The sequence below is a fragment of the Halovulum sp. GXIMD14793 genome (assembly GCF_054457435.1).
Window position 1 is genome coordinate 1 of record NZ_JBTLNE010000024.1, and the last position, 56,696, is coordinate 56,696.

Genomic DNA, 56,696 nt, shown 5'->3' on the forward strand with positions numbered 1-56,696 from the left:
CCTGCCGGGCAGTGACTGCCTGTCTGTCAAAGTCCGTCTGCTCAAGATCGCCTCCCGTTTTTGATCTTGAATCAAACGAAAGATGATTTGGGAATCCCCTAAATGCAGACGCCGCCTAGGGTGTAGAAAGTCACGATTTTCGATCACAAAGTGGCCACAATTATTCGACTCGACACAAAGCTGTGTTAAGGAATGCTCGTTCCAACACCTAAGAAAGTGTCTGTCATGAAGAAACTCTTGCTCACTTCGGCGCTTGTTGCCGCAACGTTTAACCCTGTACTGGCGCAGTCCAACTCTGATGCTGCACAATTCATCACCGGTGGGATCGCGATGATCAACGCCGAAGAGGAAGTCCTGTTCATCGGAAATCAGGAAGTCGGCAGCGACAACAGCCTGATGTTGAGCGATATCAAGTTCACACCTGAACCTGATGTTGCGATCACCCTTGACTGGATCAAGATGACCCCATCCTCCGAAAATACTGAGGATGTGATCATCACCATGGCCGACACCATCACCATCGCCGGTGAAGACCATCAAGGGCCACATCGGATTGATATCAACACGTCCAATGCAAAGATTGTTACCAATCTTTTGCTTGGTCCTCAGTTCTTCATGGATCCGCAGTCACGACTGAAGGCTTCAATCACCGCCGACAATATCAACTTCAGCGGTGATGAGCTGAATGTGGATGAAATAGATGCGCTGTCGTTCTCGGCCGATGACTTCAAATTTGGTGCCGCTTTCACCATGGCGACACGGGATGTTGATGGCGATCTGAGCTTTGATGACCTTAAGCTGTCCTACGATATCAAGGACGACTACAGCGATGGCTCCATGAAGGCTGATCTGAGCTACGAGAGCTTTGAGATGACCATGATGGGTCGCAATCTGCCGATGGACGAAGATGGATTGAAGCCGTTCATCGACGAGAATGGCGAAGCGAAAGTAACCTTCAATGTAGGCGCGACAAGTTTTGACATGGCGTCTGCGATCCCTGATCTGCCGATGACCATCGCTGGTCGGACCGGACCCGGCGCTGGCGAGATTTCGTTCATCGATGGTAACTTGCTGTATGCCGCAGAGGGTTCTGAGGCAAAGTACACTTTCAGTGCTGATCCGTCCGCTGGGATTCCGGTTCCGCCATTTGAAGTCTCTGTTGCTGGCGGTCGTGTGAACGTGCTGCTGCCGCTGCGCAAAAGCGACGAAGCGCAGGATGCCGTTGTTCAGATGGACGTTCGTGATCTGAAGATCGACGAAACCATCTGGGGTATGATTGATCCGACCGGTAATCTGGATCATGGCCCGATCAACCTGAATATCGATCTGGCTGCAAACTATCGCCTGGACCGCGCGCTGGTTGAATCGCTGGACGAAGATGGCAATGATGATGTTCCCAGCCCGATTATGCTGGGTCAGATTAACAAGGCAGACATCAATCGCGTTTTCATGAACATGGCTGGTGCTATGGTGGATGCAAAAGGTGGTTTCACCTTTGACAATTCCGCCGGGTTCCCGATGCCAAATGGTTCCATTGATATTTCGATTGAAGGTATCACGCGGATCACAGACCATCTCGTACAGATGGGTATGCTTCAGGAGCAGGACGTTGCGATGGCAATGGGCATGATCTCTGCTTTCATGAAGCAGGGTGATAAGGCCGATAGCTACACGACCACGATCAAGGTCGACGAAAGCGGCATCACCGCAAATGGTACACCTCTGCCCTTCTAATTAGGGCAATCGGCTGGTGCGCTTGATACGCACCGGCCATGAAAATCAGAACGCTCCCGTCGGATTGGCGGGAGCGTTTTTTTATTGCGTGGGACTACTTTCCCCGCACACGTTTCAAATAAACGTAGTACGCCCCCTCGCCGCCATGGCGTTGGCTGGCCGGGGTAATCTGCAGTACGATGCTGGAAAGTGGCGGCAGTGATAGCCATCTTGGAACCGATTGGCGCAGCACGCCTTTGCGTCCGGGGACTGCGCCATGATGGATCTCCGGGTCGCGACCTTTGCCTGTGACAACCAAAACAAGACGATCACCGCGACCATGTGCAGCTAGAAGAAAATCCGTCAGGGCTGTATGGGCGCGGTCCAGGGTCAGGCCGTGAAGATCAATTTTCGCATCGGGTTTTAGCTTACCGCGCTTCATCCGGCGATGCTTTTTCGCATCCATCTGCGTCGGTTGATCCTTCAGATGCTGCATAGGGTCCTTGGCCAGGTCCAGACGCACAGAAGGTTCGGGCTTTGGTATAGGTTTCGCTGTTGACCCGGATAACAAGCGTGCTTTCGAAGAAACCGGCTTTGGCGCTTTGACCTCAGTTTGAATGGAACGCTTTTCGGCGCGTAGAGGTTTTGCCGTCTCCGCAACCTGGCGCCAGATTTTCAGGTCATCCGCGCTAAGCTGGCCGCGCTTCTTCGACACCGGGGGTCAGCCGCCGGTGGCGACCAGCCTCCAGTTTGGATCGTCGCTGCCCATGATGCGGCTGAAGGTCCAGACATCTTTCTGGCGTTTGACCTCAGACGCATTGCCTTCGATCACATTGCCATTAGCATCTTTGACCACAGAGGTCAGTTCGCCAACAAAACGCAAGGTGACATCGCCTTCTTTTGAGGTTTCATCAAACTCTGCATCCACAATCTTGACCTCGCGCAGTCCGACAAAGCTGGCCTCGACGCTGTAGCCTTTGTCGGCGCGTTCGAAAACAGCCTGTGAAAAGCTGTTGTAAACCTCAGGGCTTAGGAACTGTTCAAGCGTTTTGAGGTCACCATTTTCATAGGCCATCAGGATCATTTCATAGGCCTGCCGTGCGCCGCCGACAAATTCAGTAACGGAAAAACCGGGCTCTATCCGCTTCATGCTTGCAAGCGCTTTACCCTCATCACTGTCCGGATCAGCATGATCGGCAATGTCAGGATCGGGCCCATCGCCTTCGATCACCTCAAAATCCCGTCGGCCGGATCGGGCACGCTCTGCCGGGGTTTTGGTCGTCGGCTCGAACCCGTCGCGGGTTCCAAGAACATCCCGCAGGCGCAGCACCAGGAAAAGTGCCACACCGGCCAGAACCAGAATTTGGATCAATTGCGAGCTCATCTGACGTCCCTTACCAAGTTTTTTCTTCAGCTGCATGGAATGCAGCAGGATTGCTACTTATGTAGGGATGGTGAAGCCACATGTCCATTGTGTGGTGCAATGCAAGGGAAGATCATGCCTCTTCTTCTGGTGTTTATCGTCGTTCCGCTGATCGAAATTGGCCTCTTTATCAAAGTTGGCGGTTGGATCGGCCTATGGCCAACGCTGGCGATTGTCCTTTTGACAGCCATTGTCGGTACGACCCTGATGCGATGGCAGGGGCTGAGCACGCTGAGCCGTCTGCAGGATAACGTCAAGTTTGGACAGGACCCGACGGATGCGATGGCCCATGGCGCGTTGATCCTGGTTGCTGGCATGTTGCTATTGACGCCTGGCTTTTTCACGGACGCGGTTGGTCTAAGCCTTTTGATCCCGCAAGTACGGGCTGCAGCTATTTCGCGCGCAGCCCGAACCTTGAAAGGCAAGATGACCGTTATGGCAGCTGGACCGAATGGGCCGGTCTATGATGATGTCATCGATGCAGATTTCGAATATGTCGATAACGAGAATGCGCAACCCTCTGGCTGGACGAAAAAGCCTTGAGGGTCTAGACCACCATCAAGCTTTGAGTTGAAAGAGGATTCCATGTCAGACGATACAAACTCCGCCGCGCCAGCTGAACAGGCTGCGCCCCGGCTGCAGGTCCTGAGCCAGTACATCCGCGATCTGTCCTTTGAAAATATCGCGATGCGCGACAATGTGCAGGGCGAAGGCAATCCGGATATCTCGGTTCAGGTCTCGCTTGATGCAAAGAAAAAGGGCGAGAACGACTACGAGGTGATCAACAAGGTCAAGGTTGACGCCAAACAGGGCGAAGCGCGGATTTTCCTGCTGGAACTGGAATATGCCGGACTTTTCCGGGTTGAAAATGTCCCAGAGGATAAGCTGCACCCGTTCCTGATGATCGAGTGCCCGCGGATGATCTTCCCCTATCTGCGCCGGATCGTAGGTGACGTGACCCGCGATGGTGGTTTCCCACCGCTGAACCTGGATAACATTGATTTTCTGGCCCTGTACCGTCAAGAAATTGCCCGGCGTCAGGCGATGCAGGAAAAGGAAAACCAGCCGGTTTCCTGATTTACCAGAGGGTTTCTTCCCCAAGCTTTTCGACAAAGGCGGCGTGAGCCGCCTTTTCTTTTTCCGTCAAACGGGACGGCAAAGGGGTAGCACGCGGTTTTGGTGCCCATGCTTCGGGCACACCGCCTTGGTCACCAGAAGAAACAACGCTGAGTGTCAGGCCAGGTTGCCGACCGCCGATAAGCTCAAGATATACTTCGGCCAGGATCTCACTATCGAGCAATGCTCCATGTTTTTCACGCATGGAATTGTCGACACCAAACCGGCGGCACAGCGCATCGAGGGAGTTTTGCGCACCCGGAAAGCGTCGCCGTGCTATATCAAGCGTGTCGATCGCCTGTTCCCAGGGCAACTGCGGCATATCCAGCAGACCCAGTTCAGCATTCAGAAACCGCATATCAAAGGCTGCGTTGTGAATAACCAGCTTGGCATCGCCGACAAACGTCAGAAAATCCTGCGCGATGCGGGCAAAAACCGGTTTATCAGCCAGAAACTCGTCACCCAGACCATGAACGGCAAAAGCCTCGGCCGGCATGGGGCGTTCGGGGTTGATATATTGGTGATAGGTTCGACCGGTCGGCACATGGTTCAGCAGTTCCACACCACCAATTTCAACGATACGGTCACCCTGTGACGGGTCAAAACCGGTGGTTTCGGTATCGAGGACAATTTCACGCATGCATTCCGGCCTTGATCTGCTGGAACACAGATTGCACCTGGGACCGCGCGTCATCAAGGCCGTTTGAAGTGTCGATGATATAGTCTGCGCGCGCGCGTTTCTCTGCGTCAGGCATCTGGCGGGATAGAATATCGTCGAATGTGTCGGCGGTCATGCCTGGTCGGGCCAGCACGCGTGCGCGCTGAATATCGGCATCGGCGGTGACGATGATGGTTGCGTCAACCTTGGCGCCGGTTTCGAACAGCAAAGGGATGTCGAGGATGACACAATCGGCTTTGGTTGTTGCGATAAAGGCTTCTCGGTCCTTTTGTACAAGGGGATGAATGACGCGTTCGATCCGTGCCAGCAGTTCAGGTTCATCGGCGATGGCCTGGCGCAAATGGGTCCTGTCAACATCCTGTCCGGGCCGGGCCGCGACCGGCACCAGATTTGCGATACGGGCATGGCTCTCGGCCCCCGCAGAGTAGAGACGATGAACCGCGCCATCTGCATCCCAGACCGCACATCCAAGATCGGCAAACATTGCTGCCGTTGTCGATTTTCCCATACCGATGGAGCCGGTCAGGCCAAGGATCATAGGCCGGGTCATGGTGCAGTCATGATGTTGCGAAGGTCCTGACCAACCTCTGGTCTTTGACCAAACCAACTTTCGAACCCGGGAACCGCCTGAAACAGAAGCATGCCCAGACCATCGACCGTTCGCAAATCCCGATCCTCAGCTTTTTGCAGAAGTGATGTGCGTAGCGGGTTGTAGACAATATCTGTCACTAACGCATCCGCTGGGGCATTATTCAGATTGATCTGGAGGTCCGGCTTTCCAGTCATGCCCAGTGCGGTGGTGTTGACGATGATCGCGACATCCTCGATCACTTCGGAAATGCGGGTCCAGTCGATGATGGTAATCTTGGCGCCAAACTGTTCGCGAAGAATCTCCGATCGCTGCCGAGTGCGGTTGGCGATACGCACCTCTGGCGCGCCCGCGCTTAGCAAGGCTTGAACAATCGCGCGAGAGGCACCGCCCGCCCCAAGAACAAGCGCCGGTCCGGTTTTGGCTGACCAGTCCGGGGCACTGGCCCGGATATTTTCCATAAATCCATAGCCGTCGGTGTTGTCAGCCTGAAGCGTACCATCACTGCGGAACGTGATCGTATTGGCGGCACCAATCAGAGAAGCCCGGTCCGTGACGGTATCTGCCATCGGCAGGATAGCTTCTTTATAAGGAATGGTAAGATTTACCCCGACAAAGCCAAGTTTTGGCAAAGCGCGGATACCGGTTTCGAAATCCTGCGGTTTCAGGCCAATGGGGACATAGTGTCCGGGCAACCCATATTTTTGCAACCAGTGACCATGCAACCGAGGTGATTTACTGTGCGCGATGGGCCAGCCTATCACACCTGCAAGGGGCGGGGCGGTATCGGTCATTTTGGTGCAAGACCTCTGGTTCGGAGAAAGTCGAGTACTTCGAGGAAGGGAATTCCGAGGATGGAAAAATAGTCGCCTTCGACTTTACCGAACAGGGCAGCGCCGCCATCCTCGATCTTATATCCGCCAACTGTGTCGAGAAGGTCATCCCCATGCTGGTTAAGATATTTGTCGAGTGCGGTATCAGAGAAATTCCGCATCGTGATCCGGGCGCTGCCGATAAAACGCCAGACGGGACGCGCGTTTTCGAACGCGACGGTGGCGGAATATAGTTGGTGGGTCCAATTACGTAAGGACATTAACTGGGCGCGTAGCTCTGCCTGATCTTTTGGTTTATCGAGCAAGTCAGTATCGGCGCTAAGCACCTGATCGGCCCCGATGACGATTGCATTGGGGTTTCGCCGCGCTATTTTTCCGGCCTTGGTCTCGGCCAATGCATCCGCGATATCGCGATGGGGCACCTGATCAGAAAGCAGGGCTGCCTTGATCGCGGCCTCGTCAATATTGGCTGGCTGACAAATAGGCGACAGGCCGACAGCGCGGAACAAACGGTGGCGAACAACGGATTGGGTCGCGATGATCAAATCGGCAGGCTGGGTCATGATGGTTCAGAAATGCCATATACGGCGGCGGCCGTCATCCGGTTTGTCACTATTTTTTTAGGAGAACACTGTGGATAGATATTGGGATGAATTCTCGTTTTCCCCAGAAGACTGCAGGAGCTGCATTTTTTCCAGAATCCGCACAGCCGAAATGCGGCGGTTGTTCAAACTTGGCAACTTGGTGAGTATGTATGTGAAAACTGGGGATAATCCTGTTTTTTTGGAAGGCTATAGTACTCCGGTAAAAGTTATCGACACGCATATCCCATATAAGATGTTGTTTTAATTAAATAATTATTGGAAATTCACGACCAGGGAGAAAGTGATATCCCATCGGAACAACTACGTGGACATGTGGAAAACTGATAGAGTTATGGTGATCCACATAACCAACAGGACCCACAACAAACCACTATTCTTTCTTATTTCTTTTTATATGTATTAGGGTCTGAAACCTGTTTGGGAGAAATCGATGCTAAGCATGGCATATCCATGGATTAAAGCACTGCATGTGATGGCAGTGATCGCCTGGATGGCTGGGCTGTTCTATCTTCCCAGGCTGTTTGTCTATCATGCTGAGAAAGGAGAAACAGGTTCAGAGCTTTCCGAGGTACTGAAGGTGATGGAATTAAAGCTTTTGCGGGTGATCATGAACCCGGCAATGGTTGTCGTTTGGCTGTGTGGGATCATAATGATTGTGACAATACCTGAACTTTTGCATGAGCCATGGATGTGGGTGAAGCTGGCTGCTGTGACACTGATGACAGGGTTTCATCATTGGTTGGCGTTGCGGCGTAAGGATTTTGCCAGTGATCGAAATCAACTGGCTGGGCGGAGCTATCGTATTGCCAATGAATTGCCGACAGTGCTGATGGTGGTGATTGTGACTATGGTGGTCGTGCAGCCTTTCTGATAGGCAGTGATTGACATTTACTTGTGAATGCTCATATACGCGTCAAAGCACTGGCATTCGCCGACTTATGTGTTGTTCCCAGATGATTGACAGTTTTGTCACCGACTTCCACGTGGTGCACGTGTGATATCCCAAGGTATCCCTATGGAATTTGAAGAACTCTCCCTTGCTGACCTGAAAGCCAAAAGCCCGGCTGATCTGTTAACTATGGCCGAAACGCTTGAGATCGAGAATGCCTCGACCATGCGGAAGGGCGACATGATGTTCGCCATTCTCAAAGAGCTGGCTGAAGAAGGGGTAGAGATTTCTGGCGATGGGGTGCTGGAGGTTTTGCAGGACGGGTTTGGGTTTTTGCGCAGTCCAGAGGCAAACTACCTGCCAGGCCCGGATGATATCTATGTCAGTCCGACCCAGATCCGGAAATTTTCATTGCGGACTGGAGATACGGTCGAAGGGGTGATCCGGGCGCCGAAGGACAATGAACGGTATTTTGGTCTGGTGAAAGTGTCGAAGATCAACTTTACGGATCCAGAAAGTGCCCGGCATAAAGTGGCTTTTGATAACCTGACGCCGCTATATCCAGATGAGCGGCTGCAGATGGAGATCGATGATCCGACAATCAAGGATAAGTCTGCGCGTGTCATTGACCTTGTTGCACCCATCGGAAAAGGTCAGCGATCCTTGATCGTTGCACCGCCTCGGACTGGTAAGACCGTGATTTTGCAGAATATTGCTGCCTCAATTGAAAAAAATCATCCAGAGTGTTTTTTGATCGTTCTGCTGGTCGACGAAAGACCGGAAGAGGTGACGGATATGCAGCGGTCAGTGAAGGGTGAGGTGATATCCTCGACCTTTGATGAACCGGCTGGGCGTCACGTTGCGGTGGCTGAGATGGTTATCGAAAAGGCCAAACGCCTGGTGGAGCATAAACGGGATGTTGTGATCCTGTTGGATTCGATCACGCGGTTGGGCCGGGCATATAACACTGTGGTTCCCAGCTCGGGCAAGGTTCTGACCGGTGGTGTGGATGCAAATGCTTTGCAACGGCCAAAGCGCTTTTTTGGTGCTGCGCGGAATATCGAGGAAGGCGGGTCGCTGACGATTATCGCAACGGCGCTAATCGATACCGGAAGCCGCATGGATGAGGTGATCTTTGAAGAGTTCAAGGGTACTGGTAACTCTGAGATTGTACTGGATCGGAAGATTGCAGATAAGCGTGTGTTCCCGGCAATCGATATACTGAAGTCCGGAACGCGGAAGGAAGACTTGCTGGTTGATAAAGCTGATCTTACCAAGATTTTCGTATTGCGACGTATTCTGAACCCGATGGGGACGACCGATGCGATCGAGTTCCTGTTGGGTAAGCTGAAACAGACCAAATCTAATGCGGAGTTCTTTGACTCCATGAACAGCTAGGTTACATGCTTGGGCGGTAATCTAGTCTGGGCTGGATATGGCTGATACGATTTTTGCAGAGGCGACGGCGCCAGGGCGTGCGGGATTGTCCGTTGTGCGGATCTCCGGTCCGTTGTCTGGGCACGCGGCCCGTATGTTGGCAGGCCCGCTACCGGGTCCCAGGACGGCGGCATTGCGAGAAATCCGCAGTTTGTCAGGCGAATTGCTGGATGAAGCGCTTGTTGTGTTCTTTGAGGCAGGTCGCAGTTTTACTGGCGAGGAAGTCGTAGAACTGCAGTTGCATGGTAGCGTAGCAGTCGTGCGTGCTGTTCTGACAGAGTTGGGCGCTACTGATGGCTTGCGGATGGCGGAGCCGGGCGAGTTTACGCGGCGTGCTTTGGATAGTGGGCGTCTTGATCTTACCCAGGTAGAGGGCTTGGCGGACTTGATAGCCGCCGAGACCGACCTGCAACGGCAACAAGCCATGCGGGTTTTTGGAGGGTCGCTTACCAGTCTTGCGGAGACTTGGCGGCAAAAGCTGACACGGGCTATGGCGCTTTTGGAAGTGACGATAGACTTCGCTGAAGAGGACGTGCCGGCGGATGTTTCTGCAGAGGTGCGTGCGCTGTTGACTGATGTGAAAGGTCAGATTGAGAGAGAGTTGCAGACATCGCAATTTTCAGAGCGTGTGCGTCATGGTTTTGAGGTGGCCATTGTAGGGCCGCCGAATGCCGGTAAATCCAGTCTTTTGAACTATCTGGCTGGTAGGGATGCCGCAATTACGTCTCCTGTGCCAGGGACGACGCGGGATATGATTGAGGTCCGGATGGATCTTGGCGGTATCCCGGTGACTTTGGTTGATACTGCAGGTTTGCGAGAGACAGATGATAGTGTCGAGGCAGAAGGTGTGCTTCGGGCCAGGGAACGGGCATCTTCGGCAGATATCAGGATAGTCTTGGGGAGTCATTCTGAGTCGGATGATGTTAATACTATTACGGTTACCACCAAGGCTGATCTTGGCGAGAAGGGGCCAGGCTTGGCTGTTTCGTCTGTTACCGGCCAGGGCGCGGTAGAGTTAACGCAGGAGATAGCGCAAAGGCTGCGTGGTAAAGCTAACGTTTCTGGTTCTGCTATTCGACAGCGGCATGTGGCTGCGTTAAATACTGCTAGTGACCTTCTTGAAGCAGCTTTGAACGGTGAGTGCGCAGCGGAGTTTCTAGTAGAGGATATTAGGCTGGCTGTGCGGCAACTTGAGGGCCTGGTTGGGCGTGTTGATGTTGAAAATCTACTAGATGTTGTGTTTTTGGATTTCTGTATAGGAAAATAGAGTGTTTCACGTGAAACAAGATCGCTTTGATGTAGTTGTTGTTGGTGGCGGCCATGCGGGATGCGAGGCCATTTTTGCCGCTTTTCGAATGGGTGCAAAAGTTGCGCTGGTGACGCATAGATTCGATCGCATAGGTGAGATGTCCTGCAACCCAGCCATTGGTGGTCTGGGAAAAGGCCATCTTGTTCGTGAGATTGATGCGTTGGACGGTGTTATGGGTCGCGTTGCCGATAAAGCCGGTATTCAGTTCAGGTTGCTAAATCGCAGTAAAGGAGCGGCGGTACAGGGACCTCGGGCTCAGGAAGATCGGGACATTTTTCGTCGGTCGATGCAGGCTGAGTTTAAGAGTAATCCAGAGATTGAGATTGTCGAAGGTGCTGTCGATGATCTTTTAATTGATTCTGGAAGAGTTAACGGTGTTCGTCTTGCTGATGGAAGTGAGGTAGCTTCAAGTACCGTGGTTTTGACAGCCGGAACCTTCCTAAGAGGTGTTATCCATATCGGGGGAGAGAAGCGGCCCGGCGGACGTGTTAATGATGCGCCAGCAAATCTCTTAGGGCGGCGAATTGAAGCTCTTGGTTTGCCGACAGGTCGCCTAAAAACTGGCACACCGCCCCGACTGGATGGACGAACTATTGACTGGGATCTCGTGGAGATGCAGCCTGGTGATGATGACCCAGAACTGTTTTCCTTTTTGTCCGGGCGGGTTGATCTACGCCAGGTCAGTTGTGGGATTTCCCATACAAACCAGGAAACTCACGACATTGTAAGGCTGAATTTACAAGAATCCGCTATCTATGGCGGTCATACTGACAGTTTGGGACCAAGATATTGTCCATCGTTGGAGGATAAGGTTGTAAAATTTGCTGAGAAGACCTCACATCAGGTTTTTCTTGAACCAGAAGGCTTAAATACTCACATCATTTACCCAAACGGGCTTTCGACTTCGCTATCTGCCGACACGCAAGAGAGGTTTGTTAGAACACTTGCCGGTTTGGGTTCGGCTAAAATTGTTCAGCCGGGTTATGCGATTGAGTATGACTTTGTTGATTCAAGATGCTTAACACACAGTCTTGCAGTGCGAGACCTCAGCGGTTTGTACTTGGCTGGCCAGATAAATGGAACAACGGGGTATGAAGAGGCAGCAGCCCAAGGCCTTATGGCTGGGCTAAACGCGGCAGCAGAAAGCCAAGATGGTGAGCCTGTGATTTTGGATCGGGCTACCGCTTACATCGGCGTTATGATTGATGACCTCGTGACACGGGGCGTTAGTGAACCTTACAGGATGTTTTCCTCTCGCGCAGAACACCGATTATCGCTGCGTGCTGACAATGCCGACGCGCGCCTGACGCCTATTGGAAAAGGTTTGGGTGTGGTATCTGACTATAGGTGGAAGAGTTTTTTCCGTAAGATGGAAAAGCTAAAGGTTGTTGAGGGTTCTCTTACATCTCTTGCGTTGACGCCAACAGAAGCGAATGGTCTTGATATCAAGGTAAAACTGGATGGTCGGTCTCGTACGGTATTAGACCTTCTAGGAAGCGGTAGTCTTACGCGCGATCGCCTAAAGTCCATCTGGCCAAAGCTTAAAGGCCTGGATGACTCAATAGTTGAATTGGCGGTGAATAATGCGAAGTACGCACCGTATGTCGAACGCCAGAAGAACAGCGTTGATCTGCTTCGACGCGAGGAAAATATGTCGCTGTCCAGCGATCTTGATTACGGCAGCATACCAGGGCTGTCTCGTGAACTTGCAGATAAGTTAACGAAAGTACAGCCAAGGACGATAGCACAAGCTGGTAGGATAGATGGAATGACTCCGTCTGGTCTTTTGCTTGTTATTAGTCAGAATCGGAAGTTGGAGGGGTAGAGTTGAGCCCGGACGCTTTTTTATCTCTTGGTCTGGATGTTTCACGTGAAACAACTCAACGACTCAACGCCCTCGCTAAATTGGTTAGAAAATGGAATAAGTCCATAAATCTTATTTCAAAAAGTACTACTAACGATATTTGGACCCGCCATATCGTTGATTCTGCCCAACTGCTAGCTTGCGCACCCGCTGACTTCTCAAGTTGGGCGGATTTTGGTTCTGGCGGTGGTTTTCCAGGTTTGGTTGTGTCTTGCCTACATCCCGAGAATACAGGTGTTACGCTTGTTGAGCGAGATGCTAGAAAAGTCGCCTTCCTGCAGGAAGCCAAACGCCTTCTTAGCTTAAAATGCAATATTTTGTATGATGATATAAAAAATCTACCAGATCTACGTGCAGATGTCATATCTGCCCGGGCACTTGCGCCATTGCATAGACTACTCGAACTGACTCAACCGCATCTTAAAGATGATGGTATAGCGCTGTTCCCTAAAGGTGCAGGTCATATGGATGAAGTGTCTCTGGCCAAGACAGACTGGAAGATGCAGATAGAGTACATCCAAAGCGTCACCTCAACCGACTCGACCATTCTTCGTATCAGGAACATCGCACATGTCTGACAGCCAGCGGCCACGAATATTGGCTATCGCCAACCAGAAAGGTGGCGTCGGAAAAACGACAACGACGATAAATCTTGGAACAGCACTGGCTGCCGTTGGTAAAAAAGTCTTGCTTATCGATATTGATGCTCAGGGGAACGCATCAACAGGGTTGGGTATCTCGCGCTCCGAACGCACTCTTAGTTCATATGATTTGTTGCTTGGAACGGAAAAGCTGAAAGAGATTTCGACTGATACTATTGTTCCAAACATGCAGATTGTCCCGTCAACCACCGATCTAAGTTCCCTGGATATGGAGTTGCACGACGCCAAAGATAAGAACCGCCGCCTTAGCATTGCATTAGGCAGAAAGTCTGCAGCTAAGTATGACTATATTCTGATCGATTGTCCCCCGTCGTTGAATCTACTGACGCTGAACGCCCTGATCGCCGCTGACGGTGTTCTGATACCGCTGCAATGCGAGTTTTTCGCACTTGAAGGTTTGTCACAACTTCTTCAGACCATTGGTCAGATCCGCGATACTGCCAATCACCGCCTAAGGATCAGCGGCATTGTGCTAACCATGTACGACATACGAAACAACCTTTCAGGTCAGGTCGCTCAGGATGTGCGTGAAAATCTTGGGGAATTGGTTTTTGATACCATTGTGCCACGCAACGTACGTCTCAGTGAAGCACCCTCACATGCCCTGCCAGCGCTGATCTATGATCATCGTAGTGCAGGCAGTATTGCATATCAGAAACTGGCGGCTGAGTTTCTGCGCAGAATGCGCGACGGCGCGGACGGATAGAAGGATCAGACATGGCAAAGAACGAAAAAAAAGGTCTGGGCCGAGGGCTCTCTATGTTGTTGGCCGAAGGTGAAGGCACGGCGCGCCCACCTGGTGACCGACAAATCCCGATAGAACAGATTGTCCCCAATCCTGATCAGCCGCGCCGCGATTTCGTAAAAAGCGACCTTGATGATCTGGCTAGATCAATCTCTGAGAAAGGCGTTATCCAACCCTTGATCGTCCGCGCAAGTCCTGATGGGTCTGATACCTATCAGATTGTTGCGGGAGAGCGCCGCTGGCGTGCCGCACAACAGGCAAAACTGCACGAGCTGCCCGTTATCATCCGGGAATTCTCGGATGTCGAAGTTCTTGAAATAGCTATCATCGAAAACATCCAGCGTGCCGACCTAAATCCTGTTGAGGAGGCCGTCGGCTATCGCCAGCTGATGGACCGGTTCGGGCATACTCAAGAAAAAATATCCGAGGCGCTTGGCCGCAGTCGCAGTCATATCGCCAATCTTCTAAGGCTGCTCAATCTGCCCAAGGATGTTCTCGACCTTGTCCGCAATGGACAGCTGTCTGCAGGACATGCGCGTACACTCGTCACCGCAGAAGACCCATTGACGCTGGCTCACAAGATCATCACTGAGGGTCTGTCGGTTCGCCAGGCTGAGGCTCTTGCAAAGGGGAAACCTACCCAGCAAAGGGCAGGACAGACGCGTTCGGAAAAGGATGCAGACACCCGTGCAATCGAAAAGGATCTCGCTGCACATCTTGGTCTAAAAATTTCCATTGACCACAAGCCTGGGACAGAGGGCGGAACTGTCCGTATCAGCTACTCGTCCCTCGATCAGCTTGACGGCCTCTGTCAGCTCCTGTCCAGCTAAACCATCTATAGCGTCTCGCGAAATACCCCAGACATCAGGCATCATCTCACGCGTTGAAATCTCTGATTTCAGGCAGCGTTGGATGAGTTAAGTTTTTTGCATGACGCTTTAGCCTAGGGAAAGTTCACGGATTAGGTAGTTAAGTACTAAACGACCACTACTTGTGGCTCGGATGTCGCGATTGGTCACTTCCGCAAGACCTGCATCGACCAACTCCCGCAGGGCGTCGCTTTCTGCGCCATTTCCCCAACCCAGGCTCGCCAAGCGTTCCCTGCTGATCCCTTCGCCAAGGCGCAAACCCATGATCAGGTATTCATTCACCTGATCGCTGTATGACAGCGCGACCTGCTCACCTGTTTCGCCACCGTTAAGTGCTAGCTCCAACCACGCCTCTGGCTGACGCACCGCCGCGGTTGCAAAGCGCTCACCGCCTGTTTCGACCCGCCCATGTGCCCCAGGCCCAACACCGAGATACTCACCACCCCGCCAATAGACCAGGTTATGCTGACATTGATACCCGGGCTTGGCATGGTTAGAGACTTCATAAGCTGGCAAACCAGCCGCGCCGCAGACATCTTGCGTCAGTTCATAAAGATCAGCGCCAAGGTCATCTGACGGTAAACCTCGTAACCCGCCCTGCGAGTGCAAATCGCCAAACCGCGTTCCTGCTTCAATGGTCAGTTGATAAAGCGACAAATGATCGCCCGCCATCTTGCAGGCATCCGTTAACTCCTTACGCCAATCCTGCAGGCTTTGATCCTGCCGCCCGTAAATAAGATCAAAGCTGACACGATCGAACTGCGCGCGCGCTATATCAAAAGCGGCCCGCGCTTCAGCCGCACTGTGCAAACGACCCAACCGCTTCAGGTCATGGTCATTCAGCGCCTGAATACCCAAAGAAATCCGATTAACCCCGGCGTCAGCATTGGATGCAAAACGATCCGCCTCGACCGAGGTTGGATTGGCCTCAAGTGTTACCTCTGGTGTCACTGTCGCAGGCCAAAGCCGTGATACCTCATCGACAATTGCGGCAACGGTGTCCGGGTGCATCAGGCTGGGGGTTCCGCCGCCAAAAAAGATGCTGTCGACCCGCCGCCCGGACAGTCCGTCTGCCCTACGTTGCAGGTCACCAACTAAGGCCTGCCGCCAAACTGTATGATCGATGCTAGAACGGACATGTGAGTTGAAGTCACAATAGGGACACTTCGATTGGCAAAACGGCCAATGGACATAGATACCAAACCCGCCCCAGGGCTGTTCATTCACCTTTGAAACACCCATTCAGCAGTTTTGCAAACGCGTCAGCGCGATGGCTCATCGCCTGCTTTCTGGCACTGTCCATCTCGCCAAATGTTTCGGTTTCGCGATCAGGCAGAAATACTGGATCAAAGCCAAAGCCTTCCGCCCCCCGCATCGGCCAGACGATCCTGCCAGGCACTTCGCCGCGAAATACCTCATCATGCCCGTCCGGCCAGGCCAGACATAATGTACAAACAAACCGGGCGGTGCGTGGCTCTGGCGCGTTCTTGGCTTCCAGCTCAGTCCAAAGCCGCGTCATGGCCATAGGAAAATCACGGCCAGATCCGGTTTCAGCCCAGTCGGCAGTGTAAACCCCGGGTGCGCCATCCAGCGCGTCGACCTCTATCCCGCTATCATCGGCCAGAGACGGCAGGCCACTGCCCTTGGCAGCAACATGCGCTTTGATCCGCGCGTTTCCAACAAAGGTATCTTCGGTCTCTTCTGGCTCTTCCAGACCAAAATCAGTCACAGGTACAACGGAGATGCCGCCGTCTTCGAACAGTTCCGCCAATTCCCGCAGCTTTCCGGCGTTGTGTGAGGCCAGAACCAGACGATCTCCGGTAAACGGGCGCATCAGGTAGCGACAGCCTGTGTCTGCAGCGCCACAAGGCGTTCACGTCCTTTGTCGGCCAGATCCATCAATGTATCCAGTTCCGCACGGCTAAAGGGCGCACCTTCGGCTGAACCCTGCACTTCAATCAGACCACCGCTTCCGGTCATGACAAAGTTCGCGTCAGTGCCTGCGGTGCTGTCCTCGTCATAGTCAAGGTCCAGAACTGGCTGTCCCCCATATATACCGCAACTGACCGCGACCACATGGTCGTTTAGTGGATCGTGCAGAATCTCGCCGGCAGCTTTCAACCCATCCACAGCCTGCCGCAATGCGACCCAGGCGGCAGTAATCGATGCGCAACGTGTGCCACCATCAGCCTGCAGGACATCGCAATCAATAGTAATCTGTCGTTCGCCCAGCGAAGATCGGTCGACACAGGCCCGCAGTGATCGACCTATCAGGCGCTGGATTTCCTGGGTACGCCCGCTTTGCTTTCCAGCGGCCGCCTCGCGCCGGTTCCGCGAACCGGTAGAGCCTGGCAACATTCCATATTCTGCCGTTACCCAGCCCAGCCCGGAATTGCGCAAAAACGGCGGCACCCGCTCTTCCAGTGATGCCGTGCAGAACACATGCGTGTCTCCCCAGCGGATCAGGCAGGATCCGGCAGCGTGCTTCGAAACATTGGTTTCAATGGTGATATCACGCAGCTGATCCTGCGCGCGTCCTGACGGTCGCATTCCTGTCCTCCGGCAATTTGCGCCGGTGATAGACGGAATCTGCTGCCGGGTTCAATGGCCATCAAAGATTGACCGGCCTGTTTTCAGGCCATACATCGAAAGATGCAATTTTCGGCTGACCAAGATGCACTCCATAACCAACAGCCTTTCTGATCTGGATCACCGCAGCCAGGACGTGTTTCGGCGGCTGGTGGAGGCTTATCTGGAAACCGGTGATCCTGTTGGGTCCCGCACTTTGACACGCAGCCTGACGGAAAAGGTCTCAGCCGCAACCGTTCGCAACACGATGCAGGATCTGGAGCATCTGGGCCTGCTCGACAGTCCCCACGTGTCGGCTGGCCGCATCCCGACGCAGTTGGGCCTGCGCCTGTTTGTTGATGGTTTCATGGAGATCGGACAGATCTCCGACCATGACCGGGCTGAGTTGGAAAAAACCGTCGGCGGCAACGATCCGGATATCGAATCGCGGTTAGATCGGGCCGGATCGCTGCTGTCCGGCCTGACTCATGGCGCAAGTCTGGTCATGGCCCCTAAGACCGAAGCGCCGATCAAACATCTGGAATTTGTGTCCATCGCACCGGATCAGGCGCTCGTTGTGCTTGTCATGGCCGACGGCAGCGTTGAAAACCGTTTGTTCACACCGCCCGCCGGTATGACACCTTCTGCGATGCGAGAGGCAGCGAATTTCCTCTCGACCATCCTGCAGGGCTACACCTTGCGTGAAAGCGCTCGGGTGGTCAGCCAGCAGATCGACGCCCATCGTCAGGAACTCGACACGCTTGCCACCCGGCTGGTTGAGGAGGGTATCGCTGTCTGGTCTGGCGGAACAGATACCGACCACAGCCGCCTGATTGTACGCGGGCGCTCAAATCTTTTGGGAAATGATGCCGATGAGGCTGATCTGGACCGCATACGAACGCTGTTTGACGATCTGGAGCGAAAAAGGGACTTGGCCCAGCTTCTGGATCTTACGGAACAGGGTGAGGGCGTGCGGGTTTTTATCGGCTCGGAAAACAAACTCTTTTCGCTTTCCGGTTCCTCTTTGGTGGTTTCTCCCTATATGAACTCCGAACGGCAAATTATCGGTGCCGTGGGCGTGATCGGACCAACCCGGCTGAACTATGGCCGCGTGGTGCCGATTGTTGACTATACGGCGCAGCTTCTAAGCCGTATGGTCAGCGGCTGCTGAGCACCGGACAGCAAGGACAAAAAGACCATGGCAAAGAACAAGGCCACCGATATGGAAGATCAGATCGAGGAAGAGGCGTTCCTCGATGACCCCGAAGAGGTCGATATCGCAGATCTGATGGCAGAACCCACCGAAGAAGAGATTACGCTGGATGAAATTCAGGCTGAACGCGATGAGCTGAAAGATCGCCTACTGCGCGCACTAGCTGAAACAGAAAACCTGCGCAAACGCGCGGATCGGGACCGCCGCGACGCAGAGCTTTACGGCGGTGTCCGGCTGGCCCGCGATCTTTTGTCCGTACATGACAATCTGGGCCGCGCGCTTGAGGCGATTGACGATGACCTGCGCGAACAGGCCCCCGGTCTGGTCGAAGGTCTGGACCTGACCCAACGCGATCTGCTGGCGGTTTTCCAGAAACACAAAATCGAAAAGATTGAGCCAGAGATCGGCGACAAGTTCGATCCAAAGCTGCACCAGGCCATGTTCGAGGCCCCGGTGCCTGACCATCCGGCCGGTTCGATCATTCAGGTTATGGCCACCGGTTTCGTCATTGGTGAACGCTTGCTGCGGCCCGCACAGGTAGGTGTTTCGTCTGGCGGCGCCTGAAAAGATGGTGGGTTTCACCCACCCTACGCAAGCCGGACACCCGGTAGGGTGGGTGAAACCCACCCGCCCCTAGTTCTCAATAAGCACTTTAAGTTCGTAAATCAGATCCAGTGCATCCCGGGGCGACATGGTGTCAGGAAGCACGTCCTTCAGGCGGTCCTCCAGCACTGACGAAGATGTGGTTGCTGGCAACGGGGCAGGGGTGGCGGTGAACAGCGGCAAATCGTCAATCAATGCACGCGATTTGCCACCACCTTCCCGATCTCCTTCTTCCAGCGCATCGAGAACGATCCGCGCACGGCTGATCACCGCCTCCGGCAGGCCCGCCAGCTTGGCCACCTGCACTCCATAGGACCGGTCAGCTGCCCCCTCGCGGACCTCATGCAAAAAGACGACATCGCCTTCCCATTCGCGCACCGCAACGGTCGCGTTATGCAGCCTCGGCAATTGCGCTGTTAGCGAGGTCAGCTCGTGGTAATGCGTTGCAAACAGGGTTCGGCAGTCATTGACGTTATGCAGATGCTCTAACGTGGCCCAGGCAATCGCCAATCCGTCATAGGTTGAGGTGCCGCGCCCGATTTCATCCAGAATGACAAGGGCTTTCGGTCCGGCTTGATTAAGAATGGTTGCTGTCTCGACCATCTCGACCATAAAGGTCGACCGCCCGCGTGCCAGATCATCCGCTGCGCCGACGCGGCTCATGATCTGGTCGACAATGCCGATATGCGCCTGGGTTGCGGGTACAAATGATCCAATCTGTGCCAGCAGAGCGATCAGCGCATTCTGGCGTAGGAAAGTCGATTTACCAGCCATGTTGGGCCCGGTCAGCAGCCATACCGGATGGGTATCCGCGCTGCCCGCGCTCAGATTGCAGTCATTGGCAACGAATGACCCCTCGCCAGAACGACGAAGCGCAAGCTCCACCACCGGATGACGGCCGCCCTCGATCGCAAAGGCTCGGGTGCTGTCCATTCTGGGTCGCACCCAATCCTCGCCTGTGGCCAGATCGGCCAGCGCTGCCGTGAGGTCAATCTCTGCCAGCGCTTTGGCAGCCTGGGTCAGTTCTGCCGCCTTATCCAGAACCCTTTCGCGCAATTCTGCGAAGATCCGGGTTTCGATCTCTTGCGCATGGTTACCGGCATTCAGGATGCGGGTTTCAAGTTCCGACAGGTCCACGGTGGTAAAGCGCACCTGATTGGCCGTGGTCTGGCGATGGATAAATGTCTCTGACAGCGGGGCCGACATCATCTTTTCGGCATGCGTTGCCGGTGTTTCGACGAAATATCCCAGCACGTTGTTATGCTTGATCTTTAACGCAGTGACGCCCGCTTGCTCGGCATATTGCGCCTGCATACCCGCGATAACACCGCGCCCTTCTTCGCGCAGGGTACGGGTTTCATCCAGCTCCGTGTCATAACCTGCAGCAACAAAACCTCCATCGCGCGCCAGCAATGGGGGGTCGGCGACCAAAGCGTCATCCAGCAGGCTTTGCAGATCATCATGCCCGGTCAGGTCAGTTGCCGCCTGCGCCAGAAGGTCCGGCACATCCTGATCTGACAAAAGCCCGGCAATCTCAATCGCCTGAACCAATGCATCGCGCAGCGCGGTCAGATCGCGCGGGCCACCCCTGTCTAAGGATAACCGTGACAAAGCGCGCACCATATCTGGAACAGCACGCAGCGCATGGCGCAGATCAGCGGCCAGGGTGGTATTGGTTGCAAGACATGCCACAGCATCATGCCGCTCTGCAATGGTTGCGATATCCGTTGACGGGCTGGCCAGACGCAACTCCAGCAGGCGCGCGCCGGCCCCGGTCAGTGTCCGGTCGATCGCATGCAACAAAGAGCCTTCGCGCCCACCCGACAAGGTGCGCGTCAGCTCCAGATTGCGCCGCGTCGCCGCGTCGATCTGCATGACACCGCCTGTTGCCTCAATCACCGGGGGACGCAATAGGGGCAGGTTACCGCGCTGCGTCAGGTCCAGATACTCAACAACCGCGCCCAACGCCCCCAGCTCTGCCCGCTCGAAACTGCCGTATCCATCCAGCGACTTGACATTATAAAGCTCACATAACCGCTTTTGCCCGCCCGCACTGTCAAAGGCCGAGGCCGCAAGCGGTGTTAGTGTGATCCCGGCGTCTTCGGCCAGGGTGCGCAGGTTTTCACTATCTGCATCGCTGACAAGCAATTCACGCGGCGCGATCCTTGCCAGCATCGGCGACAACGCGCTGGGCGCACAGCTGGTCACCATAAAATCACCAGTCGAAACATCGACCCAGGCCAGCGCACCTGCATCCCGCACCTGCGCACAGGCCGCCAGAAAATTGTGTTGCCGCGCATTCAGCAACGAATCCTCGGTCAGGGTGCCCGGCGTGACCAGCCGCACGACATCCCGCTTGACCACGGCTTTATATCCGCGCTTTTTAGCCTCTTCCGGCTTTTCCATCTGTTCACAAACGGCCACCCGGAACCCTTTGCGGATCAGGGTCAGAAGATACCCTTCGGCGGCATGATGCGGCACACCGCACATGGCGATATCATTGCCGTCATGTTTGCCCCGTTTGGTGAGCGCAATATCAAGCGCGGCCGAGGCAGCCTCTGCATCCTCAAAAAACAACTCATAGAAATCGCCCATCCGATAAAACAGCAGCGCATCGGGATACCGTACCTTGATCGACAGGTATTGCGCCATCATCGGCGTGACGGTTTGCGTGTTCACGTTGGCTGTCCTCCTGACCTGAACCTTATGCTGTGTCGTGATCAGGCAAAAGGGTCAGGCATGGTTTTGAAGGACGCTCTTGATCCGTTCCATCGCCGGGGTCTTGCGCATCCGGGTCAGATAGTCGCCCATGGGCCCGTCGGGCAGCGGAAACTTGGCCGTGACGGCCCAACCCGCACATTGGCTGAGGATGATATCTGGGATGGTCATGCTCTCGCCAGTCAGGAACGGCTTGTCGCCCAATACTTCAGTCAGGTGTGCCATCGACCTGGTGAATTCCGCAATGGCTGTATCCTTGATCTCTGGCATGCGCAGCTTTTCCGGCAGGGCGAAGCGGTGTTTAGCCGCAAGCCATAGGGCAGCATCTACCTCGCACATAATGTAATTGGTGATCGCATCCTGCTGCGCCCGTTCAATCGTACCTGCGGCATGGGTCAGTTTGCCATGTTTGTCGGCCAGATAAGTCACAATAGCGGTCGAGTCGCTGATAACAGTATCACCATCCTTCAGGCAGGGGATCTTACCGGTCGGATTGTATTGCTTTGCCTCGCCCGAGCCGGGAATGGTCGGAACAATCTCGTAAGCCAGCTCCATCTCTTCTAATGCACGTATAACGCGCAGCGCACGGGATTTCGGATGTCCGATAACGGTATACATGGGCTATCTCCGTTGTTGCATGGCGATGCGGATGAACAGGCGTTCGACCATGGCCATATCCGGTAGGGGTCGGGGGGATCGCAGGGCCAGATCGGTGTCGGTGATCATTCGCAAAACAGATTCCAACTTGGCGACGCCAATTGCACGGGCCTGCCGCGCCATGCGGTCCCGCCGGGGGCCAAAAACTGGGGGCCGCGCCCGGGAAAGCGCCGCTTCCGGACCCTGACCGGAAGAGGCCGCCGCGTGCAACTGGCGAAAATGCCGGGTGGCCGCAATACACAGCGAGGTTGCCGTTGTACCCTGGCCAGACAGCTTGCGCATCAACTCGCCCAGATGCTCTACACCGCCCTCTGCAACCATATTGATCGCATCATCCATCGCCGCCTCAAGCGAGGTCGGCGCACAGGCAGCCACGTCTTCAGAACTGACCGGATTGGCATCGCCCAGCTTGTAAAGGGCCAGTTTTTCCATGGTCTGGCGAAAATCCCCGGGATCAAGCGCGCGGCCAAGGGCGGTCAAATCCTCCATCGCGGCGGATGAAACCGCGCCCACCCCGGCGGCCTTTAGCGCGGCTTCAATCTCTTCGCGGCTGGCGGCATCGGCATAGATCGCGGCGGATCGGCAGCGGCTGTCGCCCTCAAATAGCTTGCGCAGACTGGATCTGGCGTTCAACTGCCCTGCCGTCATGACAATAGTGGCATCGCCCGGCGCCCAGTCGCTTAGCGCGGCTTGCACAGATTTTGTAAGCGTATCGGTCGCTTCCTCAACAAAGACCACCCGGTCACCGGGGAAAAAGCCCGTGGCTTTCAGGTCATCCAGCAGGCGGGCCGGATCGCCGCGCAGATCGCCACCGGACATCCGGGTCAGGCGCATCTCGGCTTCGCCATCAGGGCCGACAAGCGCTTTGATCAGGTCCTGGCGTTTCAACGCCACGCGCATGGCGTCAGGTCCGTGGATCAAAATACCGGCGAGGCCGCGCTCTGGCTTAGCGATAAAGGCCGTCAGATCGCGCGGGCTAAGTTTCATAACCACTCATCAGCAGAAGCGGCCAGCCGTAGGACAATCTGGTCCGCAAGGTTGCGGGCCAGTCGCCGCGCGGCGTCTTCGGCTGCGGTCTGGGTTGCAAATGCCGAGGCTGTTGTGGAGTAGGCGGTGAAAGCCCGAACCCGGCCAGAAAACACAGGTTTGTCCTCATTCAGCCGATAGAGGGAGAAAACGGTCTCCCCATCCAGATTGACGCGGGTGATTGCGGCATCGGAACGAACCGCACGGCCCTCTTCATTGATCGCCGAATTTACAGACAATCGGTATTCCGGACTGTGGGCCTCTCCCAGCCGGGTGACCAGCCGATCGCGCATGTCGAAATCAAACCGGCTGTCGGGATTGTCGATCGCAATGCGTCCCAACAACCGAGATGCAGCCTGCCCCTCCGCAAACATCGGAGAAAACCCACAGCCGGCAAGCGGCAGATAGAGCAACCCCAGTAAAATATGCCTGCGGGACGCACCCGGCGTCGAAGCCTGTAGGGTGGGTGTAACCCACCCTACCCGACAGGTACCACGCTTACCACTTTCAGAGTTGCCCGATCCCATCAGGCCACCACGTTGACGATCCGGCCAGGCACCACAATCACCTTTTTCGGAGGCTTCCCATCCATGAACTTCTGCACCTGAGGATCAGCCAGTGCCTGCGCCTCAATCTCTTCCTTAGAGGCATCTGCCGCAACCGAAAGTTCCGCCCGGCGCTTCCCGTTCACCTGCACGGGCAGCACCACCGTATTATCGACCAGTAAATCAGGATCAGCCACAGGCCAGGCGGCGGTTGATACAAAGCTGTCCTGTCCCATGGCCTGCCAGATTTCCTCGGCCAGATGCGGGGTCATTGGTTGCATCAGCTGCGCCATAATCGTCATCGCCTCGCGCCGGGCCGCCGGTACACCGGCATGGCCTAAATCGGATCTGGCAATCCCGTTGGTCAGCTCATAAAGCTTGGCGACACCCTTGTTGAAGGTGAAGCCTTCGATGGCCTCCGTCACATCGCGAATGGTCCGGTGCGTCAGGCGGCGCAGCTCTTGCGCGCTGTCGCTGTCGCCTTCGGGCGCATCGCCGTGCTGCGCAATTTCATCCGCCAGACGCCAGACTTTCTGCAGATGACGCCAGGCAGCCTCCGCACCGGATGCTGTCCATTCCACATCACGTTCCGGAGGGCTGTCGGACATGACGAACCAGCGGGCGGTGTCCGCACCGTACTGATCAATGATGTCATTGGGGTCGACGACATTCTTTTTCGACTTCGACATCTTGATCAGTGGGCCGATATCCACCGGCGCGCCATCTTGAAGCCGTGCGCCGTTGTCATCCCGGATCACATCATCCGGCAGATGCCAGACGCGTCGGTCATTGGAATCCGGATGAGGTGTCGAATAGGTCTCATGCACCACCATGCCTTGAGTAAACAGCGCGTTGAACGGCTCGATCGCCTTCGCGGGCAGATGGCCGGTCTTGTTCATGGCGCGGGCAAAGAACCGGGAATAGAGCAGATGCAGGATCGCATGCTCGATCCCGCCGATATACTGATCGACATTCATCCAGTAATCAGCATCGGCGGTGTCTGTGGGTGTACCGGCGTTCGGGTTGGTAAACCGCACATAATACCACGACGAATCCACGAATGTGTCCATCGTGTCCGTTTCACGCTTTGCCGCCGCACCGCAATTCGGGCAGGTCGTGTCGCGCCAGGTCGGGTGCCAATCCAGTGGATTCCCAGGACGATCAAACGTGGCGTCATCTGGCAGCCGGATAGGCAGGTTTTCCTTTTTCTCCGGCACCACACCACAGGTTTCACAATGCACAACGGGGATCGGGCAACCCCAGAACCGCTGCCGCGAAATACCCCAATCGCGCAGCCGGTACCGGGTTTGACCCCGGCCTTTGCCCTGGTTCTCGAACCAGTCGATGGTGGCCAGTATCGCCTCTTCACCCGTTGCATTGGTCACACCGGCGAAATGATCTGTATAGATCACCTGATCTGTTTTCGGCGGCACAAGTGCCTCTGTCCCAACCTCAACCCCTTCCTGTCCGGGCAGGAAGAACGCGTTTCGAACCATCAGGTCGTATTTACGGGCAAAATCCAGATCGCGCTGATCATGCGCGGCACAGCCAAACACTGCACCGGTGCCGTAATCCATCAGCACAAAATTGCCGATCCAGACCGGCAGATCACGATCCTTTGCCGGGTGGCGCACAAAAAGACCGGTGTTGATACCGCGCTTTTCAGCGGTTTCGATGGCCTCTTCCGAGGTTCCCGTCTTGCGGCACTCTGCGCAGAAGTCAGCGATATCCGGGTTCACACCTTCCAGCGCCTTGGCCAGCGGATGATCGGGGGAGATTGCAACAAAGCCTGCCCCATGCATCGTGTCGGGCCGGGTCGAATAGCACACGATGCGTTCAAACCCATGCGCCGGTTCGGTCAGATCAAAGTCAATCTCGACCCCGCGCGATTTGCCAATCCAGTTGGCCTGCATCGCGCGTACCTTTTCAGGCCAGGCGGTCAGCCCGTCCAGTGCCTCAAGCAATTCCTCGGAGTAATCCGATATCCGCGCAAACCACTGTGTCAGCTCCCGCCGTTCGACCGGCGCACCGGATCGCCAGCCCTTGCCGTCAATCACCTGCTCATTCGCCAGAACGGTCATATCGACCGGATCCCAGTTCACCACCGCGTTCTTGCGATAGACCAAGCCAGCCTCAAGGAAGTCCAGAAACAGTGCCTGCTGCTGGCCGTAATACTCCGGATCGCAGGTCGCGAAGGACCGCGACCAGTCATGCGTATATCCCAGCGGCTTCAGCTGGGCCTTCATGTCATCGATATTCTGATAGGTCCAAGCACCCGGATGAACGCCCTTTTCCATCGCGGCATTTTCTGCCGGCAGACCAAAGGCATCAAAACCCATGGGATGCAGCACGTTGAAACCGCGCGCAGTTTTATAGCGCGCAACAACATCGCCCATCGTGTAATTGCGGGTATGGCCAATATGGATGCGCCCTGAGGGATAGGGAAACATCTCAAGCACGTAGTATTTTTCGCGGCTTGGATCGGCCTGAGTGGCGAAAATTCCCGCCTCCTCCCAGGCTTTCTGCCATTTTGGCTCGATCACGCGGGCATTGAGACGGGACATAGTCTAAGGTCTTTCGCTTGGCGGCCCTTAGCCGCGATTGTTTTCGGCCATTTTCATCTGGCGGGCCCGGGTCAGAATGGAATCCTCGATCTGCCGTGCGACATCATCGCTGACAGCAACACCAGTACCGCCGCCGCGGAACACGGCAACACGCAGGGAGCGCGCATCCAAAGCAGGTTGAGAGATATAGACTGTCACACGATAGGGCGTGGAGGCGCCGTTGACTCGGCCCCAGCCCGTGGCAATCACGCCAGAAAACGGATCAACGGTTTCAATAGGCAGGAAAGACAGCACATCCAGCGAGGCCGCCCAAAGGTGCCGGTTCACGGCAATCTTCTGGTCAGCGTTGTCATCGGCGAACAGATCAAAGAAAGATGACCTTTCCCCCTCATCGGCTGTCGGTAGGTTCTGCCGTTGCCGTTCCAGCGAGGCCTGACGCTCCGCTTCCGTACGTCCGCCGCAGCCGGACAAAATAGCGGCAGCTGCCACAAACGAAACTATACCCAAATACCGCATCCGGTTTCCCCGCAGACCAAAGGTTTCAAAGCGTTCTAACCAAGGCAGGAAATCGTCACAAGGCCTTTCCATTTTGTAACCTTCTGAAACCTTGTTCACCAGACTGTGGCATTGCTGCATCAACAATCTTTTCCCAGTCTTTTTATGGCGCATTCGCTTGACCCATCTGGCGGATTTGATCAATTAACAACCGTACTCATCCGGGTCTCCTCGGATAGAGGTGCACCTTGAAACCTTATAATTGAGGGAAAACGATGAAAAACGTTCTCTTCGCAACAAGCGCACTTGTTGCACTCTCTGCCGGGGGCGCAGCACTTGCTGACGGACATGAAGGCGGTATCTCCTTCTCAGGCGACGCGCGTCTGGGTCTTGTCTATGCTGACGGTATCGACACTAACGGCGATGGACTGACTAATGGCGACGATGATGATCTGTTTGGCACTTCGCGTGCTCGCGTCAAGGTAACTGCGTCCGGTACATCTGACGCTGGAATTAATTTCGGCTTCAACTTCCGCATTGGTGACGCAGATAGCGCTGACAACCAAGCTGGTGTTGCAAACCCTGCTCCTGCTCTTGGCCAAAGCCCAGGTGTTTCCACCAAGGGCGAGGTTTTTGTTGGCGGCAGCTTTGGTACCCTGACCTACGGCGACACCGATACCGGTCTGGAAAAGCGCGTTAGCAATGTTGATGCAATCTCGTTGACCGGTCTGGGTGATCGCAACGAAATCGCGCGTCAGACCAGCCTGAACCCGCAGATTCGTTACGATTATGATTTCGATAGCTTCGGCATCTCGCTTTCGACACAGGGTGACCTGGAAAGCTTCGCCGTTGGTGTTGGCGGAACCTTTGACTTCGGTTCGAACAGCGTTTCGGTTGGTATTGGTTACGACGATGCAGCCAAGCACATCGCAGCATCGTTGGGCGCAGGCTTTGGTCCGGTTGATGTAAAAGTTGCATATGCAACTGGCGACACCGTTGACATGGATCTGGCTGTAAGCCTTGGCTACTCCTCCGGTGCTCTGTCGCTGGCTGGTTTCTACCACATGTCTGATGCTGGTGGCACTGACCTGAATTCGTATGGTGTTGGTATGGCCTACGATCTGGGCGGTGGTCTGGAGCTGAAGACCGGTGTTGCTGCCAACGACGCGGACGTTCTGACCGCTGACCTCGGCTTCGCAATGACCTTCTGATCCTTTTGGATCAAGTCGATTTTGGAAAGAGCGGGCACTGCCCGCTCTTTTCTTTTGAGGGGTAGTTGCCTCGAAGCCGGGATGTCATCTTCGGCAAAATATGACATCAGCAATATGATGAATGTGCGTTACTAGCCGCGCCAAGTCGGCCCTTGCCAAACATGTGATTGGGTCAGTCAGTGTCGGATGGGGTGTAGCCATCCACATGGGTCTGCATCAGGGTGATGATGTCTGGTGCGATGCCGGTCTGCAGGATGTTGTGCAGGGTTTGCAGGACAGTATGTGTCTCGTCCGAACTCAGATGCCCCTCAGCAGCGCGCATGATCTTGGGGTGCGCGGTGGGTGTGACGCCTTCGCCGATCAGCAGTTCTTCGTACAGTTTTTCACCCGGGCGCAGGCCGGTGATCTTGATCTCAATGTCGCCGTCGGGTGTGTCTGCGTCGCGTAAGGTATAGCCTGACAATTCGATCAGGCTGCGGGCCAGGTCGTAGATTTTAACCGGCTTGCCCATGTCCAGCACAAAGACCTCTCCGCCGGTTGCAAAGGACCCTGCCAGCAGGACCAACTGAGCAGCCTCGGGTATGGTCATGAAATAACGTGTGATCTCGGGGTGGGTCAGGGTGACCGGGCCGCCGCGGCTGATCTGGTCGCGGAACAGCGGAATGACCGAGCCCGAGGAGCCCAGCACATTGCCAAAGCGCACCATGGTCAGGCGGGTTTTGTTGGTGCGGGTCTGGCGGTCCTGGATCACCATTTCAGCCAGGCGTTTTGTGGCCCCCATGACATTGGTCGGGCGCACCGCCTTGTCGGTGGACACATGGATAAAGCGTTCCACCCCGGCCTCAATCGCGGCATCGGCGATCACCTGCGTGCCGATCACGTTGTTGCGCGCACCCTCCAGCGGGTTGTCCTCGACCAGCGGTACATGCTTATAGGCGGCTGCGTGCAATATGATATCAACACTCTCGCGCTTCAGCACCTCTGCCACCCGGCGCGGGTCCGTCACTGAGCCGAGAACCGGGACCAGCGTGACATCCGGCCCCGCCGACCGAAGCAGTTCCTGATGAATGGCGTAAAGCGCATATTCGCTTTGCTCGAACAGCACCAACCGCTTTGCCCCGGTTTCCACAATCTGTCGTGACAGTTCCGAACCGATAGAGCCGCCAGCCCCGCTGACCAGAATACACTTGTCTTTGTAAACGGCCGAGATTTCCGGCCCGCGCATATCCACGGCATCGCGACCCAGCAGATCGTCCGGCGAGACAGGGCGCAGCTGGTCTTGCAGATCGCGACCATCCAGCATTTCCTCAAATGACGGTAAGGTCAGAACTTCGACCTGTTGTGCCTGCAACTCCTCCAACAGCTTTTGCCGCTGGCTGCGCCGCACCGATGGCATGGCCAGAATGACCTGCGCTACATTTTTGCGTCGGATCAAATCTGGCAGCTGATCTGGCTGATAGACACGCAATCCGGCGACAGAAACGCGCCGTAGATCCGGATTGTCATCGATGAAAGCGACGGGTCGCAATTCCGGCGATGCGCGCAGTGCCGCGATCAGCCTTTGACCGGTGGAGCCGGCACCATAGATAAGGACATTCTTGCGGTCCCCCGATTGCAGTCTGCCCAATCCCTCAAGGATGATCAGCCGGGAAAAAACGGCGAAGAACAGAAACACAGCGCCCCAGATGCCGGGAACAGAACGAGGGAATCCCTGCGCCAGAAACGTGTTCATCGCGGCAAAGATCACCGCCATCACAAACGCATAGCGGCCCAGCTGGAACAATGCGTTATTGTCAAAGCTACGCAATACGATATGCGGGATGCCCATAACCCAGGACAGCGCCATCCCGATCAGCGGAAAGGCCAGATAGGTCAGCCAGCCAGCATCCCAGTACTGTGTCGGCCACCATTCACCCAGCCGCAGTTGCAGACTGACCTGAATGGCCAGCAGCGTCAGCAAGCCATCCATCACAAGGATGGCGATAGATTTCTGATTGCGTGAAAGGGTATCGGGGCTGCGCGTCATCTGGGTCTGCGATCCGTGCTTTCTTGGCAGGTAACTCTGCAAAAAACTGCCAAATTATGTCAGAGATGTAAGCCCTTAGCACCAGATCACAGCAGACCCACCTTGTCACGCAAAACGCAGGTTTCAGCCTGCTTTGGTAACATTAGCGAAACTTATACATGTTTGACCCTTTGACGCAGGCCACGATACTGCTAAATGGCCCCGATCATAGCACAACGCCTTAGGACCCGTGATGACCCCAGCCAACACAATGCCCATCGCAGAGCTTTATGTTTCCTATGACAGCGCGGAAAAGCTGAAGAAGGAAGCCGGTGAAATGATCTCGTGGGATCTGACACCGCGCCAGATTTGCGATCTGGAGCTTTTGATGAATGGCGGTTTCGCGCCGTTGACAGGGTTCTTGGGGCAGGATGATTACAATAGTGTTGTCGACAACATGCGTCTGGCTGATGGAACGCTGTGGCCGATGCCGATCACGCTGGATGTGTCAGAAGGGTTTTCCGAAAAGGTTGAGGCCGGGCAGGATATCGCGCTACGCGATCAGGAAGGCGTGATTCTGGCGATCCTTTCGATCTCGGATAAGTGGAGCCCGGATAAGCCGCGGGAGGCAGAAAAGGTCTTTGGTGCCGACGATCTGGCCCATCCTGCGGTGAATTATCTGCATAATGTTGCCGGGCCGATTTATCTGGGTGGCCGGATCACCGGCATCCAACAGCCGGTGCATTATGACTATAAGGGTCGCCGCGACACGCCGAATGAGTTGCGCGCCTTCTTTCGCAAAATGGGTTGGCGCCGCGTTGTGGCGTTCCAGACCCGCAATCCGCTGCACCGGGCGCATCAGGAACTGACCTTCCGCGCAGCTAAGGAAGCGCAGGCCAACCTGCTGATCCATCCGGTGGTTGGCATGACAAAACCGGGCGATATCGACCACTTCACCCGTGTGCGCTGCTATGAGGCGGTTCTGGATAAGTATCCCTCGACCACGACCTCGCTTAGCCTTTTGAACCTGGCGATGCGCATGGCTGGCCCTCGGGAAGCGGTCTGGCACGGACTGATCCGCAGGAACCATGGCTGCACGCATTTCATCGTGGGCCGGGATCATGCCGGGCCGGGCCAAAACTCCAAAGGAGAGGATTTTTACGGGCCTTATGATGCGCAGGACCTGTTCAAGCAGCATCAGGACGAAATCGGCATCGAGATGGTCGATTTCAAACATATGGTCTTTGTGCAGGAGCGCGCGCAATACGAACCGGCGGACGAGGTAGAGGAGGGCATGACTGTTCTGAACATTTCGGGCACCGAGTTGCGTCGTCGTCTGGCAGAGGGTCTGGAAATCCCTGAATGGTTTTCCTTCCCCGAAGTGGTGGAGGAGTTGCGCCGCACTCGCCCTGCCAAATCCAAGCAGGGTTTTACAGTATTCTTCACCGGCTTTTCTGGTTCCGGCAAATCGACCATTGCCAACGCCGTCATGGTCAAGCTGATGGAAATGGGTGGGCGTCCTGTGACCTTGCTGGATGGGGATGTGGTTCGCAAAAATCTGTCTTCGGAACTTGGGTTCTCGAAAGAGCATCGTGATCTGAACATTCGCCGCATAGGCTATGTTGCATCAGAGATCACCAAGAACGGCGGCATCGCACTTTGCGCGCCGATTGCGCCATATTCCGCCACTCGCCGGGCTGTGCGCGAAGAGATCGAGCAATACGGAACCTTCGTCGAAGTGCATGTTGCGACCTCGATCGAGGAATGCGAGCGTCGCGACCGCAAGGGTCTTTACAAGCTGGCTCGTGAAGGAAAGATCAAGGAATTCACTGGTATTTCAGATCCTTATGAGGTTCCGGAAAGCCCTGAGCTTCGTCTGGATACGGAAAATGTCGATGTCGACAATTGTGCGCATCAGGTGATCCTGAAGCTGGAATCAATCGGTTTGATCGCGGGCTAGCGCTGCCTGAAATTCCGGCTTCCACAGGTTGGCTGTGGCAAAACGCTTTGGCTTCTGATCATTTGCTGTCTATGTGATCTCTGCGGGTAGAGGTCAGAAAGGCACCGAGGGGCGTCATGACGCGTGGCGATGATCAACAGTCATCTTAAAGTTCTTGTTCTAAGCGCTATGCTTGCTCTGGCGGCGCAGCCGGCGGCGGCATTCACGCTGTTTGGCTTTACCTTGTTTGAAGGTAAGAACAAGGATGAGAAGACTGTTAAGCTGTTGAATCCGCATAACTATACGGTTTCTACAGCGATCAAGGGCGATAAAGACCTGCGCACCGCATTGCTCGATGCCTCTGCCCTTTGGGGTCGGCGGTCAAAGCCCGCTTCGGGCGCGGCGGGGCTGATCAGTCTGGCGCGCTCGGACTATCAACGGTTGCTGGCGACGCTTTACAATAATGCCTATTACGGTGGTGTCATCTCGATCCATATCAATGGGCGGGAAGTATCGGCGCTGCCGCTGACCGCAAAGCTGCCCAATCCGGCCGAGGTTGTTATCCGCATCGATCCCGGCCCGCGCTTTGTCTTTGGGCAGCAGGATCTGGTGAACGCACCGGTAGGTTTCAAAACCGGACCCGCTGCACCGGTGGGAAGTAACAGGCGGGACTTTGCACCAGGTCTGCCCGCCCGGGCCGAGGTGATCGGCAAGGTTGGCGAGGATGCCGTGCGCGAATGGCGCTATCAGGGTTTCCCCCAGGCGCGCATCGCCGGGCGCGAAGCGATTGCTGATCATGCGACCAATCGGCTGGATACCTCCATCACCTTTGATTCTGGCCGGAAAGCCAGTTTTGGCCGTGTGACTGTGCAGGGATCAAAACGGGTGAATGAGGATTTCATCCGCTACATGGCGAATATTCCCGACGGCGCGCCGTTTACGCCGGGCCGGATCGAGCGGGCGCAGGCCCGGCTGGCGCAGATGAACGTATTCCGCACTGTTCAGATCAAAGAGGCTGAGGTGCTGACCGCCGACGACCAGCTGCCCGTGATCATCGAAGTGGAAGACCGCCCGATGCGTCGCTACGGCTTTGGCGCGACATACTCAAATTTTGATGGGCTGGGGCTAGAGGCGTTCTGGCTGCACCGCAATCTGTTTGGCCGGGCCGAGCGTCTGCGTTTTGATGCTCAGGTTTCTGGCCTGATCGAGCGCGGCGGCTGGCAGGACTATGACTATTTCTTTGCAGCCAGTCTGTCGCAGCCGGGCATTTTTGATCAGGATAACGTCCTGCGCTCCTCCATCCAGGCGGATCAGACGATCTTTGATGACTATCGCCAGCGGCAGGTTGGTGCGAAAATAGGCATCGACCGAAATTTCCGCGACAAGCTTTTTGGCGGTCTTCATTTCGAAACCCAGTTCACCCAGATCGAGGATATAGCCGGTCGCCGCACCTTTCTGACCTTTGGTCTGCCGTTTGACGTGACCTATGATCGCCGCAACAGTAAGGCCGATCCGACCGTTGGCTATTACCTCAAGGGTGAAATCACGCCGTTTACGGAGGTTTTCTATGGCAACTCAGCCATCCGAACGACGATCGAGGGGCGAGGATATCTGAGCTTTGGCTCCGAACGGCGCACGGTTCTGGCCGCCCGCACCGCCATCGGTACCCTGTTCGGCGGGGATCTGCAGGAGTTGCCTGCGAGCCAGTTGTTCTTTGCTGGTGGTGGCGGGTCGGTTCGCGGCTACGACTTCCGCTCTATCGGGGTGCCGAGCGGCGGGTCCGAGATTGGCGGACGGTCAAAGTTCGAGGCGTCGCTGGAACTGCGTCAGCGCATCGGCGAAAGCTTCGGTTTCAGTGCGTTTATAGATGGTGGCATGGTCAGCGATCAGACTTTTCCATTTGGTAGCGCGGATATTCAATATGGCGCTGGGCTGGGCGTTCGCTGGTACACCGGGATCGGGCCGATCCGTCTGGATGTCGCGCGGCCATTGAACCCGCGCCCAGGCGATCCCGACTACGCCTTTTACATCGGCATCGGGCAGGCTTTCTGATGCGGTGGTTTCAGGTCTTTTTTCTGTTGTGCATCCCGGCGGTGAGCCTTGGGCAGGAGCGCTTTGCCGATCTGTTGGATCAGGCGGAGGACAAAAACGGCTTTGTCATTTCATTCCTTGAGGATCAGCTATCCACCGATGCTCGGAAAATCCGGGTGTCTGGCGTCTCGGGCCTGCTGAGCAGCAGCGCCACGGTGGCCCAGATCACGGTTTCAGACCGCGAAGGTGTGTGGTTGCTGATCAAGGATGCAACCGTGATCTGGGACAGAACAGCGCTGTTTAATGGTGCTGTGGAGGTTGAAGAACTCTCCGCCCAGCTGATCGAATATCGTCGTAACCCGGTGGCGGAAAAATCCAACCTGCCATCGGCCCAGGCAACGGCCTATCGTGTGCCCGACCTGCCGGTTTCCGTCGATTTGCGCAAGCTGAAGGTCGATCAGTTCCGGATCGGCGAAACGGTGCTTGGTACCGGTGCCAGAATGGCGTTGGAGGGTAACCTGTCCATCGGCGGCGGGGTGCTGGACACACAACTGACGTTGCAGCGTCTTGATGGCCCGGGCGGCAGCTTTGTGATGACGGCAGGGTTCAACAATGCCACTGAGAATTTGTCACTGGATATGTCCCTGCAAGAGCCGCCGGGCGGTATCCTGACCACGCTGGCAGGGATCAATGGCTTGCCTGCCCTAGACCTGAAGATTGCGGGCGAAGGGCCGTTGTCGGATCTTGGCCTTAACCTCAGCTTCCTTGCGGATGGAAAGCAGTTTCTAAGCGGCGCACTGAACGTCTCCGGGGTGCAGCAGGATCGGTCTTTTGGCCTTGAATTAAAGGGGCTGATCGCACCGCTGCTTGGCCCTGGATACCAGGCGTTCTTTGATGGGGAATCTGCGTTGACCGCTTCGGGCCGCCGCAAACCCGGTGGCGGTATTGCCCTTGGCAATCTGGATATTCGGACTGCGTCTCTGTACCTGACCGGCTGGCTTGAGACGACGCCGGACGGGTTCCTGTCTGAAATGAACCTGAGCGGCGGGTTGGGCCGGGCGGATGAAACACCGCTGATCCTGCCGCTGCCGGACGAAAAGGCGTGGCTGAAGCAAGCCGCGCTTGAGTTTCGGTTTAACGGCAACAAGGGCTGGGACGGCGCAGTTTCGCTGCAAGGTCTTGAGGTCAATGACGTCAAATTCGCCGAAGGACAGCTGGTGCTGGATGGTCAGGCCAGCAATATCGACCTTCCTGATAAACGCGCCTTGTCGGGCCGGTTGACCGGGACTTTGCGGGGGATCAGCACGGACAAAGCGGATCTGCAGGCCGCATTCGGCGAAGAGATCACCTTGCTGACCGATTTCAGCTGGGCCGCTAACCAGCCCTTTGACCTTCGGCAGATGCGCATCAATGGGCGGGGTCTGGCGCTGAACCTGCAGGGTGCAATCAGAAAATTCATTTTTGATGGGCGTTTTTCTGCGCAGGTGGATGATCTTGCGGCGTATTCGGCATTGATGAACCAGGATCTGGCGGGCGCGATCCGCTTTGAAAGCACTGGCAGCCTTGCGCCGATCTCGGGTGCGTTTGATCTGCGGTTGGATGGTGCGACCACGGATCTGGCGTTTGGAACGCCGCAGCTTGATGGCCTTCTGCGCGGCGAAACGCGGCTGACCGGGCGCGTGGCGCGCACGCTTGAAGGCACCGAGACCGAGGCGCTGAAACTGGCAAATGATCAGTTCTCCATGGCGCTTACCGGCCGCATTCTTGCTGAGGAGATCGGCCTTGATCTGCGGGCGCAGGTGAATAATCTGTCGGTCATCTCTGAAGATCATGCGGGAACCCTGTCGCTGATCGCCGGAACCAGCGGACGACCTGATGACACGCAGATCAGCGTTAATATGACGATGCCGGAGGGGCGTCTGAACGGGCATCCGATTGATAACCTTACCTTGTCGCTGACGGGACAGATCAAAGAGGCAACGCGGTTTGCCGGGCAGATTCTGGGCTATGGCACTGTGGATGATAATTCCTTGTTCCTGACCGGAGAGTTGTCCGCCGATGACCGGCTAAGCGTTCTGCGCAAGTTCAACCTGTCATTGGGTGCTGCGCAGATGAACGGGACGCTGGGGCAGGGTGGCGATGGGCTTTATGCCGGAACCCTGTCGGTCTGGTCCCCAGATATTGAGCCGATCGCCTCGTTGTTTCTGACCGATGCGCGGGGGGCTGTCGATGTGACGGCAGAGCTGTCGCGCGCGGGATCGCAGCAACGCTTGCGTCTGAATGGCGGTCTGAAGGATCTGGCGGTTGCCGGGATTGTTGCCGACAGCGCCGAGGTGGATGTCGAGGTTCTCGATCTGTTTGGCTTGCCGCTGTTCGATGGCACAGCCGCCGGGGCTGGGTTGCAGTTGGCCGGTCAAAAGATAGCACGCTTTGTCGCCAGTTCCGAACGGACCGGCGACACTATGGCGATGCAGGCAACAACGCAGTTGGATAACGGGACCGAACTGCGGGTGGTTGGGGATATGACCAATCTCAATCCCGGGGTCGGACTGGCGCTGGAGCAGCTGGACGTGTCCCGTGGTGACATTCGTGCCGCGCTGGCTCGCCCGGCTGAGGCACGGCTGGTCGGACAGAGGCTGACCTTGCGAGATGTGGAGTTGGACTTTGGCGAGGGGAGCTTTCGCGCGGACGGGCAGCTTGGCCCGACGAATAACCTGAGCTTTCAGGCGCTTGACCTGCCCTTGCAGATTGCAACGCTGGTGACGGATGTGCCGGGAATTGCAGGCACGGTCGGCGGTATCGGGCGTATCACCGGGTCAGCGGACGATCCGTCGGTGCAGTTTGACCTGCGCGCGGATGACGCCACCATTGGGGTGGTTCGTGCCCTTGGCATACCGCCCTTGGATGCAAGGGCAACCGGACAAACCCGGGAAGGGCATCTGGCTGTTCAGGCAGATGTTAGCGCCGGGGAAGACCTGGCGCTGGACGTCAAAGGCGCGGTCCCCATCACCACAGGGGACGAAATGGACCTTGCAGTCAATGTCACCCGGTTTCCGCTGGCGCTGCTGAATGTTGTGTCTGGCAATCCCGGTCTGGCTGGTCAGGTGCGTGGGCAAGCTGCGCTTTCTGGGACATTTGCCGATCCGTTGGCGCGGTTTGACCTGACCGGTTCGGGCCTTTCTGCGCAGGTGATGCGGGCCAATGGGATTCCAGCGTTAAGCGCTGCGGTGGCTGGGTCGTTTGCGGATAACCAGATTTTTGTGAAAAGCGCCAGTGTTGAGGGACCGGCAGGCGGCAGGGCAACTGGATCAGGGCGGATACCGTTGAGCGGTTCGGGGCTTGATTTCAGCCTTTCTGGGCGCGTGCCGCTGACGCTGGTTAATATTGCGCTGGCTGATACCGGTATTCAGATCTCCGGTTTGGCGCAGGTGTCTGCCCAGGCCACCGGGCGTCTGGCAGCGCCCGATCTGTCTGGTAGCGTGGAAATGAATGACGGTATCCTTGTGGATCCACGCCGGAATGTGCGGATCAATGATTTGCGGCTGGGTGCGGACCTGAGCGGTGACCGGATGGTCATTCGTGAGGCACAGGGTAATTTTTCCCGTGGCGGTACGATCACTGCGTCCGGCAGTCTTGGTTTGTCACCAACCGCCGAAACCGATCTGAACATTCGCCTTGATGGTGCGCGCTACACCGATGGGGTGGCTGTGGATACGACTGTCTCGGGCTCAATTGCGGTGACTGGGCCTTTGGCGCGGTCAGGCCGGGTGATGGCGCGTTTGTCACTGGGCACGACCGAGGTTGCTGTGGCTGAAAGGTTCGGTATTCAGGAGGGTGTTCTGCTGGATGTAACCCATCGCAATACCCCGCGCGATGTGACGTTGACCCTGCGCCGGGCAGGTGTTGGCCGTACGCGGCGCACCCCGTCAAATGAGGGCAGATATTTTCTGGATCTTGTTGTGGACGCCCCTAACCGCATCTTTATTCGTGGCCGCGGTCTGGACGTAGAGATGGGCGGCGCGCTGGCGGTGCGCGGCCCGGTGCAGGACCTGCAGCCGGTTGGCCGGTTCGAATTGTTGCGGGGCCGGATGTCGGTACTTGGCCAGCGGCTGGCCTTTACCGAAGGCTGGATCGAGATGTCGGGCGATTTTGACCCAGAGATACGGCTTGAGGCACAAACGGCTGTGCAGGGATCGCTGATCGGGCTGCTGGTCACAGGTCCGGTGTCAGATCCGGCGATTGAGCTGTTTTCATCGCCGGAACTTCCGCAGGATGAGATCCTTGCCCTGTTGATCTTTCAACGTGACCTAGCCTCGTTGTCGCCGTTTCAGATTGCCCAGCTGGCCTCGGCTGCGGCAACGCTTGCAGGCAAGGGCGGCAGCTTTCTGGATGACTTTCGGGCGCAGATCGGGTTGGACGATCTTGAGATCGTTTCAGATGACGAAGGTGATTTCGGCGTTCGGGCCGGGGCTTATATCAATGAAAAGCTATACCTTGATGTAGAGGCCCAAAGCAGCGGCGAAACCCTCGCGACGGTCAATCTGGATATCACTGATAACGTCCGTGCAAAGGCCAGTTTTGGAAGCGATGGCGAGGGCAGTGTTGGGGTGTTCTACGAACGCGACTACTGATTGAATACTACGCCTCGAACTCGCCCCACAAACCTTGACATTCGCCACAACTGACCCCGAAAGTTGATAATTGCCACAAATTTGGTTTACGTCGGGTGATAAGAAACGCGCGTTGCGGTTTTTTGCGGGGTGGAGATATGGCACTGAAATACAATGCCAATCTGGAGGTTCAGTATCCAGGCGGTACGTTGCTGGGGGATGTCGATGCGGCGACACGTGTCGCGCTGGAACATATCTGGACGGTTAATTTCTATGCGGCGGGACAGGTTATTTTGAGTGCGGAAGACACGTCTCATGAGGTGCTGTTCCTGCTGGAAGGTAGTGTGCGGGTTGCCAATTTCTCCGACAAAGGGCGGGAGGTTTCGTTCTCGAATATCGATGAGGGCGATTGCTTTGGCGAATTTGCGGTGATTGATCAGGCACCTCGTTCGGCCAGTGTCGTGGCTTTGAACGATTGCCGTGTGGCGCGGGTGGCAGATGCGCAGTTCCTGCAGTTGTTGCAAAGCCATCCCGACATGTGCCTGTCGCTGATGCGCAACCTTGTTGACAAGCTGCGCGAGCTAACGCGCCGGGTGTCGGATTTCACCGCATTGCGCGCCGATGATCGCATTCGGCAGGAGGTAGTGCGTCTGTTTCGAAATGTGCGCAAGGATGACGGTAGCGCCAAGATCGAAAAGCCACCGACGCAGTCAGAGCTGGCGGCACTGGTTTTCACCAACCGTGAGGCTGTTGCGCGGGAAATCGGACGGATGAAAAAGGCTGGTCTGGTGGAGCGGCAGGGGCGTGGTCTTTTCACGCAATCCGTCGATGCGCTGGAACGATATCAGGAGGCATTGCAGGCCCGCTGACATTGCGTTTGTGCGTCGAGTGTTAACTAAAATTTAATACCAATCTGCGATATCCGACACCACAGGGCGAGCCGCATTCTTAAGAATCAGCTCGCCTTTTTCATTTCCGAGACATTTACACCGCTGATCGGCATGGAGCGGGCCCAGTCCCGCTGGCCTTGCCGTGATGCGCATCAACAGTGGAAAGACCATCGCGATGACAAACCCATTCAACCGCCGTGCGAACTCTCTTTCAGGCCCCGGGATCGACTATGTGCCGGTGACGCCCGATGACGCGACCGATCTGACAGACGTGGCGGCCTCAATCTATGTCGAGGGCGCAGGCGCGGTCAGTTTCGTTTCGGTCAAAGGTCAGGCGCGGACGGTCAATGTCAGCGACTTCGGCTGGATCATTTGCGGTGCGACCCGAATTCTTGCGACTGGTACGACCGCGACGGGCATCCATGCCGTGGTGGTTTCATGAGATTTGCCCCGGGACTTGACCTTGCTGCCGCATCGCGGTTGCAATCGGCATCAGCAGGCGGGCCGTCCATCCCGCCTGCTGACAATAAAACTGTGCCGCAAGGACTTCTGCCCGCTGCGCAGGCGGATCTGTCAGATCAGACCAACTGGACGCTGGATGGGGATTGGACCGATACCGGCGGTGCGGCGCAGAAAACCGGTGGCGCGACGCAGCAGTTTGTAACCTCGCAAACCATCAGCATCCCAGCGGGTGACATGTGGGTTTCCTATACAATCAAGGATGCGACAGCCGGTTTTGCCGGGGTTCAGTTGATTGGAACGTTCCAGAACACCCGGTTTCAGAACCGGGTGACGGCCCAGCATGTGGCGCGCTTTACCTCGACCGGGCATACCAAGGTGCGGGCGCTGGGCACCGCCCCGTTTGACGGCACGCTGGACGATCTGCAGGTGGTCGATATGTCAGCGATTTTGGCGCAGCCAGCGGATATCTATATCGCTGCGGGTCAGTCCCTGATGGCGTCAGAGAGCACCTCGACCCCCGTCGATCCAGACAAGGATTTCTGGCTGCCGCGTTGTCTGTATGTGCCGGGAAGCACCAACAACACCTTCGGTGTGACCGAGGGGACGCGCGCCGCATGTGTCGCCCCCTTGCAGTTCCACAATACCAGTCAGGGGGTTAGCCCGATCACGACCTTTGCCCGGTTTATTGAGCCTGCCACGCCCGCTGGCCGGTCGATCCTGATCCTGGCCTGCGCACAGGGCGGCTCGCGTTTGGTCGGGCCAGAGGCAGAGTGGAACCCGGATGGCAATACCGGCAATGGGGTAAGTCTTTACAACAACATGATCTCTAAGGTGACCGATGCGCTGGCGCTGAACCCGGGCAATCAGGTCAAGGGACTGATCTGGGCGCAAGGGGAAAGCGACCGTTCGGCTACGATGGATGTCAGCTATCCCCCGGCTTTTGCCAATATGCTATCCAGACTGCGTACCGATGTTTCTGAGCCGTCATTGCCTGCTGTGATCATCGGGCCAATGTCGGATGATACAAACGGCAATCAGCCGCTGTTTCTGGATATGCAGTCAAAGCTGGATCAGGACAGCGGTGATGCGACCTCTATTGCAGGCGTGCATTATGTGGCGCGGCCCGCTGGCCATCTGTCCGGCGATGGCACCCATCCGGTGCCCGAGGGACAACGCATTGCCGGTCGGCTGGCCGGTCAGCGGTTCCTCTCCGAGGGCTATCTGTGAGCATCGGCCGAAGAAGAAATTATGCCAATCGCCGGGCTGCTCTGACGGCTCGGCGATTGTGTTTGGTGCTGTGCATCAAATGGACTTAGGGTCGGCTTAGCGACCCTTCACAAGACGGTTTTCTCTATAAATCCAGTGCGTTACGCCGCACCGCGCGTTGAAACCACCCGCTGCCAACTGTCCCAAGGTAACTCGGTCCGACCCAACAACCTCGGCAATTGGCGCAACTCATCCTCCAACACAGCGATCACCTCAGCCCGTTCTGTTTCGGTTATCGCCGGAACCAGTTTACGCACCGACCGCGCATTCCCATTCAGGACGGCGCGCACTGGTGGCAAGGCCTTGATCCGGGCCAACTGCTCCTCCATCCCGGCGCGTCGCAGGCTGTCACCGCCCGCCCGCAGAACCTTGCGCAGTATGGGTGAGCGGGGCAGGTCAGAGACATTGCGCCGCTCTGCCATTACCCGGCTGCGGTGACCAGCTGCGATCCCCAGATGCTGTGCTACGCGGTCGGCATGGTGCTGGGGGCCTTTCGGCAATTCCTCGGTTATCAGGCACAAGACCCTTTCCCCGAAATGATCCAGCCAGCGGCCCAGATGGGTGGAATAGCGCCCCTGATCCAGATAATCCGGGTTGTTACGCAACCCTTCGGCAAAACTGCAGGGCGGGATATGCCCTTTGGCAACCTCGTGCAGATGATTGGAAAAGGCCCGCTCCACCGGATCACGCAGCAGCACAACGATACGGGCATCCGGGGCGAATTCCGCCAATCGTTTCGACGCGCGCGGGTCATGGAAATAGGAAGGAGAGTTTTCGAACCGCACCTCTCCTGCCCCGAAATGACTTTCGTACCAGCGATAGCCGCGGTCATGATAATAGCTGAAGAAATCCAGCTCTTTGGCTTCCGCCGCTGCCACCTCAGGATGCGTTGACAGCACCGCATGCAGCCAACTTGACGCCGCTTTCTGCACGCCGACACCAATGGCATAGCGAGTCATGGGTTGCACCGATTGCGGTGGCGGGGCGTCTCAACCCAAGATAGACTTTGTGACATGCAGTTCCCGCGCCCCCTGGCCAGAGCATCAAGATGAGTGGATATCAGCGGCTTTTGCACCGCGCAGATTTTGCAATGGGCGTGCTGGTGCTGATCTGGACGGCAGAGGCCTTGGTCCGCTTTCATATAGGTGCGCAGATTACCGGTCTGGTCTATCTTTACTTCGCGGCCCGCTTTGCCATGACCTTGCCTGCCTTTCTGCCGGTGCTGCTGCGCGCTGTGCCGGTTTTGGTTTATCCGCTGGTCTGCCTGACCTCCGCCTTTTGGTCGGTCATGCCTGCGGTCACGCTGATCGCCGCTGTGCAAATCGCGTTCACGATCATGCTTGGCCTGTTCCTGGGTACCCAGTTCCGTCTGCTGGATCTGGCGCGCATGATCCTGATCGCGCTTGGTCTGACCATGCTGCTGTCCCTGACGAATTTTGGTAGCCTCTGGGGTCAAACCTATTCTTGGGAGGGTGGGTTCCTTGGCATCTACACCAACAAGAATGCGCTGGGTCAGCGCGGTGCGCTGTTGGCTCTGACCGCCCTGTTCCTGGTTCTGGCCGATCCGTCCCGCTGGATGCGATGGCTCGCGGTTCTGGTGCTGGGTCTGACGGGGGCGTTGTTGGTCCTCTCCAAATCGGCGACATCGATCCTGCTGGCGCTTGCGTTTGGAGCCGGGTTTTTCCTGCGTGCCTCGGCGGATCGCAGGTCTTTGCGCCCCTGGCTTTGGCTGACCTGTCTGGTCGCGCTGTCCTGTCTGGTCGTTACACTGGTACTGCTGCGGATCGACCCCTGGGCGGCCATGCTGGCGGCTTTTGACAAGAACCCGACCCTGACGGGCCGCACAGCCCTCTGGGCGCATGGGATGGACATGATTGCAAAGGCGCCGTTGCTGGGTCAGGGCGCGATGGCTTACTGGGTTGCACCTGACTTCGCGCCCGAGATCGCCCATTTGCGCAGCGACTACGGTGCGACGGTAACGGCATTCCATAACTTCGTGATCGAGGTGCTGGTCGGCCTTGGCCTGCCGGGCCTGCTGGCGATGCTGCTTCTGATCGGGTCCAGCATTTGGGCGGTCCGGTCCTATGGACAAGGCGCGTCGCGGCGCTGGGCGCTTTGGACGCTGGTCCTTCTGGTGCTGCTGTCGCTGCTTGGATCGTCGCTTTATCGCCAGCATGAAATCACCCTCATGCTGGTTGTGGCGCTGGGCGCATCGGCGCGGCAAACCGGGCTTTCAAGGCGCGCTGGGCAGGGTGTTCGATAAAACGCAGAGAGGCTTCGGCAATCAGGATCGAGGCAATCAGCCCCAGCGTGGCCGCAAAGGCTCCCGGCAGATCCAACAGATCTATCATCTGCAGGATCGGGCGATGCACCAGATAGACGCAGAACGAGAGTTGCCCCAACCGCTGCAGACCCAGCGGCCAGCGCCATAAGCCCGTTCCGCGAAGCGCAGATAGAAACAGAAGCGCAACAACCGCCAGCCGCAGCGGGTCCAGCCACATCCGGGGATAAAACCGCTCTGTCAGTTCCAAATCCAGCAGACCCCGCAGCCCCGGCATATTCGCCAGAAACAAGGCAAGGCAAAGCAGGCCGAAATAGGGCTGCGCCAGCACACGGATCACACCGGCAAGCCGCCCTTCGTTCCGGCAAATCACAACGCCGAGCACAAAGGCGGGCAGATAAGGAACAATAACCGACGCCTCGCTGATCCATCCCCGCCAGCCAAAGGCCAGCAAAAGCGACACGGGCAACAGCCACAACATCATCGCACCAAGATGTGGCACCAGCAGCCATATACCGACAAAAAGCCCATAAAATTGCACCTCGACCGGGATCGACCACAACTCCTGCGGGGCGCTGATGAACAACACTGCTTGCAGCCATTCCGCGCTGCCGCTGAACTGGTAGGGTGGGTGCCAACCCACCCAGGCCCACAAGGCGCTGACCCCCAGGATCAACGCATAAAGCGGACTGATCCGCGCCGCCCGTCCCACGGCAAACCGCCGCACGGCAGTACCCGAGAATGCCTTGCCCCCATAAAGCCGCATCATAAGATAGCCCGACAACACAAAGAACAGCTGCACCCCCATCTGTCCGAACCCGTTCCCCAGAAAGCGGGGCAGCATTCCGTGATTGGCGGCATGGCTGACAAATACCACAAGCACCGCCAGACCGCGCAGCGCATCAAGACCGGGCAGATGGCCGCTCATCTTGTCATCACCCGGTATTCCTCAGTCACCCGGCCCAGCGCGCCGTCAATAAAGCCTAGACCCCGGGCCGCGATCCGCAGCGGGCGGGCAACCAGATCGAACCGCCCAGCCAGGGTTGCAGGCAGCGCCAGCAGCGCCGCACCGCCACCCGCGCCCAGTCGCAGCAATCCGCCTGCGAGACAGACCGCACGATCCCTATTGCCCCGATCCAGCAATCGGATCATCGCATTGGTCTGCCCGGTGCGCCGCCAGCGCCGCCACAGCCAGCCCAGCCGGGCTCGGCTTGCCACAATGGTCTCGGTCACCACGGCCTCGGGGGCAAAGACGATCCAGGCGCCACTGCGCATCAGCAGATGAAAGAAATGCGTATCCTCGCCACCGGTCAGCGCGAACCGATCATCGAAACGCGCGCCGCAGGCCCGCACCGCCTCAAGCCGCATCATGACGTTTGAGGTGCAGCCAAATCCCAGAGGCTGGTGCCGCGCAAAGCCGTCAATGTCATGAAACCCGCCGCGCCGCATCCAGTTTGCTGGCGGGGCTTCATAGGCCGCCCGCACCCGGCCCAGCGATACCTCTGCCACCATCAGCGCGGCCAGATGCGCCGCGATCCATCCGGTCTCCGGCACCTCATCATCGTCAATGAACCCCAATGCGTCGGCCCCAAGGTCCACCGCCGCATCCAATGCTGCGTTGCGCGCTGGGCTCAGGCCGCGCTGGGGGCAATGCACATAATGCCTTGCAAATGGCAGCGCTGCCGCCGCGACCTGAGCCTGCGCTGTTGCCTCGGCTGAATTGTCCACGATGACCACGGTCACCCGAACACCATGGGGACAGTCCAGTGCTGCGATCCCTGCCAGCAGCGCAGCCAGGCCCTCAGGCCGGTGATAGGTCAGGGCGCATAGCGCGATATGTCGGATAGCAGACAGAAGGGGTCTCGCCTCAGCAAAGATGAACCGTTTTTTAACCCTTTCCACGTCAGGGTTAACGCCGGGTTACTGAATGCGAAAGTTTTCGAAGAAATGGACATGGTTTTCTGGTGTGCACTGGCCGGGCTGCTGATCAGCCTGACCCTGCTGATCTATCCCTATCTGATCTATCCTCAGTTATTGCGCCTGCTGCCCGCAGCACCCCCACTGCAGCCAAAACACCCCCCAAAATCCATCGCGCTTATGTTCTGCGCAAGGAACGAGGCGTCGGTCCTGCCGGGCACACTGACGCGCCTGCGACAGGTCAAGCGTGCCTGGCCGGACCTGCAGATCATGGCCTATGACGATGCCTCTACCGATGACACGGCGCGGCTTTTGCAGCAGGCGCGCGATTGTCTGGAGGTCACTTTCGGCAGTCGTCAGGTGGGCAAAGCCGCCGGTCTGCGGCGCATGCTACAGCGCTGCGAGGCCGAGGTCGTTTTGTTCATGGATGCCAATATCCTGATCATGGCAGAGGACCTGCGCCGTTTTCGCGATTACTTCGCTGATCCGACCGTTGGTGCTGTGGCGGCGCGGCTGTTGCATACTGAAGGCGGGGAGGCCGTGGCGCGGATTGGCGGTGCCTATTGGAGGCTTGAGGAAACCCTGAAACTGCGCGAAAGCCGTACCGGATCGACCATGGGCTGCAATGGTGCGTTATGGGGGATGCGCCGGGCGCTTTATCCCATCTTCGACGATGCCCAAAGTGACGATTTCCGCCCCTCGATGGAGCCACTTTTTCACGGGTTTCGTGTGATCTCCGCTATCGATATTCGCGGCGTGGAGGTGCTGGAGACCGGCATCGGGCAAGAGGTGTTCCGCAAGGCGCGCATCGCCTGCGGTGCATGGCACGCACATCGTGCCATGCGGCCAATGCTGCGCCAGATGCGCCGCATGGACCGCTGGAAATACCTGTCGCATAAATGGATGCGCTGGTTTTCCGCCCTGTGGCTGGGACTGGCCGGGATATTCGCTGGGGTGCTGGCCGCGCAGATCGGGATGCTTATCCTGTACCTTGGGCTGATCTTGACCGGCTTGTCCCTGGCCGCGCTGGGCGTTCGGCCCTTTGCACAGGCGGGGCAGATCGCGCTGGCGATGGTGGCAACGCTGGCCGGGGTTATTCTGGCCTCGATGGGTCGCAGCCGGGCGACATGGACGCCGGTGCGCGCAAAATGACAGCGCCGCGTGTGGTCGTCATGGGATACGACGTGACCGAGGCCAGCCAGATCCGCACCATCCGCTGGCTGCAGTCTGCGGGGTGTGAGGTGCAAAGCTTCTGCTTTCGCAGGGACAATATGAACGCCGGGTTTCAACCTGATTGGCCGGATATCTGCCTTGGTCAGCAGCACAACCACCGCCTATGGCAGCGTGTCTTGCATCTGCCGCGCGCTGCATGGGTGCTGTATCAACATCGCGCCGCCATCCGGCGCGCCGACGTGATCGTTGCCCGCAACCTTGATCTGACCTTGCTGGCATTGTTCGCAAGGATGGTATCGCGCAGTCGGGCGCGGGTGATTTATCAATGCCTCGACATTCACGGCATTTTCACGCGGCATGGATGGGCGGGGCGTCTGGCCCGGTGGACCGAACGCCGCGCGTTGGCCCGGATTGACCGGCTGGTGGTCAGTTCGCCGGGGTTTCTACGCAGCTATTTCGGCGCTGTGCAAGGATTTAACGGCGATGTCTGTCTGGTGGAGAACGGGGTGTTCTGGCCTGCTACCCCAACCCCGCGCCCTGCGCCAACACCCCGCGCGCCGGGGCCGCTGCGGCTGGGATGGGTCGGCACCCTGCGATGTCCAGCAACGCTAAAGCTTCTTGCGGCGGCAGCCGGGCAGCTGGGCGCGGCAATTGAGGTCCATCTTCATGGGGCTGTGCATCGCCATGTGCTGCCGGATTTTGACGATGTGATCGGGGGTTGCCCGAATATCCATTATCACGGGCTTTATCGGTATCCCGAGGGCTTGGCTACGGCCTATGAGCACCTCGATCTCGTTTGGGCTCAGGACCTTTGGCAGCGCGGGGCCAACTCTGACTGGTTGTTGCCGAACCGCGTGTATGAGGCGGGATATTTCGGTGTGCCAGGGCTGGCGGTTGCCGGGACCGAAACCGCACGGTTTCTGGACGGACAAGGATTTGTCATCGAGGCAGCAACACCGGAGGCGCTGATCAACTGGTTGCACAGTGTGGACCTCGCCGTGATTGCGGCAGCGCGGACACGTCTGTTATCCCGTCCCGCAGAACAATTCTGCCTGTCAGCCGAGGATGCGCTGACCATGCTCGATTTCGCGCAATCTCAAGGCTCTGCCAATGCCGCGCTTGCTTGACTATCGTCATCTGGTCCGGCGCACCAGGCTGTATGCCCGGCGCAGTCTGCGTAGTGCAACGGGCCGAGGCCTGACGCATCCGGTGCTGTTTCTGCATCTGCCAAAGTGCGGGGGCACATCCCTGGCGGCGGCGCTGTATGGCGCCGTCCCGCTGCATCAGCGGATTGGCGTTATTGACGCAGTTGCGACCCGGCGGGTCGCAGCGCTGATCCATTTCGGGCAGGATGACCCGGTTCTATGTCACGAGGATTTGCCCAACGGCCATCTGACCTTTGACCTGCGCGAAGGGCAGATGTTGACGCATATGGCGTGGCGCAGCCGCTTGATCCATGGTCATGTGCTGTGGTCGGACCGGGCCATGGCGGCATTTGGCGATCAATGGCGGGTCGTCACGATGATGCGGGAGCCTGTGACGCGGGCGATCTCTAACTACCGGATGGCCGTGCGGGCCGGCGTGATTGAGGATGACCTTGATGTCTGGCTGGCCGGACCAGTGGGCAAATCAATGGCTGAGGTTTACCTACGCTATCTGTCAGGCGTGAATGTGGTGCTACCTGAGGCGCAGCCCCAGCATCTTGAGCGGGCTTTGCGCGCGCTGGATCAGGTTGCGCTGGTCGGCTTTATTGACGATCAGGCGGCGTTCTCGGACCGATTTGCGGCCCTGTTTGGCCCGTCTTTGTCGCTGCCACATTACAATGCGGCGACGGGGCCGGACTTGTCACTGACGCGGGTGCAGCGCGCCCGGCTGGAGGCAAACTGTGCCGCCGATCTGGAGATTTTTGCGGCGGCTGAGAAACGCTTTCGGTAAGCGCCGGCCTAGCTGTCGAGGCGGGCTGTGCCGAACCGCTGGCCAAGCAGGCTGATGATGCCTGTCAGCCCCGTCGGATCAATGCCGGTCACCAACAGGCACCGCATGGTCAGCGCCAGTTGCACTAGGGCAAAGCCCGCTGCGGCAACCAGAGCCACCACAAATGGGCTGTGACCGACCAACAGAATTGTGCCCGCAGTGACCACCGCGCCAAAGCTGCAAACCACCATAACCTCGAGGCTGTGGCCGCTCAGGGTCAGCAGCAGCACCGGGTTGCCTGCCACCATGCGCGACATAGGGATAAGCAAAAGGATTGGGACAAGGGGCGTTGCTGCTTCGAAGTCAGGCCCTAGAAATCCGGCGATGGGCCGCGCCAGCACCAGCAGAAAAATGCTCAGGCCCAGCGTGCCGCTAAACCGGGTGACGGCGGCCAGCCTCAACCAATAGGCGCGCCCTGCGCTATCTGAAGCAGCAACCGCTTTCGCGATGCGCGGGGCGTAGACAACCTCGGTCGCGACAAGGGCGAACCCGGGCAGCGCGGTAAGTGACAGGGCGGCGGCTAGTGCGCCAAGGCTTCCAGCATCAAGGCTCAGCGCCGCGCTGGTCAGAACAAGATCACGGTAAAGCTCCAGAAACAGAAGCGAGGGCATCACGGCCAGCCCGGTGCTCAGCCAGGTCCGTTGCAGCCCTGTGCCAGCTGGGCCCAGATGGCGGAAATGGCGGTTCAGCAATTTGCCCTGCACAGTCACTGCAAAGGCAGAGGCAAACAGGACCAGCGCGATCAGGTCTGCGGGGGTTGGCGTCACGCCAGATTGCCAGAACAGACAGGCCGCAGCCCCAAAAAGCAGCGGCCGCGACAGCAGTCGGGGCAGGGTTGCGGCCCGAACCGCGTTCAACGCCGCTCCCAGACGGGCCGTCAGACGACACAGCGCGATCATCCCCGGCAGAAGCGCAAGCGCAAGCGCTGTGGTCAGGCCAACGCCCTGCAGTAGTGCCATCAGCCCGACAGCTGCGCCGATCAGACCGCCAAGGCCAAGCACGAGCCACCGGCTGGTGTCGCGATAAGCTGCCCTGTCCGGCCGAGTCCCTTGCAGCATGAACCGCATTGCGCCGCCTTCGATATTCAGGCTTACAGCCAGTGACAAAAGGCCGGTCAGGGCGATCAGCAGCATGGCTTGACCGAACGCCTCTGCCCCCATCAGCCGGGCAAAGATCAGGGTCGCGCAGGTGCTGCCAACGGCGGCAAATATCTGGGCGGCGGCCAGAAGGGCGGCCAGAACCGGGGCACGCGGGATCATGATACCAGCACGCCCAGTGCGCCCTCAGTAATGCGCGCGGCGCTGAGCCGCCCGGTATAGAACGCCCCGGTATCGACCCCGATGCGCGTCCCGTGCAGACCAGCGTGATCTTCGACGTAATGGCCGTGCACAACGCAGGCCCCATCCTGTCGGGCCTCCGTCATCATGCGCGAACAGCCCCACAGCAATGTCTGCACGGATTGTGCGGTCAATGCGCGGGTCGGGTCGGCCCCGGCATGACTGACAAAGATATTTCCTGACATGAATGACAGCGGCAGGCGGCGCAGGAACGCCTCTTCCCCGGGGGCCAGGGCAGCGGCCAGTTGCGTGCGCAGCAACGGCAAAAGGCCGGGATCAGGGTCATGCCCGGGGTCGCGAAGCCCATAGCTTTGCAGCGTGGTGCGCCCGCCATGGCGTAGCCAGTGCGCGCCCGCCAGAGGCGCATCCAGAAAATTCAGCATCATTGCCTCGTGATTGCCGCGCAGACAGGTCACGTTTAGCCGAGGGTTTTCGGACAGGCAGCGCAGGGCGCGGATCACACCGGCACTGTCCGGGCCGCGGTCGATATAGTCGCCGGTAAAGACCAGATCCATCTGATCCGAGGCCTCGCGCAGGATGCGTGCGACCATCTCATCCAGCAGGTCCAGCCGCCCGTGAATATCCCCCACAACATAAAGCGGGCGGCGCGGCGACAGGATCGCCGTTGCCGGTGTTGGCGCGATCAGGCGCGTCAGCAGCGCCACAGCGCTATTCGACGTAATACTGGGACTTTCGGGCATAGCTACCATACCTTCGGCCATAGCCGAGTTTTTCCATCCGGCGCTGATCGACACGGGTCAGGACCAGGCCGGTAACGGGACCATTGATTGATTGAAGCATCTGCAAACCGCGCCGTACCTGAGCGCGGCGCGTGGCATTCCAGCGGACAGCATAGATCACCGCATCGGTGGTCGGAGCGATAACGCGGGCATCGGTCACAACCAGAACCGGCGGCGTGTCGAGGATGATGTAATCATACCGGTCCCGCATTTTTGCCAGAAACTGCTCGAACCGCTCGGTGGCGAAGATATCCGCTGCATTGGTGGAAGAGCTTTCGCCAAACAGGACGTCGATGCTCATCCCGTCGGGGCGGAAAATCGCCTCGTCCACCTCGCAGATCCCTGCCAGAACGGACAGAATGCCACGCTGGGGATCGGCACCAAGATACCGCTGGAAGGTCTGGCGGCGGATATCGGCCTCGATCAGCAAGACTTTCTTGCCCCAACCGGCCATGTTCTGCGCCAGCATGATGGAGGTCATCGACTTGCCCTCATGCGGCACCGAAGAGGTCACCGCGATCACCTGCGGTTGCGCCTTGCGGCTGGACAACAGAACTGAGGTTCTTAGGTCCCGCACAGCCTCGGCCAGTTGCGAGGATGGCTTGCGCAGAACAAAGTCGACGACGTTGCGGTTGCGCTCTGCCAGTTGTGGGATCTGACCCAGAACCGGACGGCCTGTCGCCTCTTCCAGATCTTCGATACGGCGGAAACTGGCGACCCATTGCGCCCGGGCCAAAACCCAGGCGGTTCCCAGCCCAGCCCCCAAAATGGCGGCCAGCGCCAGGATCAGAGGCTTTTGCGGCGCTGCCGGATAAAGCGGCACGATCGCGCGGGAGATCAGGCGCGCATCGGGTTGCAAAACCCCGGCCTGCACGGTGCTTTCCTTTAACCGGCCCAGAAAATACTCATAGATCAGACGGCTGGCCTCCGCCTGCCGGTCCAGTTGCTGCAACTGCACCAGATCGGCGGAGGCAGCATCGAAATCCGCCTGCAGCAAGGCTTCCTGCGCGGTCAGGGCAACCCGGGCGTCGCCGGTTGCGGAAAGCTTGCGCTGCCGCAGGGCGGCCAGCCGGCGTTCGATATCGTTTAGCGCGTCGCTTGTGTCCGGTTCGATCCGGGCACGCAACGCATTGGCACGATGTTCCGCAGCTTCGAAATCTGCCTGCAGCTCTACCACCCGACCCGACAGCCAGGCGCTGGCCTGCTCTGTCGCTTCCATCTTGGCGGCCAGTTGATCCTCGATGTAAATCTCGGCCAGCCGATTGGCGATCAGGCTGCTTTTGTCTGCGCTGCGGGTCTCGGCCGCGATGGAGAAGACAAAGCTGTTTGGCAGATTGCTGATGGTCAGACTGCGCAACACACCCTTGACCGTTGCATCCAACTCGGTTTGCTGAGTGACGGGCGGGGCGGGCACTTCGCGGATCAGTTGCCAATCCAGCAGGTGATCCTTGATGTATTTTCGCAGTGAAAACCCATCCTGCGACCTGCGATAGGCGTTGAATTCAGGGTCTGTCGTCAGGTTCAGGTCACCCACAAGCTTTTCCAGCAATCGGCGGGACCGCAGAACCTCGACCTGCGTTGTCACCATCGTTTCACCCCGGCCAAGCGCGGGCAGGATGGCGCGCATCTCCACCACGGTTTGTTCCTGCGGGTCGAACATCACAACCGCATGGGTGCGATAAACCGGCACTGCGACACGGTACGCATAGGCCCCACCAAGCAGCGCCCCGGCCAGCGCCCCCAGCAAAATCCACCACCGGCCACGCCAGACCATGCGCAGCGAAATCTCGGGCGCATCGCGGTCCAGTGGCGCTGCGGCAGGCGCTGTCAGGTCCGGCGGACCTGAAACATGGTCCATGGCAAGGGATACGGGCAAAATACTCTTTCGACTCGTGGGATGGTTGTCTTCACGGAGAGTGATTTGCTTTGGTAAACAAGCGGTTAATTAGCAGTTTCGTTGTTTAGTAAAAGTTAAATTAAGGCGATTTTAACACGCTAACCAATAATTGATTCTCAAGCTACCGTTATCAGTCGCGTAACGATGTGTTTTTATTTTCTTGATGAGGTAAAAATGAAGTCCTCTACATGGCGATATGTCAACAATACGCAATCCGAAGGACAGATTTCAAGAAGTGATACTATCAAGACACAGTACTCCGCATGGCAGAAACGGTGTCTCGATGTGATCCTGGTGCTGATGGCCCTGCCCCTGATCTTGCCGATACTTCTGATCATTGCTTTCTTGGTGCGACGGGATGGGGGTCCTGCGTTTTTTGGCCACCGCCGAATCGGGCGTGATGGTAAAGAGTTCACCTGCTGGAAACTACGATCCATGGTCCCGGACGCCGATCGCGTTTTGGCGATGCATCTGGCCGCCGACCCACTGGCAAGGTTGGAGTGGTCGGCGACGCAGAAACTGTTGCACGACCCAAGGATCACGCCCCTGGGCCGGTTCATCCGCCGAACCAGCATCGACGAATTGCCCCAGCTTTGGAACGTATTGCGCGGAGAGATGAGCCTCGTCGGCCCCCGCCCGGTCACCGAAGACGAGTTGCAGCGCTACGGAAGGCACCGCGCCACCTACCTGTCGTGCCGCCCCGGCCTTACCGGCCTGTGGCAAGTCAGCGGTCGCAACACCGTCAGCTATGACGAAAGGGTCCGCATGGATGTCGCCTATGCGCTGGGCATCGGCCTGTGGCTTGACCTTACCATCATCCTGCGAACCTTCGGCGAAGTTATCCACCGCAGCGGCGCCTAAGGCCGGACACCAAGGTTTACTTGCCCCATCAAAGCCCGTATCCAATCCCCGTCCGGCCCCGTGGCTCAACTGGATAGAGCAGCCCCCTCCTAAGGGGCAGGTTGCAGGTTCGAATCCTGCCGGGGTCGCCAACACCTTTCTAAGCATTTGATTCTCCTGTATTCTTTTGCAGATTTGGAACTTCGGTCGGATGAGTTGGAACTTTTTGTTCGTTTTTCGTGCTGCTGAGCACCTTTCGTTTGTTAAAGTTGCGGATGTATCTTTCGACCTCTGAGAGGCTTTCATGCCCTGTCCAGGCGGAAATCTGAGCCGAAGTTCCTTCGGCTTCGGCGAGCGCTCGCGCCCGACTTTTCCGCAAACCATGCGCCGAACGGTCATAGATGCCCGCAGCTCTAGCTTTGGCGGCAAACCATTGGCCTGCGGCCTTCACGCTCCGGGATTTCCCGTGCGCGGTCGTCATCCATGTCATGTGCTTGTCTTTCCGGGCGTCCAGTGCCGCATGAAGATAGGCGATATCCCCTTCCATGCCTTCTGCGAAATCTGGAAGCGCGCGATCAAAGGGGATTGCGACTTCGCCGCCGGTTTTCTGCTGGCGAAACACGATCCATCCGCCCCGATCCACGTTTCCGTGTCCCAATCGAACTGCATCCGAAATGCGCGCGCCGGTCCAAAAGATTAACTCGAATGCCAGGCGTTCCGGCGTGTCGATCGGCCAGTGCGCGCGGAAGGCCTCGATCTCGTCCTCTGACCACGGCGGATGACCCTCTGACTGCGCGACGTGCGCTTTCTTGGCGTCTGTGGTCGGATCGACGATCTTGTATGTTTCAGCGAGCCATTTCCCAAAGCCCCGCCAAGCTTTCAGGTGGTTGTTTCGTGCGTGTCCCGTGAACCGGCTCAGGTCAGCTTCGATATGCTTGGTCCGAAGATCGAACACCCGACCATGCCCGTAACGTTCGCGGATATCATCCAACATACGCCGTCTGACGGCTCGCGTACCTTCAGCAAGGCCTACGAGAAAAACATCCGATTTCAGGTATCCCTCAACTGCCAAAGCAAGGCTGCCGGAGCCTGGTCTTACCCGCGCAGGTTCGATGCTACCCGCAGCCTTTGCATAGGCCGCAAGGAAGTCAGGATGGCCGGGGGGAAGGTCGGGCATACGAATGCCCTTTTGCCCCTTTGGGCGGTAATAAAAGCGAACATTGCCACTTGGAAACCTCCCGGATGGGTTGAGATGTTTCATCCTTGTCAGCAACCAAACGCCTCGTCACAACTGTTTTCTTCGCTCCACATTTGTCCCCCAATGGTAGGCAAGTCGGCAAGCGCGGAATCCAACTCCCATCGTAGCCACACAGCGACGCCATCTGCGTTCCGTCCGGGTGGGTAGATTCCGCTTCTCACAAGTTTGTCGAAATGCCCTGGCGAATGACCGCAATATCGAGCTGCATCAGCGCGGCGCAGGGCTGCGCCCCAATCGACTGGAATCCGCGGCCCCTTTATCATCTCAGACTCCGTTCGGGTGTTTCTTCTACGTCAGAAGCGTTTTCGATCAGCCGTTCCATCTGTGCTGGCGTCAGCAGCATTAACCGCCCGAGTTGATAAAACTGGCCCGTTGCACGCGCTTTGGTGCGGATCAAGCGCGGGGAGACATGGACGCCATGCGCGCGCAATTGCACGCTCCACGCTTCCGGTGTTTGTCCTTCTTTGAGCAACTCCGACATCAAACCCTCGTTCTTCTGCAAGTTCTTGCAAATATCCGACAGAAATGTGCAAATGTCACCATGTTCCACTTATGAGCAAGAAGTTCGGAACTTTCGTTCCGGTTTGCAAAGGAGAGGCGATGTCACGGCTTGGAAAACTGCTCCCAAACACGACAACTTCGGAAGATACGCTGCAGGCAAAATTAGAAGAGAATGAGCGTATGGCCCGAGAGGAAATGCACCGACGATTCGCACCAGAGGGTACAATACACGACAATCTTCGCAACTATCGAGTTCGGCTAGGCTTCACAAAACAGCAGATGGCTGAAATTTTGGAAGTGACCCCGCGAACTTACTATGCCTATGAAGAAGGGCACCGGGCCGTGCCCACACCGGCCATCGCTCAATTGGCAATCCTGACCGGTGGCGATCTGAACGAGATCATCTTAGGCCGCCCCGCGCCGCGCAGCGGTAAGGCTGCGCGAGTGGTGATTGACGAAGCCATAGTGGTTCTAAAATTCCTAGCCGTGAAATATCCCGATATGTCGTTGGAAGACCGTTACAAGGTCATCCGACTTCACGCCCTTGATGATCTCGATAGCTTTCCGCGAATGCATCCAGACATTATCCGCGACTTTGTAAAAATCGTGACCCGCTACAAATTTCACCCCGAGGATCTCCCCGCCCCCCCGTTTCACGAAGACTACGGCGATGATCACGCCGGATGGGAGCGTGACATGGCTGAATGGCAACGGATGGTGGATGAGGATTTTCCAGGTGACGAGAAAGATAAGTAGCGCCGGTTGCCTGCTTCAGCCCCGGGTAACCTTGTGTCTCTATGCAACGCGCTGCGCATCACGCAATGCGCGCCCAAAAAGATACGATGTGACCTTATTTCTGATCTCGGGGTCAGTGAGGATAATGTCGCGCATTTCAGCATCATTCTGGAACATCCGGATCATCCCCTGAAACACAGCCTGATCATAAGCTGAACGAACAACATCAGGGGGGTTGTTCCGCAACATCTCGCGCATGTTATCGTCAACGATCTCGGGATTCACGGCCTCAATTCTTGCCATCTGGGCTTCGGTGAACTGTGTTCCGTGGCGATCATTGAAAGACTTAATTATTTCTGAGAGTTCTTTCTTTTCGTCTTCTGTGTAAGGTGACCTGCCCCCCGAGGCTCCCTCATTCATAACGAGAGTCTGCGGGTCTGGTTTTCATATTCGTTGGTTTCGTTTTGGGCAAGCGCGCCGGGCGCGGAGCCCTCAAATTGCTCAAGC

50 protein-coding genes and 1 tRNA gene are annotated in these 56,696 nt (G+C 57.1%); 26 read left to right on the forward strand and 25 right to left on the reverse strand.

Going from position 1 to position 56,696, the window contains the following annotated elements:
- Nucleotides 1-225 precede the first annotated feature (225 nt).
- Nucleotides 226-1,734 carry a DUF2125 domain-containing protein gene (locus tag ACW9UQ_RS08610; protein WP_458930608.1) on the forward strand — a complete coding sequence of 503 codons (1,509 nt, stop codon included), beginning with the start codon at nt 226-228 and terminating at the stop codon, nt 1,732-1,734.
- A 94-nt stretch (nt 1,735-1,828) separates the two neighbouring features.
- On the opposite strand, the gene ACW9UQ_RS08615 is transcribed toward ACW9UQ_RS08610, so the two are convergent.
- Together ACW9UQ_RS08615 and ACW9UQ_RS08620 are read right to left on the reverse strand one after the other, a co-directional pair.
- On the reverse strand, nt 1,829-2,209 hold the full coding sequence (locus ACW9UQ_RS08615) for a Smr/MutS family protein (RefSeq protein ID WP_458930609.1): 381 nt from the start codon (nt 2,207-2,209) through the stop codon (nt 1,829-1,831).
- 225 nt (nt 2,210-2,434) lie between these two features.
- Entirely contained in the window at nt 2,435-3,097 is a 663-nt protein-coding gene (locus ACW9UQ_RS08620) for a Tim44/TimA family putative adaptor protein (RefSeq protein WP_458930610.1), read from the reverse strand.
- Between the two features lie 114 nt (nt 3,098-3,211).
- On the opposite strand from ACW9UQ_RS08620, the gene ACW9UQ_RS08625 reads away from it, so the two are divergent.
- Both ACW9UQ_RS08625 and secB read left to right on the forward strand, forming a co-directional pair.
- Nucleotides 3,212-3,679 carry an FxsA family protein gene (locus ACW9UQ_RS08625; RefSeq protein WP_458930611.1) on the forward strand — a complete coding sequence of 156 codons (468 nt, stop codon included), beginning with the start codon at nt 3,212-3,214 and terminating at the stop codon, nt 3,677-3,679.
- A gap of 42 nt (nt 3,680-3,721) precedes the next feature.
- Nucleotides 3,722-4,213, forward strand: a complete 492-nt coding sequence (secB, locus tag ACW9UQ_RS08630) for a protein-export chaperone SecB (protein WP_458930612.1) — start codon at nt 3,722-3,724, stop codon at nt 4,211-4,213.
- A 1-nt stretch (nt 4,214) separates the two neighbouring features.
- Here secB and dnaQ read toward each other — a convergent pair whose 3' ends face one another.
- From dnaQ to ACW9UQ_RS08650, 4 genes are read right to left on the reverse strand one after another with little or no spacing between them, the layout of a single operon-like run.
- Nucleotides 4,215-4,892 carry a DNA polymerase III subunit epsilon gene (dnaQ, locus tag ACW9UQ_RS08635; RefSeq protein ID WP_458930613.1) on the reverse strand — a complete coding sequence of 226 codons (678 nt, stop codon included), beginning with the start codon at nt 4,890-4,892 and terminating at the stop codon, nt 4,215-4,217.
- Nucleotides 4,885-5,481 (reverse strand): dephospho-CoA kinase, encoded by a 597-nt coding sequence (gene coaE / locus ACW9UQ_RS08640; protein ID WP_458930614.1) that lies wholly within the window; start codon nt 5,479-5,481, stop codon nt 4,885-4,887. Before coaE ends, dnaQ begins: the two co-directional genes overlap by 8 nt.
- Nucleotides 5,478-6,314 (reverse strand): shikimate dehydrogenase, encoded by an 837-nt coding sequence (locus tag ACW9UQ_RS08645; protein ID WP_458930615.1) that lies wholly within the window; start codon nt 6,312-6,314, stop codon nt 5,478-5,480. The genes coaE and ACW9UQ_RS08645 overlap by 4 nt, the downstream gene beginning before the upstream one ends.
- Nucleotides 6,311-6,916 (reverse strand): Maf family protein, encoded by a 606-nt coding sequence (locus ACW9UQ_RS08650; RefSeq protein WP_458930616.1) that lies wholly within the window; start codon nt 6,914-6,916, stop codon nt 6,311-6,313. The genes ACW9UQ_RS08645 and ACW9UQ_RS08650 overlap by 4 nt, the downstream gene beginning before the upstream one ends.
- Nucleotides 6,917-7,388: 472 nt before the next feature.
- Between ACW9UQ_RS08650 and hemJ the strand changes: the two genes are divergently transcribed.
- The 7 genes from hemJ (at nt 7,389) to ACW9UQ_RS08685 (ending at nt 14,694) form a co-directional block, all read left to right on the forward strand.
- Nucleotides 7,389-7,829: a protoporphyrinogen oxidase HemJ gene (hemJ, locus tag ACW9UQ_RS08655; protein WP_458930617.1), complete on the forward strand. Its 441-nt coding sequence runs from the start codon at nt 7,389-7,391 to the stop codon at nt 7,827-7,829.
- Nucleotides 7,830-7,973: 144 nt separating this feature from the next.
- Nucleotides 7,974-9,245, forward strand: coding sequence for a transcription termination factor Rho (rho, locus tag ACW9UQ_RS08660; RefSeq protein ID WP_458930618.1), 1,272 nt, complete (start codon nt 7,974-7,976; stop codon nt 9,243-9,245).
- 37 nt (nt 9,246-9,282) lie between these two features.
- Nucleotides 9,283-10,551, forward strand: coding sequence for a tRNA uridine-5-carboxymethylaminomethyl(34) synthesis GTPase MnmE (gene mnmE / locus ACW9UQ_RS08665; protein WP_458930619.1), 1,269 nt, complete (start codon nt 9,283-9,285; stop codon nt 10,549-10,551).
- A 1-nt stretch (nt 10,552) separates the two neighbouring features.
- A complete protein-coding gene (gene mnmG, locus ACW9UQ_RS08670) occupies nt 10,553-12,418 on the forward strand; it encodes a tRNA uridine-5-carboxymethylaminomethyl(34) synthesis enzyme MnmG (protein ID WP_458930620.1) in 1,866 nt (621 codons plus the stop codon).
- 2 nt (nt 12,419-12,420) lie between these two features.
- Nucleotides 12,421-13,035, forward strand: a complete 615-nt coding sequence (gene rsmG, locus ACW9UQ_RS08675; protein WP_458930621.1) for a 16S rRNA (guanine(527)-N(7))-methyltransferase RsmG — start codon at nt 12,421-12,423, stop codon at nt 13,033-13,035.
- Complete coding sequence (locus tag ACW9UQ_RS08680) at nt 13,028-13,825, forward strand: ParA family protein (RefSeq protein WP_458930622.1); 798 nt, start codon at nt 13,028-13,030, stop codon at nt 13,823-13,825. Before rsmG ends, ACW9UQ_RS08680 begins: the two co-directional genes overlap by 8 nt.
- 11 nt (nt 13,826-13,836) lie before the next feature.
- A complete protein-coding gene (locus ACW9UQ_RS08685) occupies nt 13,837-14,694 on the forward strand; it encodes a ParB/RepB/Spo0J family partition protein (protein WP_458930623.1) in 858 nt (285 codons plus the stop codon).
- Nucleotides 14,695-14,802: 108 nt separating this feature from the next.
- Here ACW9UQ_RS08685 and hemW read toward each other — a convergent pair whose 3' ends face one another.
- From hemW to rph, 3 genes are read right to left on the reverse strand one after another with little or no spacing between them, the layout of a single operon-like run.
- Nucleotides 14,803-15,960, reverse strand: coding sequence for a radical SAM family heme chaperone HemW (hemW, locus tag ACW9UQ_RS08690; protein ID WP_458930624.1), 1,158 nt, complete (start codon nt 15,958-15,960; stop codon nt 14,803-14,805).
- A complete protein-coding gene (gene rdgB / locus ACW9UQ_RS08695) occupies nt 15,953-16,567 on the reverse strand; it encodes an RdgB/HAM1 family non-canonical purine NTP pyrophosphatase (RefSeq protein WP_458930625.1) in 615 nt (204 codons plus the stop codon). The genes hemW and rdgB overlap by 8 nt, the downstream gene beginning before the upstream one ends.
- A complete protein-coding gene (gene rph, locus ACW9UQ_RS08700) occupies nt 16,567-17,283 on the reverse strand; it encodes a ribonuclease PH (RefSeq protein ID WP_458930626.1) in 717 nt (238 codons plus the stop codon). The genes rdgB and rph overlap by 1 nt, the downstream gene beginning before the upstream one ends.
- 124 nt (nt 17,284-17,407) lie before the next feature.
- Between rph and hrcA the strand changes: the two genes are divergently transcribed.
- Together hrcA and grpE are read left to right on the forward strand one after the other, a co-directional pair.
- Complete coding sequence (hrcA, locus tag ACW9UQ_RS08705; protein ID WP_458930627.1) at nt 17,408-18,472, forward strand: heat-inducible transcriptional repressor HrcA; 1,065 nt, start codon at nt 17,408-17,410, stop codon at nt 18,470-18,472.
- Between the two features lie 27 nt (nt 18,473-18,499).
- Complete coding sequence (gene grpE, locus ACW9UQ_RS08710; protein ID WP_458930628.1) at nt 18,500-19,078, forward strand: nucleotide exchange factor GrpE; 579 nt, start codon at nt 18,500-18,502, stop codon at nt 19,076-19,078.
- A 69-nt stretch (nt 19,079-19,147) separates the two neighbouring features.
- Here the strand turns inward: grpE and mutS are convergent, their stop codons facing one another.
- The 6 genes from mutS to ACW9UQ_RS08740 form a co-directional block, all read right to left on the reverse strand.
- Complete coding sequence (mutS, locus tag ACW9UQ_RS08715) at nt 19,148-21,772, reverse strand: DNA mismatch repair protein MutS (RefSeq protein ID WP_458930657.1); 2,625 nt, start codon at nt 21,770-21,772, stop codon at nt 19,148-19,150.
- A 78-nt stretch (nt 21,773-21,850) separates the two neighbouring features.
- Entirely contained in the window at nt 21,851-22,453 is a 603-nt protein-coding gene (locus ACW9UQ_RS08720) for a glutathione S-transferase family protein (protein ID WP_458930629.1), read from the reverse strand.
- 3 nt (nt 22,454-22,456) lie between these two features.
- On the reverse strand, nt 22,457-23,479 hold the full coding sequence (holA, locus tag ACW9UQ_RS08725; protein WP_458930630.1) for a DNA polymerase III subunit delta: 1,023 nt from the start codon (nt 23,477-23,479) through the stop codon (nt 22,457-22,459).
- Entirely contained in the window at nt 23,476-23,859 is a 384-nt protein-coding gene (gene lptE, locus ACW9UQ_RS08730) for an LPS assembly lipoprotein LptE (protein WP_458930631.1), read from the reverse strand. The genes holA and lptE overlap by 4 nt, the downstream gene beginning before the upstream one ends.
- 185 nt (nt 23,860-24,044) lie before the next feature.
- Nucleotides 24,045-26,627, reverse strand: coding sequence for a leucine--tRNA ligase (gene leuS, locus ACW9UQ_RS08735; protein WP_458930632.1), 2,583 nt, complete (start codon nt 26,625-26,627; stop codon nt 24,045-24,047).
- Nucleotides 26,628-26,654: 27 nt separating this feature from the next.
- The gene (locus ACW9UQ_RS08740; RefSeq protein ID WP_458930633.1) at nt 26,655-27,215 is read right to left on the reverse strand and encodes a DUF3576 domain-containing protein; all 561 of its coding nucleotides are present in this window, start codon (nt 27,213-27,215) and stop codon (nt 26,655-26,657) included.
- A gap of 182 nt (nt 27,216-27,397) precedes the next feature.
- Between ACW9UQ_RS08740 and ACW9UQ_RS08745 the strand changes: the two genes are divergently transcribed.
- Nucleotides 27,398-28,333: a porin gene (locus ACW9UQ_RS08745; protein ID WP_458930634.1), complete on the forward strand. Its 936-nt coding sequence runs from the start codon at nt 27,398-27,400 to the stop codon at nt 28,331-28,333.
- 172 nt (nt 28,334-28,505) lie between these two features.
- Here the strand turns inward: ACW9UQ_RS08745 and ACW9UQ_RS08750 are convergent, their stop codons facing one another.
- Entirely contained in the window at nt 28,506-30,359 is a 1,854-nt protein-coding gene (locus ACW9UQ_RS08750; RefSeq protein ID WP_458930635.1) for a polysaccharide biosynthesis protein, read from the reverse strand.
- A 232-nt stretch (nt 30,360-30,591) separates the two neighbouring features.
- Between ACW9UQ_RS08750 and ACW9UQ_RS08755 the strand changes: the two genes are divergently transcribed.
- From ACW9UQ_RS08755 to ACW9UQ_RS08780, 6 genes are all read left to right on the forward strand, one after another.
- Nucleotides 30,592-32,298 (forward strand): bifunctional sulfate adenylyltransferase/adenylylsulfate kinase, encoded by a 1,707-nt coding sequence (locus tag ACW9UQ_RS08755; protein WP_458930636.1) that lies wholly within the window; start codon nt 30,592-30,594, stop codon nt 32,296-32,298.
- A gap of 129 nt (nt 32,299-32,427) precedes the next feature.
- On the forward strand, nt 32,428-34,329 hold the full coding sequence (locus tag ACW9UQ_RS08760) for an autotransporter assembly complex protein TamA (protein ID WP_458930637.1): 1,902 nt from the start codon (nt 32,428-32,430) through the stop codon (nt 34,327-34,329).
- Nucleotides 34,329-38,939 (forward strand): translocation/assembly module TamB domain-containing protein, encoded by a 4,611-nt coding sequence (locus ACW9UQ_RS08765; RefSeq protein ID WP_458930638.1) that lies wholly within the window; start codon nt 34,329-34,331, stop codon nt 38,937-38,939. Before ACW9UQ_RS08760 ends, ACW9UQ_RS08765 begins: the two co-directional genes overlap by 1 nt.
- A gap of 137 nt (nt 38,940-39,076) precedes the next feature.
- Nucleotides 39,077-39,787 (forward strand): Crp/Fnr family transcriptional regulator, encoded by a 711-nt coding sequence (locus ACW9UQ_RS08770; RefSeq protein WP_458930639.1) that lies wholly within the window; start codon nt 39,077-39,079, stop codon nt 39,785-39,787.
- 196 nt (nt 39,788-39,983) lie between these two features.
- Nucleotides 39,984-40,250, forward strand: coding sequence for a spike base protein, RCAP_Rcc01079 family (locus ACW9UQ_RS08775; RefSeq protein WP_458930640.1), 267 nt, complete (start codon nt 39,984-39,986; stop codon nt 40,248-40,250).
- A complete protein-coding gene (locus ACW9UQ_RS08780; RefSeq protein ID WP_458930641.1) occupies nt 40,247-41,497 on the forward strand; it encodes a sialate O-acetylesterase in 1,251 nt (416 codons plus the stop codon). Before ACW9UQ_RS08775 ends, ACW9UQ_RS08780 begins: the two co-directional genes overlap by 4 nt.
- Before the next feature lie 140 nt (nt 41,498-41,637).
- On the opposite strand, the gene ACW9UQ_RS08785 is transcribed toward ACW9UQ_RS08780, so the two are convergent.
- Complete coding sequence (locus ACW9UQ_RS08785) at nt 41,638-42,495, reverse strand: sulfotransferase family protein (RefSeq protein ID WP_458930642.1); 858 nt, start codon at nt 42,493-42,495, stop codon at nt 41,638-41,640.
- An 89-nt stretch (nt 42,496-42,584) separates the two neighbouring features.
- On the opposite strand from ACW9UQ_RS08785, the gene ACW9UQ_RS08790 reads away from it, so the two are divergent.
- Complete coding sequence (locus tag ACW9UQ_RS08790) at nt 42,585-43,799, forward strand: O-antigen ligase family protein (RefSeq protein WP_458930643.1); 1,215 nt, start codon at nt 42,585-42,587, stop codon at nt 43,797-43,799.
- On the opposite strand, the gene ACW9UQ_RS08795 is transcribed toward ACW9UQ_RS08790, so the two are convergent.
- Nucleotides 43,723-44,745: an acyltransferase family protein gene (locus tag ACW9UQ_RS08795; RefSeq protein WP_458930644.1), complete on the reverse strand. Its 1,023-nt coding sequence runs from the start codon at nt 44,743-44,745 to the stop codon at nt 43,723-43,725. The two genes, ACW9UQ_RS08790 and ACW9UQ_RS08795, sit on opposite strands and share 77 nt — an antisense overlap.
- Entirely contained in the window at nt 44,742-45,719 is a 978-nt protein-coding gene (locus tag ACW9UQ_RS08800) for a glycosyltransferase family 2 protein (RefSeq protein WP_458930645.1), read from the reverse strand. Before ACW9UQ_RS08800 ends, ACW9UQ_RS08795 begins: the two co-directional genes overlap by 4 nt.
- A 51-nt stretch (nt 45,720-45,770) precedes the next feature.
- On the opposite strand from ACW9UQ_RS08800, the gene ACW9UQ_RS08805 reads away from it, so the two are divergent.
- Genes ACW9UQ_RS08805 through ACW9UQ_RS08815 form a run of 3 tightly spaced genes read left to right on the forward strand, consistent with a single transcriptional unit; the run spans nt 45,771 to nt 48,842 of the window.
- On the forward strand, nt 45,771-46,886 hold the full coding sequence (locus ACW9UQ_RS08805) for a glycosyltransferase (protein WP_458930646.1): 1,116 nt from the start codon (nt 45,771-45,773) through the stop codon (nt 46,884-46,886).
- Entirely contained in the window at nt 46,883-48,034 is a 1,152-nt protein-coding gene (locus ACW9UQ_RS08810; protein ID WP_458930647.1) for a glycosyltransferase, read from the forward strand. Before ACW9UQ_RS08805 ends, ACW9UQ_RS08810 begins: the two co-directional genes overlap by 4 nt.
- Nucleotides 48,018-48,842 (forward strand): hypothetical protein, encoded by an 825-nt coding sequence (locus ACW9UQ_RS08815; protein WP_458930648.1) that lies wholly within the window; start codon nt 48,018-48,020, stop codon nt 48,840-48,842. Before ACW9UQ_RS08810 ends, ACW9UQ_RS08815 begins: the two co-directional genes overlap by 17 nt.
- An 8-nt stretch (nt 48,843-48,850) precedes the next feature.
- On the opposite strand, the gene ACW9UQ_RS08820 is transcribed toward ACW9UQ_RS08815, so the two are convergent.
- From ACW9UQ_RS08820 to ACW9UQ_RS08830, 3 genes are read right to left on the reverse strand one after another with little or no spacing between them, the layout of a single operon-like run.
- Nucleotides 48,851-50,140 (reverse strand): polysaccharide biosynthesis protein, encoded by a 1,290-nt coding sequence (locus ACW9UQ_RS08820; RefSeq protein WP_458930649.1) that lies wholly within the window; start codon nt 50,138-50,140, stop codon nt 48,851-48,853.
- On the reverse strand, nt 50,137-50,919 hold the full coding sequence (locus ACW9UQ_RS08825; RefSeq protein ID WP_458930650.1) for a metallophosphoesterase family protein: 783 nt from the start codon (nt 50,917-50,919) through the stop codon (nt 50,137-50,139). Before ACW9UQ_RS08825 ends, ACW9UQ_RS08820 begins: the two co-directional genes overlap by 4 nt.
- Nucleotides 50,888-52,816, reverse strand: a complete 1,929-nt coding sequence (locus ACW9UQ_RS08830) for a polysaccharide biosynthesis tyrosine autokinase (RefSeq protein ID WP_458930651.1) — start codon at nt 52,814-52,816, stop codon at nt 50,888-50,890. Before ACW9UQ_RS08830 ends, ACW9UQ_RS08825 begins: the two co-directional genes overlap by 32 nt.
- A 213-nt stretch (nt 52,817-53,029) precedes the next feature.
- Between ACW9UQ_RS08830 and ACW9UQ_RS08835 the strand changes: the two genes are divergently transcribed.
- Entirely contained in the window at nt 53,030-53,716 is a 687-nt protein-coding gene (locus tag ACW9UQ_RS08835; protein ID WP_458930652.1) for a sugar transferase, read from the forward strand.
- 54 nt (nt 53,717-53,770) lie between these two features.
- Nucleotides 53,771-53,847: transfer RNA gene (locus tag ACW9UQ_RS08840), tRNA-Arg, on the forward strand.
- Between the two features lie 8 nt (nt 53,848-53,855).
- Here ACW9UQ_RS08840 and ACW9UQ_RS08845 read toward each other — a convergent pair.
- Both ACW9UQ_RS08845 and ACW9UQ_RS08850 read right to left on the reverse strand, forming a co-directional pair.
- Nucleotides 53,856-54,872, reverse strand: coding sequence for a tyrosine-type recombinase/integrase (locus tag ACW9UQ_RS08845; protein ID WP_458930653.1), 1,017 nt, complete (start codon nt 54,870-54,872; stop codon nt 53,856-53,858).
- Nucleotides 54,873-55,212: 340 nt separating this feature from the next.
- On the reverse strand, nt 55,213-55,434 hold the full coding sequence (locus ACW9UQ_RS08850) for a hypothetical protein (RefSeq protein ID WP_458930654.1): 222 nt from the start codon (nt 55,432-55,434) through the stop codon (nt 55,213-55,215).
- A gap of 71 nt (nt 55,435-55,505) precedes the next feature.
- Here ACW9UQ_RS08850 and ACW9UQ_RS08855 point away from each other — a divergent pair, with 71 nt between their 5' ends.
- Complete coding sequence (locus tag ACW9UQ_RS08855) at nt 55,506-56,210, forward strand: helix-turn-helix domain-containing protein (RefSeq protein ID WP_458930655.1); 705 nt, start codon at nt 55,506-55,508, stop codon at nt 56,208-56,210.
- A gap of 39 nt (nt 56,211-56,249) precedes the next feature.
- Here the strand turns inward: ACW9UQ_RS08855 and ACW9UQ_RS08860 are convergent, their stop codons facing one another.
- On the reverse strand, nt 56,250-56,492 hold the full coding sequence (locus tag ACW9UQ_RS08860; protein WP_458930656.1) for a hypothetical protein: 243 nt from the start codon (nt 56,490-56,492) through the stop codon (nt 56,250-56,252).
- Between the last annotated feature and the right edge of the window lie 204 nt (nt 56,493-56,696).

Bases quoted from the DNA above. Each gene is read 5' to 3' on its own strand.
- ACW9UQ_RS08610 (WP_458930608.1), top strand. From the start codon at position 226: ATGAAGAAACTCTTGCTCACTTCGGCGCTTGTTGCCGCAACGTTTAAC.
- ACW9UQ_RS08615 (WP_458930609.1), bottom strand. From the start codon at position 2,209: ATGCAGCATCTGAAGGATCAACCGACGCAGATGGATGCGAAAAAGCAT.
- ACW9UQ_RS08620 (WP_458930610.1), bottom strand. From the start codon at position 3,097: ATGAGCTCGCAATTGATCCAAATTCTGGTTCTGGCCGGTGTGGCACTT.
- ACW9UQ_RS08625 (WP_458930611.1), top strand. From the start codon at position 3,212: ATGCCTCTTCTTCTGGTGTTTATCGTCGTTCCGCTGATCGAAATTGGC.
- secB (WP_458930612.1), top strand. From the start codon at position 3,722: ATGTCAGACGATACAAACTCCGCCGCGCCAGCTGAACAGGCTGCGCCC.
- dnaQ (WP_458930613.1), bottom strand. From the start codon at position 4,892: ATGCGTGAAATTGTCCTCGATACCGAAACCACCGGTTTTGACCCGTCA.
- coaE (WP_458930614.1), bottom strand. From the start codon at position 5,481: ATGACCCGGCCTATGATCCTTGGCCTGACCGGCTCCATCGGTATGGGA.
- ACW9UQ_RS08645 (WP_458930615.1), bottom strand. From the start codon at position 6,314: ATGACCGATACCGCCCCGCCCCTTGCAGGTGTGATAGGCTGGCCCATC.
- ACW9UQ_RS08650 (WP_458930616.1), bottom strand. From the start codon at position 6,916: ATGACCCAGCCTGCCGATTTGATCATCGCGACCCAATCCGTTGTTCGC.
- hemJ (WP_458930617.1), top strand. From the start codon at position 7,389: ATGCTAAGCATGGCATATCCATGGATTAAAGCACTGCATGTGATGGCA.
- rho (WP_458930618.1), top strand. From the start codon at position 7,974: ATGGAATTTGAAGAACTCTCCCTTGCTGACCTGAAAGCCAAAAGCCCG.
- mnmE (WP_458930619.1), top strand. From the start codon at position 9,283: ATGGCTGATACGATTTTTGCAGAGGCGACGGCGCCAGGGCGTGCGGGA.
- ACW9UQ_RS08680 (WP_458930622.1), top strand. From the start codon at position 13,028: ATGTCTGACAGCCAGCGGCCACGAATATTGGCTATCGCCAACCAGAAA.
- ACW9UQ_RS08685 (WP_458930623.1), top strand. From the start codon at position 13,837: ATGGCAAAGAACGAAAAAAAAGGTCTGGGCCGAGGGCTCTCTATGTTG.
- rdgB (WP_458930625.1), bottom strand. From the start codon at position 16,567: ATGCGCCCGTTTACCGGAGATCGTCTGGTTCTGGCCTCACACAACGCC.
- rph (WP_458930626.1), bottom strand. From the start codon at position 17,283: ATGCGACCGTCAGGACGCGCGCAGGATCAGCTGCGTGATATCACCATT.
- hrcA (WP_458930627.1), top strand. From the start codon at position 17,408: ATGCACTCCATAACCAACAGCCTTTCTGATCTGGATCACCGCAGCCAG.
- grpE (WP_458930628.1), top strand. From the start codon at position 18,500: ATGGCAAAGAACAAGGCCACCGATATGGAAGATCAGATCGAGGAAGAG.
- mutS (WP_458930657.1), bottom strand. From the start codon at position 21,772: ATGATGGCGCAATACCTGTCGATCAAGGTACGGTATCCCGATGCGCTG.
- ACW9UQ_RS08720 (WP_458930629.1), bottom strand. From the start codon at position 22,453: ATGTATACCGTTATCGGACATCCGAAATCCCGTGCGCTGCGCGTTATA.
- holA (WP_458930630.1), bottom strand. From the start codon at position 23,479: ATGAAACTTAGCCCGCGCGATCTGACGGCCTTTATCGCTAAGCCAGAG.
- leuS (WP_458930632.1), bottom strand. From the start codon at position 26,627: ATGTCCCGTCTCAATGCCCGCGTGATCGAGCCAAAATGGCAGAAAGCC.
- ACW9UQ_RS08740 (WP_458930633.1), bottom strand. From the start codon at position 27,215: ATGGAAAGGCCTTGTGACGATTTCCTGCCTTGGTTAGAACGCTTTGAA.
- ACW9UQ_RS08745 (WP_458930634.1), top strand. From the start codon at position 27,398: ATGAAAAACGTTCTCTTCGCAACAAGCGCACTTGTTGCACTCTCTGCC.
- ACW9UQ_RS08750 (WP_458930635.1), bottom strand. From the start codon at position 30,359: ATGACGCGCAGCCCCGATACCCTTTCACGCAATCAGAAATCTATCGCC.
- ACW9UQ_RS08755 (WP_458930636.1), top strand. From the start codon at position 30,592: ATGACCCCAGCCAACACAATGCCCATCGCAGAGCTTTATGTTTCCTAT.
- ACW9UQ_RS08760 (WP_458930637.1), top strand. From the start codon at position 32,428: ATGATCAACAGTCATCTTAAAGTTCTTGTTCTAAGCGCTATGCTTGCT.
- ACW9UQ_RS08765 (WP_458930638.1), top strand. From the start codon at position 34,329: ATGCGGTGGTTTCAGGTCTTTTTTCTGTTGTGCATCCCGGCGGTGAGC.
- ACW9UQ_RS08770 (WP_458930639.1), top strand. From the start codon at position 39,077: ATGGCACTGAAATACAATGCCAATCTGGAGGTTCAGTATCCAGGCGGT.
- ACW9UQ_RS08775 (WP_458930640.1), top strand. From the start codon at position 39,984: ATGACAAACCCATTCAACCGCCGTGCGAACTCTCTTTCAGGCCCCGGG.
- ACW9UQ_RS08780 (WP_458930641.1), top strand. From the start codon at position 40,247: ATGAGATTTGCCCCGGGACTTGACCTTGCTGCCGCATCGCGGTTGCAA.
- ACW9UQ_RS08785 (WP_458930642.1), bottom strand. From the start codon at position 42,495: ATGACTCGCTATGCCATTGGTGTCGGCGTGCAGAAAGCGGCGTCAAGT.
- ACW9UQ_RS08790 (WP_458930643.1), top strand. From the start codon at position 42,585: ATGAGTGGATATCAGCGGCTTTTGCACCGCGCAGATTTTGCAATGGGC.
- ACW9UQ_RS08795 (WP_458930644.1), bottom strand. From the start codon at position 44,745: ATGAGCGGCCATCTGCCCGGTCTTGATGCGCTGCGCGGTCTGGCGGTG.
- ACW9UQ_RS08805 (WP_458930646.1), top strand. From the start codon at position 45,771: ATGGTTTTCTGGTGTGCACTGGCCGGGCTGCTGATCAGCCTGACCCTG.
- ACW9UQ_RS08810 (WP_458930647.1), top strand. From the start codon at position 46,883: ATGACAGCGCCGCGTGTGGTCGTCATGGGATACGACGTGACCGAGGCC.
- ACW9UQ_RS08815 (WP_458930648.1), top strand. From the start codon at position 48,018: ATGCCGCGCTTGCTTGACTATCGTCATCTGGTCCGGCGCACCAGGCTG.
- ACW9UQ_RS08820 (WP_458930649.1), bottom strand. From the start codon at position 50,140: ATGATCCCGCGTGCCCCGGTTCTGGCCGCCCTTCTGGCCGCCGCCCAG.
- ACW9UQ_RS08825 (WP_458930650.1), bottom strand. From the start codon at position 50,919: ATGCCCGAAAGTCCCAGTATTACGTCGAATAGCGCTGTGGCGCTGCTG.
- ACW9UQ_RS08830 (WP_458930651.1), bottom strand. From the start codon at position 52,816: ATGGACCATGTTTCAGGTCCGCCGGACCTGACAGCGCCTGCCGCAGCG.
- ACW9UQ_RS08835 (WP_458930652.1), top strand. From the start codon at position 53,030: ATGAAGTCCTCTACATGGCGATATGTCAACAATACGCAATCCGAAGGA.
- ACW9UQ_RS08845 (WP_458930653.1), bottom strand. From the start codon at position 54,872: ATGCCCGACCTTCCCCCCGGCCATCCTGACTTCCTTGCGGCCTATGCA.
- ACW9UQ_RS08850 (WP_458930654.1), bottom strand. From the start codon at position 55,434: ATGTCGGAGTTGCTCAAAGAAGGACAAACACCGGAAGCGTGGAGCGTG.
- ACW9UQ_RS08855 (WP_458930655.1), top strand. From the start codon at position 55,506: ATGAGCAAGAAGTTCGGAACTTTCGTTCCGGTTTGCAAAGGAGAGGCG.
- ACW9UQ_RS08860 (WP_458930656.1), bottom strand. From the start codon at position 56,492: ATGGCAAGAATTGAGGCCGTGAATCCCGAGATCGTTGACGATAACATG.